Here is a 56,406-nt window from a genome sequence, read left to right on the forward strand (position 1 = left end):
ATAAATCGATGTAAACACACAAGAAAATGAGCTGGACTGCGATAACACAAAACTTGTAGGTCAGGACTCCGGATTTAGGGGGCCTAGCCGCTTTTGCAGTTATTTCAGGAAAAACAGCGATTCCAGCTCAAAATAACTGTATTTTTGCAGGAATCGCACACAAAAAGAGAAAGACCACACATGTCCAATAAGCACCAACCGTGCAAGGTTCTCATACGCTTTAGCACGAATATTTTGTAAGCGCAAAGTCCACACTGAAACTGAAACTGAAACTGTAGCCCCTCTTGGCAAATCATCAAATTATGGTATAATGTTTATAAAGTCAAAGAAAGTCAAAGTCAACAGAACCGGATCATGATTCTCCTTATCGGTGATTCCCGGCATCCGGTACGCTGCACTTAAATTAGGACAGCATCTGTTTGAGCTTGCAATGTGCCTCTTCGCCCATGGCAAGCAACCGATTTTGACGATTGCGATGTGCCACCAAGCGCATCCATTCTTGACGACTTTTAGTGGTGTCAAACCGCAACATGAGATACACGTATGGAATAATGGAGGATGAGTGATGCGTAATATCTCCGATATCATCGAAAAATATCTCAAGAGTATTTTGCATGAAAGTCCTGAGGGGATTATAGAGATTCAACGTAACGAACTTGCCGACCAATTTTCCTGCGTGCCGTCGCAAATTAACTATGTCATCAGCACCCGTTTTACTCTGGAGAAGGGGTATCTGGTCGAGAGCAAGCGCGGCGGTGGCGGTTATGTTCGGATTCGGCGCCTGCAACTGCCGGGACCATCATCGCTGCACACCCACTTGCATGAAACGATTGGGGAAGAGATCGGGCAATCTGCGGCGGAAGGATTGATTTATCGCTTGGAAGAAGCCCGGGTTTTAACCCCTCGGGAGGCCGCAATGATGCGCTCGGCGATATCCCGCGATGTGCTGGCAGTGAAGCTGCCGTATCGCGACCAGATCCGGGCAAGACTGATGCGAGCGATGTTGATCTCATTGTTGAGTTAACTACATGATGTAACACCAATACAGGTTGAAGGATCTGCTGTCTTTAGTCTATCCCGTAAGGAGGGACGTGCGATGCAATGCCAAGAATGCGGCAAACGCCCGGCAACCTTGCATTTTACGAAAATCGTGAATGGCGAGAAAACGGAGTTTCACTTCTGTGAAACCTGCGCCAGGGAAAAAGGGGAGCTGATTCCCGGCACCTCGGGCGGCTTTTCGATTCATAACCTGCTGTCGGGCTTCCTTGATTTAGGTCCGGCGACCAAAGGTCAGATTTCCGGGCACAGCACACCAGAACATCTGCGCTGCGAAGAATGCGGTATGACGTATTCCCAGTTCAGCAAAATCGGGCGTTTTGGGTGCAGCTCTTGTTACAAATATTTCAATGATCGTCTAGATCCGTTGTTTAAGAAGGTCCACGGCAATACCGTCCACGTTGGGAAGGTGCCGAAACGGATCGGCGGTCATATTCAAGTCAAACGTAAGCTCGAGGATCTCCGTCGTGAGCTGCAATATCGAATCCTCCAGGAGGAATTCGAGGTGGCAGCGGCGCTGCGGGACCAAATTCGTGAGCTTGAGAAGAACTTATCTGCAGAATAGGAGGGATGTAGGGTGACCAATCTCCGATTTACCGAACAGCCGCTGAGCGAATGGATGAGCCGCAAAGGGAAAGAATCCGATATCGTCATAAGCAGCCGGGTACGGATCGCCCGCAACATCCTGCACCATCCCTTCCCGATGTTGGCCACCAACACGCAATCGGAAGAGGTGCTGAATCTGCTGCAGGGGGTTCTGGGCGATAAAGCACTCCAGGCTCACGGCAAGCTGTACCCGGTGCATCTGGCAGACTTGGATGAATTGGATAAACGAGTATTGGTTGAGAAGCATTTGATCAGTCCGAACCTGGCGAACGACTCGAGAAATGGAGCGGTCTTCATCAGCGAAGATGAGAGCCTGAGCATTATGGTGAACGAAGAGGATCATTTGCGCATCCAGTGTTTATATCCGGGACTTCAGGTTCAAGAGGCATGGGAAAAAGCGACGGCGATCGACGACATTTTCGAATCCCATGTGGATTATGCCTTCGACGACCGGCGCGGGTACTTAACCAGCTGTCCGACAAATGTAGGTACCGGACTTCGTGCTTCGGTCATGATGCACTTACCGGCACTGGTGCTGACGCAGCAGATCGGCCGCATTTTATCTGCGGTATCGCAGGTCGGTTTAACCGTCCGCGGGATCTACGGCGAAGGCAGTGAAGCGATGGGTAACTTGTTTCAAATCTCAAATCAGATTACACTAGGACAAAGCGAATCTGAGATCATTGAAAATTTATACGGCGTGGTTCTTCAGATCATTCAGCATGAGAAAACGGCGCGTGAGAAGCTGATCAGCGAATCGCGGCTGCGCATGATGGACCGGGTGATGCGCTCTTACGGGATTTTGTCCCAGGCGTACATCATCGACTCGAAGGAAGCTGCCCAGCGGCTGTCAGATGTCCGGCTTGGTGTTGACTTAGGGTTGATTGAAGGCGTATCTACTCAAGCGCTAAATGAATTGAACGTCATGACGCAACCCGGTTTTTTGCAGAAAAAATTCAGCAGCAGCATGTCTCCGGGGGAACGGGATATGTACCGCGCCAAACTCATTCGGGAACGAATGGGGAAATAACGGGTAGTACCAACTATGGAGGTGTAGGAGAAGATGATGTTTGGAAGATTTACGGAGCGTGCGCAGAAGGTGTTAGCACTTGCTCAAGAAGAAGCCGTAAGACTCGGCCATAACAATATCGGAACAGAACACGTACTGCTCGGCTTGATCCGTGAAGGCGAAGGCATCGCTGCCAAGGCATTGATCGGATTGGGTCTGGGACTTGAGAAAATACAGGATGAAGTGGAAACGCTCATCGGCCGCGGACAAGAGCAACCAACCAATATCGCTTATACACCGCGTGCCAAGAAAGTGATCGAGCTGTCTATGGATGAAGCGCGTAAACTCGGCCATACGTATGTTGGGACAGAGCATATTTTGCTCGGCCTGATTCGTGAAGGGGAAGGCGTAGCGGCCCGCGTGCTGAACAACCTGGGCATCAGCTTGAACAAAGCGCGCCAGCAAGTGCTGCAGTTGCTGGGCAGCAGTGAGGCCGTATCCAGCCATCACGGCACTCCAACGAACGTGAATACCCCAACGCTGGACAGCTTGGCCCGTGACTTGACGGCTGCGGCGAAAGAGGGCAATTTGGATCCGGTGATTGGCCGCAGTAAGGAAATCGAACGGGTAATCCAAGTGCTTAGCCGCCGGACGAAGAACAACCCGGTGCTGATCGGGGAACCTGGCGTAGGGAAAACGGCCATTGCGGAAGGTCTCGCGCAAAAGATCATCAACAACGAAATTCCGGAGACGCTGCGTGACAAACGTGTCATGACCCTGGATATGGGCTCCGTCGTTGCCGGTACGAAGTATCGCGGCGAATTTGAGGACCGTCTGAAGAAGATCATGGACGAAATCCGTCAAGCCGGGAACATCATCCTCTTTATTGACGAGCTGCATACGCTGATCGGGGCAGGCGGCGCAGAAGGTGCGATCGACGCTTCGAACATCTTGAAGCCGGCGCTGGCTCGCGGTGAGCTGCAATGCATCGGTGCAACCACGTTGGATGAATACCGGAAATATATCGAAAAAGACGCTGCGTTGGAACGTCGTTTCCAACCTATCACAGTAGATCAGCCGTCGGTCGAAGAAGCGATCCAAATCCTGCACGGACTGCGTGATCGCTATGAAGCGCACCATCGGGTGAAAATTACCGACGAAGCGATCGAGCAAGCGGTCAAACTGTCCGACCGCTACATCCAAGACCGCTTCCTGCCGGATAAAGCGATCGACCTGATCGACGAGGCGGGGTCTAAAGTAAGGCTCAACTCTTACACGGTACCACCGAATCTGAAACAACTGGAAAGCCGCCTGGAGGATATCCGCAAGGAGAAAGACGCCGCGGTGCAAAGCCAGGAGTTCGAGAAAGCGGCAGCGCTTCGCGATACAGAACAGAAGATTCGTGAAGAGCTCGACATGACGAAGAATCAATGGAAAGAGAAACAAGGACGGACCGATTCCGAAGTGACGCCGGAGGATATCGCTCAAGTTGTTGCCAGCTGGACAGGAATTCCGGTGAACAAGCTGAAGGAAGAGGAAACCGAACGCTTGCTCAACATGGAGAAAATCCTGCATGAGCGCGTTATCGGTCAAGAGGAAGCCGTAAAGGCGGTCAGCCGGGCGATCCGCCGGGCACGCGCGGGACTTAAAGATCCGAAGCGTCCGATGGGCTCCTTTATCTTCCTGGGTCCAACTGGGGTAGGTAAAACCGAGCTTGCTCGCGCACTGGCCGAAGCGATGTTTGGCGATGAGAACGCGGTAATCCGGATCGATATGTCTGAGTACATGGAGAAACACTCCACCGCTCGTCTTGTCGGTGCGCCTCCAGGATATGTCGGATATGAAGAAGGCGGTCAGCTGACTGAAAAAGTACGCCGCAAACCGTACTCCGTTGTCCTGTTGGACGAAATCGAGAAGGCGCATCCGGAAGTATTCAACATCCTGTTGCAGGTGCTGGAAGACGGCCGGTTGACCGATTCCAAGGGCCGCGTAGTGGATTTCCGCAATACGCTGATCATCTTGACCTCGAACGTGGGCGCTGATGCGATCAAACGCAATACACGTCTCGGATTCACCGCGGTTCAAGATGCGGGCGCGGATTACGAGAACATGAAGGGCAAAGTGATGGAAGAGCTGAAGAAGAGCTTCCGTCCGGAGTTCCTGAACCGGATCGACGAAATTATCGTCTTCCATTCGCTCGAGGAGCAACATATCGGTCAAATCGTCACCCTGATGTCCGAAGAGCTGCGTAGACGCCTGCGCGAATACGATGTCGACTTCACGCTAACCGATCGGGCGAAGGCGTTCCTGGCTAAAGTGGGCTACGATCCTGCGTACGGTGCACGTCCGCTCCGCCGGGCGATTCAGAAGCATATCGAAGATCGCCTGTCCGAAGAACTGTTGACCGGTAACGTGAAGAAAGGCGATTCGTTGACGATTGACGAAGAAAATGGCGAATTGAAGGTCGAACGTACGGGAACGTTCATCAAAAATGCGTAACTTGTGTAAAAAAATGTTGGTAAATCCTTCAATTCCGTAACGTTAAAGCCGATGAAATAATTGAAAGGCAGCTTCCAAAGCGATGCTTTGGGGCTGCCTTTTTTGAATCCTGCCGCCATGGCGGCCGTAACTCCATAGCTTTCGATCCAAGCGAAAGGGTGGTAAAATTTTAGTAACCCTAAAGATACGGTGTCTGCTAAGTCTGTTAAATATTGCAGAGGCGAGAAGGAGAGATAAATGGTTAAAGTAAAACATAAGTTTTTATGCTCCGATTGCGGTTATGAATCGCCCAAATGGTATGGAAAATGCCCGGGTTGCGGCGCTTGGAACTCCATGGTCGAGGAAGTGGAGAAGCCCGTCAAAACGCAGGGGATGACTTCCGGGATTTTTCATGCGAAAGAAAAGCCGGAATCGATCATAAATATAGAGAGCGGCAAAGAACCGCGAATTCAAACAGGCATCGGGGAATTAAACCGGGTGCTTGGCGGCGGTGTCGTACCGGGCTCGCTGGTCCTGGTCGGGGGAGACCCCGGTATCGGGAAATCGACCCTGTTGCTGCAGACTTCGCACGAAATGGCACGCAGCGGCCTGAGAGTCTTGTATATCTCAGGGGAGGAATCTGTCCGCCAGACGAAGTTACGGGCGGAACGGCTGGGAGCCTTGTCTGCGGAACTGTTCGTCTTGTGCGAAAGCAGCATGGACGGGATCGAAGAAGCGATCGAACAAGTTAAACCAGACTTCCTTGTGATCGATTCGATCCAGACGGTTTACTTGCCGGAAGTGACTAGCGCTCCCGGAAGTGTATCCCAGGTGCGGGAATGTACAGCGAGGTTTATGCGAATTGCCAAAGGGCAAGGCATCGCTACGGTTCTGGTCGGTCACGTGACCAAGGAAGGGGCGATCGCCGGACCGCGTCTGCTGGAGCATATGGTCGATTGCGTATTGTATTTCGAAGGCGAACGGCATCATTCCTATCGGCTGCTGCGGGCCGTGAAGAACCGCTTTGGTTCGACGAATGAAATAGGGATTTTTGAAATGAACGAATCCGGCCTGGCGGAGGTAGCGAATCCGTCGGAGCTGTTTCTATCCGAGCGACCGCTCGGCGTGGCGGGCTCCACCGTTGTAGCCAGCATGGAGGGGACGCGCCCGATGCTGGTCGAGCTGCAGGCCTTGATTTCCGCCACCCATTTTCCTTCGCCAAGACGGATGGCCACGGGGGTAGACTATCAGCGGATGAACCTGATCATTGCCGTCCTTGAGAAGCGAATGGGGATGTTCCTGCAAAATCAGGACGCTTACGTCAACCTGGCCGGCGGGGTGAAGCTGGATGAACCGGCGGTTGATCTGGCCATCGCGGTAAGTGTAGCCTCAAGCTTCCGCGACCTCCCAACGAAGCCGTATGACGTTTTCTTTGGAGAAGTGGGGTTGACCGGCGAAGTACGGGCGGTTTCCCGGGCGGAGCAACGCGTGAAGGAAGCGGCCAAGCTGGGCTTTAAACGCGTTATTTTGCCGGAGAAGAGCATGAAAGGGTGGAAAGGTCCGCAAGGGATTCAATTAATAGGTGTAAATACCGTTGCAGATGCGCTAGCTGTTGCGTTAGATTAGGGGGCATTAGATGATGAAGGAAACTACCCATGCAGAGAAAATGAACGAATTGCTGAAACTTGTCGCACCGGGAACGGCTTTTCGTGACGGACTCGAGAACGTGTTACGGGCCAAAACCGGTGGTCTGATTGTGGTTGGTTACAGCCCGGAGGTCATGGAAGTCGTTGAGGGCGGCTTCTCCATCAACTGTGATTTCTCGCCGAACTATCTCTATGAGCTGGCCAAAATGGACGGAGCCATTATCCTTAGTGAAGACTTGAAGCGGATACTGTATGCCAATACTCAACTGATCCCCGACTCCTCGATCGCTTCCTCGGAAACAGGGATTCGGCACCGTACGGCTGAACGGGTGGCCAAACAGACCGGTAAGCTGGTTGTATCCATCTCCCAGCGCCGGAACATTATCACGCTGTACCAAGGGGGATTACGATATGCCCTGAAGGAGATCGGCGTGATCCTAACGAAGGCGAACCAGGCGATTCAGACGTTGGAGAAATACCGCTCCGTTCTGAATCAAGCCTTAACGAACCTGACAGCTTCCGAGTTCGAGGAGCTTGTGTCCTTGCCAGAGGTGATCAACGTCATTCAACGGGTGGAAATGGTCATCCGGATCAAAATGGAGATCAAACGGTTCATCAATGAATTGGGAACCGAGGGACGTCTGATCAGTATGCAGATGGAGGAGCTGGTCAGCAACATGGAGGAAGAGGCCTGGCTGTTGTATAAGGACTATGCCAAGGATGACAGCGATGAAGCGATTCGAGAAATTATTATGGGGCTGAAGCGCTCCACCGACGATGAACTGCTGGATGATAACCATATTACGAAGCTTTTGGGCTATCCTTCTTCCGCCGCAACTTCAGAGGAGTTGATCTCACCGCGCGGGTATCGGGTGTTGAACAAAATTCCGCGTTTGCCGAATGTCATCATTCACAACCTGGTCGAACGGTTTGGCCGTTTACCCAATGTGATGATGGCCAGCATTGAGGAGTTGGATGAAGTTGACGGGATCGGCGAAGTGCGAGCACGCTCCATCAAAGAGGGGCTCAAACGCTTGCAAGAACAGGTATTCATTGACAGACAAATCTAAATCACCTATCATCAATGAATGGTTCAGGAATATCTACTCGAGGTGAAGAGATGATTACAAAATCCCTTCCGAACCTGTTTACCTTAGGTAACATGGTTCTCGGAACGCTGGCGATTCTGCTGGCAATGGAAGGCCGATTTAGCTTGGCCGCCATTATGGTAATTGTCGCGATGCTGCTCGATGGGTTAGACGGACGGGTTGCCCGTGCTCTGAACGCCCAAAGCGAGTTCGGCAAAGAGCTCGATTCCTTATCGGATCTCATTTCATTTGGTTTGGCTCCAGCACTGATTATGTACATGATTTCCTTTCACAGCATTCCTTCCGGCGTCGCTTGGGCAGTGACGATCATCTTCCCGATGTGCGGGGCGTTGCGGCTGGCCCGGTTTAACGTTCAGAAGGGAGCTCCAGGATACTTCATCGGATTGCCGATTCCGGCTGCAGGTGGAGTTCTGGCAACACTATCGTTGTTTTACCGGGATATTTCGGCGCCCTACTTCGTGGTATCTATGCTTCTGTTATCGTATTTGATGATTAGCACAGTCAGATATCCGAATTTCAAGAAGATCGGCCTACCGAAGCGAACCATTGTGTATACGCCGCTGGTTGTGATTTTTGCAGTGGTGATCGCCGTCGTATTTCCGGATCAGACCGCCAAGTTGATTTTTATCCCGTTGGTGATTTACGCGGCATACGGTCTTCGGCAGAACATCAACCGACTGCTTCGCCGCAAACATCAGGACGATGAAGATAATGACGCTCAAGAAGTGTATCGTCCCAAACGATAAGGGCAACCCACAACTCCACTAATAAGAAAAAGGCATGGATCTCCGCGGGCGGAAAGGATCGATGCCTTTTTGATTTCCTCTTTTACAATTGCATGTTCCCCATAACCTAAGTACAAGAACCCCTTACGATAAGTTAAAAAAACCCAGCGTGGCACATTTCTGCGATTCACGCTCCACGATCTCTTCCATGTTAATATCCAGCAAATTGCAAAGGGCGGACATATAGAAAAGGTTGCGTCCAAGCTCATTGGTGATGACATCCCGGCAATTCTCGCACAGTTCCCCATGGACGTGCTTGGCGATCGTTTCCTTGGCTTGTTGCAAATTCATGCCTGGCTCGAAGTCTTGCTTGGTGGCGTGCAGCTCGATGCAACCGCATTCGGTTACGGATTTGGTTACAGAACGGACGGCAGCGGCGTTGGTTTGTCCCATTTTCGACAAGACATCCAACAGGCTGCGGTGACGTAGCAACAATTCAGAAACTTGTTCTTGAAAAGACTGTAGGCTTGGTGCGCTCATTTTCCATCCACCTCAATATTATGAATTGAATTCATTATATTCCACCTTTTCCTTCAAGATCAACCTGAAATCCCATCGTTATGGGGCGCATTCGGATTTTCGTTGGTACTTTTTTGGAAAAAAATAGAGGTCCACGATTAGGTGCTTTGAAATTGGTTCATACTGGCTAAAGAAGATACTTATTCAGGAGGTGAAGAGAGACGTGCTGAAAAAATACTCGATGATTTTAGCTGGTTTATGCGGGGCCTGGTTCGGTTATACAACCGGCGGCTTGTCCGGTGTGTTGCCGGGGGCTGCGAGCGACTGGTTTCGCGAAATGAACCCGATCGCAGCGAATTTAATCTGGGCTGCGGCCGGTGCGCTACTGTTCTTGTTCCTGTTCTCTATGGCTGCAGACGTCGTTTCTTCCAAAGTAAAAACGTGGATCGCTGCTTTAACGCGAATCCCGATGAATGAAATGGCTGCCGGTGCGGCCGGATTGACTGCGGGACTTCTTCTTTCCTTAATGGTCTACCCCCTGCTGTCCTGGCTCGGCACGCTGGAGAGCATGGCGCAATTCGCGGTATCGGCGCTGTTTGGTTACATTGGGCTTTACGTTGGGCTGGCGAAGAAGGAAGAACTGTCCTCGCTTTGGAAATCCGGGAAGTGGGGGACACCTGCTCCGGAAGAGGAGCGTTGGGCTGAGGAACACAAAATTTTGGATACGAGCGTGATTATTGATGGACGGATTGCCGACATCTGTAAAACCGGCTTCATCGAAGGAACGATTGTCATTCCGGAGTTCGTGCTGGAGGAGCTTCAGCATATCGCCGATTCCTCGGATTTGCTCAAGCGAAACCGCGGGCGGCGGGGGCTGGATATCCTGAACAAAATCCAGAAAGAACTGGATGTGAAGGTGATGATTTATGAAGGGGATTTCGAGGAAATCTCCGAGGTGGACAGCAAGCTCGTCAAACTAGCCAAGGTTCTGCAAGGGAAGGTCGTAACCAACGATTTTAACCTCAACAAGGTGTGTGAGCTGCAGGGCGTATCTGTGCTGAACATTAACGATTTGGCCAATGCGGTCAAACCGGTCGTGCTGCCTGGTGAAGAAATTATGGTTCAGGTGATCAAGGACGGCAAGGAGCATGGACAAGGGGTCGCTTACTTGGATGACGGGACGATGATCGTCGTCGAAGGCGGACGCGACTACATCGGCACCATTACCGAAGTGCTGGTGACCAGCGTGCTGCAGACCTCGGCGGGACGAATGATTTTTGCCAAACCAAAACTGTTGGAAAAAGCCCAGTAATTCGGTATGATGGAATTAACTGCGCTGCGTTTGGTTGCGGTGCGGTTGAATTCAGTTAAAGGTGAGGCAGATCATGACAGGGTTGCAAGCAAGCGGCGATACGGGAGTCATCGTGGTGGCGGCAGGCCGCGGCACACGAATGGGGACGGTAGAGAGTAAGCAGTATCTTCTGCTGGACGGGAAGCCGATCTTTATTCATACGCTGGAGGTGTTTCGGCGTCATCCATGGATCTCGCAAATCGTGCTTGTTACCGGGAAGCAAGATGTGGACCGGTGCCGGTCATGGATTGCCGAATATGGCATAGGCGAACAAATACAGGTTATTCCGGGCGGGGCTGAGCGTCAAGACTCGGTACGCCAAGGCTTGCTGCATCTCAGCACTCCTTGGGTACTGGTGCATGACGGCGTCCGCCCTTTTGTCACGAGTGAGCAAATCACGGCTTGCTGCGAAGCCGTTAGAACGCATGGCGCGGCCGTCCTCGCCGTACCGGTGAAGGATACGATCAAGCAGGCGGACGCGCAGGGCTTTGTCGCAGCGACCCCGGATCGGCGCAGCCTGTGGGCGATACAGACACCGCAGGCTTTTCGGCGTACCGACCTGCTGGCGGCCCATGAGCGGGCCGTGGCGGAAAGCTTCGTCGGTACGGACGACGCGATGCTGGTCGAACGGCTGGGCATCCCCGTCAAGCTGGTGGAAGGGGCCTATGACAATATTAAAATCACGACGCCTGAGGACCTGGATTATGCGGAGTTTGTCCGGAGGAAGAGACTGCTTCGTGATTAAAAGATAGTCAGGTTTTAAGCACCGAGAAGGTTGGATGAAGGAAGGAGCGAGTAGCGGAGCGTAGGTAGATCCTACGTGAGCAACTCAAATGTTTCCGCAGGAAACATACTTCGAAAGCATACGCTTCGACTGACTGAATTTAAGATTCGATGTCGAGTTCACTTCCTCGAGTTGCTTCGTGATTAAAAGATGACTGGGAGAGGGTAGAAGGATGTTTAGAGTAGGACAAGGCTTTGACGTGCATCAGCTCGTGGAGGGCAGGCCGTGTATAATCGGCGGGGTGCATATCCCGTATGAGAAAGGCTTGCTGGGGCACTCGGACGCCGACGTGTTGTTGCATGCGATCAGCGACGCCATTTTGGGAGCGCTGGGGTTAGGAGATATCGGCCGCCACTTCCCGGATACCGATCCAGCGTTTAAAGACGCAGACAGCGTGGTGTTGTTACAGCACGTATGGGATATGGCAGTTGAGAAAGGCTATCGCATCGGCAATCTGGACGCAACGATCATTGCACAAAAGCCGAAAATGGCTCCGTACATCCCGCAAATGGTGGAGGTTATTGCCCGCACGCTGGGTGCACAGCCGGGGCTCATTAACGTAAAAGCTACGACCACCGAGCAACTCGGATTTACCGGACGCGGTGAAGGCATTGCGGCACAATGCGTTGTCTGTCTGGTTCAGAATGTGTTATCATCATAAGCTTGTGAGGTTATATTTTCGCTAACTATAAGGATAGAGCCTTGACGGCAACGTCATAAAATTAGGGAGGGGATTGGAATGGCTGAAGTACGCGTGCGCTATGCGCCGAGTCCAACGGGTCATTTACATATCGGGAACGCCAGAACGGCGTTGTTTAATTATTTGTTCGCCAGACATCACGGAGGCAAATTCATCGTCCGCATCGAAGATACGGACGTGAAGCGCAATGTGGCCGGCGGTGAGGAGAACCAGCTGACCTACCTCAAGTGGTTGGGCATGGACTGGGACGAAAGCGTGGATGTCGGTGGAAACTACGGACCGTACCGGCAAACAGAACGTCTGGATTTGTATCGCCCGCTGGTGCAAGATCTGCTGGACCGGGGGCTGGCTTATCGTTGCTACTGTACGGAAGAGGAACTGGAAAAAGAACGCGAAGAACAAATGGCGCGCGGAGAGACGCCGAAATACTCCGGGAAATGCCGTCATCTGACGCCGGAGCAACTGGCTGCGTACGACGCGGAAGGCCGCCAATACAGCATTCGTTTCCGTGTACCGGAAGGCCGTACGTTTAAGTTCGACGATTTGGTGAAAGGGCCAATTTCGTTTGAATCCGACGTCAGCGGAGATTTTGTCATTGTGAAAAAAGATGGCATTCCGACCTACAACTTCGCCGTTGTGCTGGACGATCATCTGATGAACATCACGCATGTGCTGCGCGGGGAGGACCACGTATCCAATACGCCTCGTCAGTTGATGATCTACGATGCGTTTGGTTGGGAGCCGCCGGTATTTGGGCACATGACGCTGATCGTTGGGGAGAACCACAAAAAGCTAAGTAAACGCGACGAATCGGTCATCCAATTTATCGAGCAGTACGATCAACTCGGTTATTTGCCAGAAGCGATGTTTAATTTTATCGCCCTGCTGGGCTGGTCGCCGGAAGGGGAAGAAGAGATTTTCAGCAAGGACGAGCTGATTTCGATCTTCGACGCGAACCGCTTGTCGCGCAGCCCGGCGGTGTTTGATACGAACAAGCTGGCGCACCTGAATAATCATTACATCAAGAACGCCGATCCGAAGCGGATCGCTTCGCTGGCCATCCCGCATTTGCAACAGGCAGGACGGCTTCCGGCGGAGCTGTCGCCGGAGCAGCAAGCATGGGCCGAGGCGCTTGTGGCGTTGTATCAAGAGCAAATGACGGCCGCTTCAGACATCGTGGAGCTGTCGGAGTTGTTCTTCCGCAGCGAGCTGTCGGTGGACGAAGAAGCCGCTGCCGTGCTGGCCGAGCCGCAAGTGCCAAACGTACTGTCGACGTTCTTGGCTAAGGTAGAAGGCCTTGCCGACTTCAGCGTGGAGAACATCGGCGCTGCCATCAAAGAGGTACAGAAGGAGACGGGCAGCAAAGGAAAAGGCTTGTTCATGCCGATCCGCGTGGCACTGACCGGGCAAATGCATGGCCGTGACCTGAACCAAACGATTTATCTGCTGGGCCGGGATAAGGTCATTGAGCGGTTGAAGGCACGTATCGCTGCTTTGTAGGGTCGCGTAGGAATGCTCCGTGTTGGCAACACGGCCCAGGTGGGCCGATTAAGGTTGCCAACAGCTGTCCAAGTCGCCCCATATCCGGCCGGCTTGTGCGCACGACGCATAGCACTATTGCGCTAACGCTTGCCACAGCACTTATTTAGGCGAAACGGACCGATTTTCTGTTCTAACGCTTATCAGAGTGCTTATTGTGGCAAATTAGGCCCATTTCCTTGCTGAAATCAAGGAATAAGGTGTCTGGCAAGCGTTAGCGCTGAATGTACCCTCTTTTTGCTCGAATAACGTCTGTGATCAGCGTTAGAAGGGATACATTTTTTCCGGGCTACCATTGTCAGTAGGACGTCCATTAGGTAATATTAATGCAGATAGACCTTGCAACTAGAACCATGGCGGCAGACCGCCGTCTTTAGAGCCAAAATGGCATAGATCGGGAGAAGTACGCGATCAGCCGTATCGACCAGAGAGGATAACCGGGACCCTTCAGAGCGGACCACGCAAAGAAGATACCAGGCTGGAAGTTATCTGGATATGTGCTGGCGGAAATGCACCCGGGAGCCGCGAATGCGAACACGCCTTGAATAAGGCGAGGTAGCTTTCGCCGTTTTGTCCGCGTTAAGGACTTTAAGAGGGAGGAGTCACCTTAAGAGCAAAGCTTGGTTGAGCCTGTAATGGACATCAACCGCCCCTAAAGGCGAACTCATCCAAAGCAGAGTGGAACCACGTCGTCAGGCGTCTCTGCAGCGTAAGCTGCAGGGACGTTTTTTTTAATTCTGTTTGCGATAGGAAAAGAAGGTGGGGAAGACTATGTTCAAGAGAATCCGATCCGATATTCAGGCGGTGTTCGACAATGACCCTGCGGCACGCAGCTGGTTCGAAGTGATCTTTACCTATTCCGGTCTGCATGCGATTTGGAGCCACCGGATTGCGCACTTTTTCTATCGTCACCGCTGGTATACAACGGCACGCATCATATCGCAGGTTAGTCGGTTTTTTACCGGCATTGAGATCCATCCCGGGGCGCGAATCGGCAATCGGCTGTTTATCGACCATGGCATGGGCGTCGTCATTGGAGAAACTTGCGAAATCGGGGACGATGTGGTTATCTATCAGGGAGTCACGCTGGGCGGCAGCGGAAAGGAAAAAGGCAAACGGCATCCAACCGTCGGCAACAATGTCGTGATCGGTTCGGGGGCGAAGGTCCTGGGGTCGTTTAAGATCGGAGATCAGGCGAACATCGGAGCAAACTCGGTGGTTCTGAAGGAAGTGCCTGCCGGCAGCACCGTGGTTGGCATCCCGGGCCGAGTGGTTCGCCAGGACGGAAAGCGTCTGGACCGGCTCAGCCATCAACTGCCGGACCCGGTGGTCGACGCGATGCGCGAGATGCAGCGTGAGATTGAGCAGTTGCGCGGCGAAGTCCGGGAGCTCAAGCAACAGCTGCGTGAGAAGCAGCCGACGGAAACGTAAACGGGTTGTGCTGATCGTGGTGATTGTGCGACCTGCGTCTAACGGACTCTAGAGACGTTAATGTATTGGAAAACGGGCTGTCTCAAATCTAACGGACACAGATGACGTTATTTGCCCCAAATTGCTTGTCTCTTGCGGGATTTATGCGGATTAAGGCCGCTGGAGTCCGTTAGACGGGGGAAACCCTGGGAAATGAGACAATAAGGTCTCTGAGGTCCGTTAGCAATGGGGGCGGCTTGACGCCACACCAACTCCGATGACCCCATCGTGATGGGAAGCCAATTGGAAAACAACCGCATAGAATCAAAGTTTTCAAATTGGGTTTTCAGCACCGAGAAGGTTGGATGAAGGAGGGAGTGAGTAGCGGAGCGTAGGTGGATCTACGTGAGCAACGGAGCGACTGACTGAATTCAAGATTCGATGTCGCATTCACTCCGATGACCCCCATCGTGATGGGAAGCCAATTGGAAAACAACCGCATAGAATCAAAGTTTTCAAATTGGGTTTTCAGCACCGAGAAGGTTGGATGAAGGAGGGAGTGAGTAGCGGAGCGTAGGTGGATCTACGTGAGCAACGGAGCGACTGACTGAATTCAAGATTCGATGTCGCATTCACTCCGATGACCCCCATCGTGATGGGAAGCCAATTGGAAAACAACCAATATCAACCGCAGGAAATTAACCTTACAGGGAAGGAAAGTGTAGTATGGCATTGCAAATCTATAACACCTTAACCCGGGCGAAGGAAGAGTTCGTCAGCCTGACGCCGGGAAAAGTGAAGATGTATGTTTGCGGACCTACCGTATACGGTTATATTCATATTGGGAATGCGCGGCCGATGATCTTTTTTGATGTGGTACGCAGCTACCTGGTGAATCAGAAATACGATGTGAATTACGTTGTGAACTTTACAGATGTAGATGACAAGCTGATTCGCAAAGCAGAAGAGATGAACCTCACCGTGCCTGAAGTGGCTGAGATGTTCATTAAAGCCTATTACGAGGATTTGGACGGCCTTGGAATTCCGCGCGCCACAGCAAATCCGCGGGTTACGGAGAACATGGATGTGATCATCGACTTTATCCGCGACCTGGAGCAAAAAGGGTTTGCTTATGAAAGCGGCGGGGACGTATTTTTCCGTACGCATAAATTCCCGGAATACGGCAAGCTGTCCGGTCAAAATATCGACGAGCTGCAATTTGGCATCCGCATCGACGTGGACGAACGTAAAGAAAATCCGGAGGATTTCGTGCTCTGGAAAGCGGCTAAGCCCGGCGAAATTCATTGGAGCAGCCCATGGGGCGAAGGTCGTCCCGGCTGGCATATCGAATGCTCGGCGATGTCTCGGCAACTGCTGGGCGACACGCTGGACATTCACGGCGGTGGCCAGGACCTGCAGTTCCCGCACCATGAATGCGAAGTTGCACAATCGGAAGCTGCCACGGGCAAACCGCTCGCCAGATACTGGATGCATAACGGATATATCAATATCGACGGGGAAAAAATGTCCAAGTCCCTAGGCAACGGCGTACTTGTCAAGGATTTGCGTGCACAATATAAACGGGAAGCGATCCGTTACTTTATGCTATCGACTCACTATCGCAATCCGCTGAACTTCTCGGAAGAGACGATGCTGCAAGCGGAGCGCAGTGTAGAACGGATCAGCAACGCCGCGAACAACCTTCGCCATCGTCTGAGCGCAGCACCCCAGGGCGGGGAAACGAAGGTTACCCCGGAGTGGGCAGAGAAGCTGGAGACCATCCGCAATTTGTTCCATGCCAAAATGCAGGACGACTTCAACACCCCGGACGCGATTACGGCGGTGTTTGAATGGGTGAGCGAAGTGAATACGCTGCTGCAGCAGGCGGTGGCAGCACGCGGTGATCTGGAAGCGGCGCTGCAGCTGTTCGAGGAGATGAACGGCGTGCTGCGTATCGCTTTGCCGCCGGAGACGGAGCTGCCTGGGGAAGAGATCGAGGCGCTGATTGCAGAGCGGGCTGAAGCGCGGAAGGCCAAAAACTGGGCGCGCGCGGACGAAATCCGCGACCTGTTGGATGCCCGTGGCATCGTGCTCGAAGATACGCCGCAGGGCATGAGATGGCGGCGCAAATGAGCGGGCCGCAAGAGCCACGGGCAGGCGCCGGCGAGCGGCAGGGCCTAGACGCAGGCGAACGGCTGCGCCAAGAAGCCGGCGCAGGCGACCTGACCGGCGCAGCAGTGCGTCCCGGCCAGGACGTGGGCGCCGCCGCACGGCCGGGCCAGGCAGCTGGCGCAACGGCCCAGCCTGGCCAGGACGCCGCCGCAGCGGAGCGACCGGGCCTAGCGGCGGAGCCGCCAAGCCCGGCCGCGCCCAGCGCCGCCGCGCAATCCGCGGCTCCCGCGTCGCCGCTCGCCCCAGAGGGCGGTCCTGCGGCCCCCGAGCACGGCGCACCCGCCGCGCTCTGGTTCCCGGACCTGCCCGCCAAGCCGGCTCGGCTGCTGCCGCCGCTCGCCCTCGCCTACATCGGCGACGCCGTCTACGAGGTCGCCGTCCGCCAACACGTGATGGCCCGCCCGAACCTGCGGCCCCATCACCTGCACGGCCAGTCGACGAAGTACGTCTCGGCCAAGGCGCAGGCTCGGCTGCTGGAGCAGATCGATCCGCTGCTCACCGAAGAAGAGAAGGACGTTGTCCGCCAAGGGCGCAATGCCAAGTCCGGCACGGTGCCGAAGAACGCCAACGTGCAAGATTACCGACTCGCCACCGCTTTGGAGAGCCTGGTCGGTTACTTATATTACACCGGAGCGCATGATCGCCTCCGCGAGTTGATTGCCCACGGATTTGCCGATTTAGAGGACAATCGGGACCGTGACTAACAAAGTGTCATCATTGCATAGGAGGATTCCGATGGAGGAACAAGAATGGATTGGCGGCAAGCATTCGCTGCTTGAAGCGCTGCATGCCGGCCGCACAATCAATAAAATATGGGTGGCCGAAGGCGCCCAGAAGCATCTTACCCAGCCAATCGTGGCTGAAGCGAAAAAACACGGCATTGTCGTGCAATTTGTGGACAAGCGTAAGCTGGACCAAATGGCGCCCGGCCTGCAGCATCAGGGCGTGGTCGCTCAAGTTGCCCCTTACGCCTACGCGGAAGTGGACGATTTGCTGGCCCGTGCGCAGGAATGCGGGGAACCGCCTTTCTTGTTGATTCTGGACGAGATTGAAGACCCGCATAATTTGGGCTCGATTCTCCGGACAGCAGAGTGCACCGGGGTGCATGGAGTAATTATTCCAAAACGCCGTTCGGCATCGGTGACAGCCACCGTGTCGAAAACCTCGGCCGGAGCGGTGGAGTACGTCCCTGTTGCACGGGTAACAAATTTGGTTCAGACCATGGAGCAATTGAAGGAAGCAGGCGTATGGATCGTTGGTACAGACGTAGGTGCAAAAGAAGAGATGTATCGCAGCGGCAACGTGCTGACCGGGCCGGTGGCGATCGTCATCGGCAATGAGAACAAAGGTATGGGGCGCCTCGTTCGGGAAACGTGCGATGTCCTGGTCAAGCTCCCGATGAACGGACGGCTCAATTCCCTGAACGCCTCGGTAGCGGCCGGGGTCATTATGTACGAAGTGCTGCGCAGACGACGCGCTGAAGGATAAAGGCCATGCGCGATGTGCGCGATGTGCTATTGGTAGACGGATACAATATGATCGGCGGCTGGCCTGAGTTGGCGGAACTGTCCAAGCGGGATCTGCAGGCTGCAAGGGACAGGCTGCTTGAGCGGCTTGCCGATTATCAAGCTTTTTCCGGGAGAAAGGTAATCGTCGTCTTTGATGCTTATCGGGTTCCGGGGCTGGGCAAGTCCTATACCCAGAACAAGGTGGAGTTGGTTTTCACGAAAGAGAAGGAAACGGCTGACGAATGCATTGAACGGCTGGTCGGTGAGCTGAGCCACCGTCGCCGGCAAATCTATGTTGCCACAAGCGATATGGTGGAGCAGCACGTGATTTTTGGACAGGGCGCGCTGCGGATATCGGCCAGGGAACTCTTGATCCAGGTAGAGCAAAGCGAGAAGGAAATCCAGGCCAAAATCGCCGAGCGCAGCGCCAATTCCAGCCGCAATACGCTGGATGCCAAGCTAAGCCCAGAGCTAAGACAGTTGTTTGAACGATGGCGCAGGGAATGAAAGGGAATTCTCGAGTTCTACTACCATATACCCTTGACAAAGTTCGACTTTACATCTTTTGGTACTTTTGCGGTTGACGCTAGTATGCACCTTCATATATACTGTTCGTATTACTTGAATGAGTGACGGGGAACCGTGCGTTGCGGCCGGAGGGATTTGTGGTGAGTGTCAAACTCGATACATGGGTAAGGTTTGACTATGAGATCCAAAGTGACGAAGACATTGTCGAGGCGGTTCGAGAAGGCGACAGTGAAGCGTTGGAATACTTGATTAACAAGTATCGGAGCTTCGTGCGCGCTAAGGCGAGGTCTTATTTTCTGATCGGCGCCGACCGCGAAGATATCATCCAGGAAGGCATGATCGGACTCTACAAATCGATCCGGGACTTTCGGGGGGATAAGCTGGCTTCGTTCAAAGCATTCGCGGAGCTGTGCATCACGCGCCAGATCATTACCGCGATCAAGACGGCTACGAGGCAGAAGCATATTCCGTTGAATTCGTACGTTTCCTTGGACAAGCCGATCTACGATGAGGAATCGGATCGAACGTTGCTCGACGTCATTTGCGGCTCTCAGGTGAGTGATCCGGAAGAATTGATCATCAACCAGGAGGAGTTTACCGGCCTGGAGGACAAGATGTCCGAGATCCTCAGTGATTTGGAACGCAAAGTGCTGATGCTCTATTTGGACGGAAGGTCCTATCAGGAGATCGCCGTGGATTTGAATCGCCATGTCAAATCGATCGACAACGCTCTGCAGCGCGTCAAGCGCAAGCTGGAGCGTTATCTGGAAGTTCGCGACGGCAGTATTTGAACTTATATATCTATCCCTATGCTACATACATTCAATAAGCAGACCCAAGGGGGACCTGGTTGCAGGGAACCCTTTTTTTACCGCAAAGAAACGTTTCTTGATCTCCGCCTTCACAGGCGAACAACGCGGATTCGCTTGGTGCATCTGCTTTTTCTTCTTCCCTTTACTGAAGGGATATCCCCATCGTTTCCTCTCCTCAGGGTTTATCTTCCAAAATCGTGAGCTATACTGTAAATAATCGTAGAGCATTAGCAGGATGCCTCGTTGACACGGGTTGTGCCATATGATAAAGTGTTTTAGGTAGGCCTAATTTTGTGTTTCCCTTTTTTAGGTGGCGAACATTCGATTTTAGGTCAATATAGAGACAGCTCATTAAAGAATGTCTTCGGGAGGTGCACATCATGCGGGTAATAATTACGTTGGCTTGTACGAATTGCAAACAAAGAAACTACACGACAACGAAAAACAAGCGTAACCACCCCGACCGCATGGAGATGAAGAAGTATTGCAAGTTCTGCAACGAGCAAGTTCCTCATCGCGAAACCAGATAGTCCTTGGAGGTGTAGTCGCGCATGAAACGTAGTTTCAAGTCGTTGTTTTCTTTTTTCTCTGAGAGCTGGGCTGAGCTTAAAAAGGTTCGCTGGCCTAATCGTAAAGAGCTGACTAATTATACGCTGATTGTGCTCGGTACAATTACCGTTGTCGCGATTTATTTTTGGGTTCTGGACATCGGCATTTCTGCTGTGATCGAAGCGATAATTTAAGAAGGGTCCCTAGGTGGCTTGATATGGAAAAAAGATGGTACGTCGTTCATACCTACTCTGGGTATGAGAACAAAGTCAAAGCCAATTTGGAAAAACGCGTCGAGTCCATGGGCATGGAAGACAAGATATTCCGCGTTCTTGTTCCGATGGAAGAAGAAGTGGTGAACAAAGACGGTAAGAAGAAGACTGTCATGCGTAAAGTTTACCCCGGTTACGTCTTGGTGGAAATGATCCAAACCGACGATTCTTGGTATGTTGTGCGCAACACGCCGGGAGTCACCGGGTTCGTCGGCTCTACGGGTTCCGGTTCCAAGCCAACGCCGCTGCTCCCTGAAGAAGTGGATCAGATTTTGGCGCATATGGGTATGGAGGAACCGAAGCCGGTCATCGAATTTGAGCTCAAGGAAAATGTGCGTATCAAAGTTGGTCCTTTTGCCAATTTTGTAGGCTCAATTGAGGAAATTCTGACCGACAAGAGCAAGGTTAAGGTTCACGTCAACATGTTTGGACGAGAAACCCCACTTGAGCTGGATTACTCTCAGGTGGAGAAGATATAATTTTGCAACTTCTAAAGGTTTCTTAGGGTTTCAAAGTGGGAGGGGCTGTAAGGCTTCCGTCTACCACTATTAGGGCAAGGAGGTGTTTTACATGGCGAAAAAAGTTATCAAAGTGGTAAAACTGCAAATTCCTGCGGGGAAAGCGAACCCTGCACCTCCGGTAGGTCCGGCGCTGGGTCAAGCAGGTGTCAACATCATGGCATTCTGTAAAGAATTCAACGCGCGTACTGCCGATCAAGCAGGTTTGATCATTCCGGTTGAAATTTCGGTGTTTGAAGACCGTTCGTTTACATTCATCACCAAAACTCCACCGGCTGCCGTTCTGCTTCGTGTTGCAGCGAAGATCGAGAAAGGTTCCGGCGAACCGAACAAGAAGAAAGTGGCTACCGTGAAACGCGACACCGTTCGTCAAATCGCGGAGCAAAAAATGCCTGACCTGAACGCAGCATCCGTTGAAGCGGCTATGCGTATGGTTGAAGGTACAGCCCGCAGCATGGGCATCACGATCCAAGACTAATCTTGGTCGAATGGATGAAATTTCTTAATCTACATTTACGATATTAAATTTCATCCTCGGATGAGGTTCTATAGATGAGCGAAGCTTGTTTATATGGCCCATCAACAGTGGGAGGAATTTCCGCTAATACCACAGAGGAGGACGAATTCATGGCTAAACACGGTAAGAAATACCTGGAAGCCGCTAAGCTGATCGACAGCGAAGCGACGTATGAGCCTTTGGAAGCCGTTGAACTGGTGAAGAAGGCAGCGACTGCAAAATTCGACGAAACCGTAGAAGCTGCAGTTCGTTTGGGCGTAGACCCTCGTAAACAAGACCAAGCCGTTCGTGGTGTTGTTGTTCTGCCGCATGGCACAGGCAAAACCCAACGCGTATTGGTATTCGCCAAAGGCGATAAAGCGAAGGAAGCAGAAGCAGCCGGAGCAGATTTCGTCGGCGATCAAGATATGATCAACAAAATCCAACAAGGCTGGTTCGAGTTCGATGTCTGCGTAGCTACACCGGACATGATGAGCGAAGTTGGTAAACTCGGCCGTCTGCTCGGTGGTAAAGGTCTCATGCCTAACCCGAAAGCAGGTACAGTTACGTTTGACGTAGCTAAAGCCGTTCAAGAAATCAAAGCCGGTAAAATCGAGTACCGTCTGGACAAAGCGGGTCAAATTCATGCGCCAATCGGTAAAGTATCCTTTACTGCTGAACAATTGAATGAGAACCTTAAGGCTCTCATCGACGCATTGAACCGGGCTAAACCGGCCGCTGCAAAGGGCGTATACTTGAAGAATATCGCGATTTCTTCGACCATGGGCCCAAGTGCTCGCGTAAGTACAGCTGCTTACAGATAATACCTCTCGTTCTAAACGGAACGGGGATTGACACCACGGTGTCGCCTTGGTATACTGAAACAGTTGTTTTGAAGTGAGACTTAAATATGAATATGCTTACCGTAGACAGTAGGTGCCGTGAGGCTTAATTTCCTACCGAGGTGTTGTGATAGAACGTCGCTGTACACAGCTCTTGTTGTGTGCGGATGATCCATCAAAGCCTTCGTGATTCTGCGGAGGCTTTTTTCAATGCCTTGCGGAAGTAGCAAGAGGCTCATGAATCTAATAGGAGGTGTGCAGTTTGGCAAACGCAAAAGTCATTCAAGCAAAACAAGAAGCCGTTGAAGCTGTAACGTCCAAATTGCGCGAAAGCGCAACGACCGTCGTTGCGGATTATCGCGGATTGAATGTTGCTCAAGTTACCGAACTCCGCAAACAGCTTCGTGAAGCTGGCGTGGAATTCCAAGTGCTGAAGAACACGCTCATTCGCCGCGCTACGGCTGCTGCGGAATTGACCGAGCTGGACGAAGTGTTGACCGGTCCTACGGCCATCGCGTTCAGTAAGGAAGATGCAGTAGCTCCAGCGAAAATCTTGAGCGAATTCGCCAAGAAGAACGATGCTCTGAAAGTGAAAGGTGGCGTGGTTGAAGGCCGTGTTGTTGGCGTCGACCAAATCAAAGCGCTCGCGGATCTTCCTTCCCGCGAAGGTTTGCTTTCGATGCTCCTCAGCGTACTTCAAGCACCTGTTCGCAACTTCGCACTGGCTGTCAAAGCCGTTGCCGAGAAAGAAGAAGCAAGCGCGTAAGTTAGCCTTGCGGATGCAAGTTATCTGATTCGCAACAAACAAACTATTATATAATGGAGGTTCTACCATGAGTAAAGAAGCAATCTTGGAAGCAATCAAAGGTATGACCGTTCTTGAACTGAACGATCTTGTTAAAGCAATCGAAGAAGAATTCGGCGTAACTGCAGCAGCTCCGGTTGTTGTAGCTGGCGGCGGTGCAGCTGGCGGTGGCGCAGCTGAAGAACAATCCGAATTCGACGTAGTACTGACTAACGCTGGTGCTTCCAAAATCAACGTTATCAAAGTGGTTCGCGAAATCACGGGCCTCGGCTTGAAAGAAGCCAAAGACCTGGTTGACAACGCTCCAAAACCGCTGAAAGAAAAAGTAAGCAAAGAAGAAGCAGAAGGCATCAAAGCAAAACTGGAAGAAGCAGGCGCAACTGTAGAACTGAAATAGTAGCTTGTTTCTCGATCACAAACCCCTTGAACTTGATTCAAGGGGTTTGTTGCCTTTCTCCCCTTACATGAAGTTGTGGTAATGGATATAATAGGGGACAGGTACAGATAGATGACTAGATGCTAATGGAGGGAAACAAGAAATCATGGCGGATCACTACTACGCAAGCCAGCCTACTGCGGCGCATGATCGGAAAACCTGGGATACGGTGCTGCGGGGGCAAAGCTATCGCTTCGTCAGCGATGCCGGCGTTTTTGCCAAGGGAGGCGTTGACTTCGGCAGTCGCACTTTAATTGAAGCTATGGACATTCCGCAAGACGCAGAGGTATTGGACGTAGGCTGCGGATATGGACCGATCGGACTGGCAGCGGCGAGGCTGGCGACCAAGGGTCATGTGACGATGATCGATGTGAACTCTCGTGCGGTGGAATTAGCGAAAGAGAATGCGGCGGCGAACGGCGTGAACAACATCACCGTACTGGAGAGCGATTTGTTCTCTGCGTTAGACAATCGGAAGTTCGATGTGGTATTGACCAATCCGCCGATTCGGGCTGGTAAAGCTACGGTGCACGCCATTTTTGAAGGTGCTTATGAACGGTTGCGTTCTGGCGGATCGCTATGGGTGGTAATCCAGAAGAAACAAGGGGCGCCGTCAGCGAAAGAGAAGTTGGAGTCGCTGTTTTCGCGGGTGGAGGAAGTGACGAAGGACAAGGGGTACCGTATTTATCGGGCGGTAAAAGAATAAGGTTGACTTGACAAATCCGATATGTTATTATTATAAAATGTCAGCATTAGGATGCCCTCTGTGGCTTTAGTTTGCTGAAATGTCAATAGTTCTACGGGAACAATGCATAAAAATGTGTCGTTCTACGTATAATATGCACATTTTGGATAAACTAATGATTATGAGGACATCAGAGCAGAAACAGACACGGATAAATGATGCTCTTTTTTCGAAAGCATTCGATAAGGGCTTTTCTTTATTTGTGGATGAATCCGTATGGGTCTATTATAAGGGCACAAACACGGGTTCGCAATGTATTTTTAAGTGAGTAGACATGAGGGGTGAGTTTAAGTTGGCAGGACATCTTGTTCAATATGGTCGACGCACTCGGCGTAGTTATGCGCGAATTAACGAGATACTCGAAGTACCGAACCTGATCGAAATCCAACAGAAATCCTATGAGTGGTTCTTGGAAGAAGGCCTTCGGGAAATGTTCCAAGATATCTCGCCGATTCAGGATTTCACCGGAAATCTGGTGTTGGAGTTTATCGATTACAGCCTGGGCGAACCGAAGTATACGGTGGATGACGCGAAAGAGCGCGACGTTACCTATGCGGCGCCGCTTCGGGTCAAAGTCCGGCTCATTAATAAGGAAACCGGCGAAGTCAAAGAGCAGGAAGTGTTCATGGGAGATTTCCCGCTGATGACCGAAACCGGTACGTTTATTATTAACGGTGCGGAACGGGTTATTGTCAGCCAGTTGGTTCGCTCTCCTAGCGTCTATTTCAGTACGAAAGTGGATAAGAACGGTAAGAAAATGTATACCGCAACCGTTATCCCTAACCGCGGCGCTTGGCTCGAGTTGGAGACGGATGCGAAAGATATTATCTACGTGCGGATCGACCGCACCCGCAAAATTCCGGTAACCGTGTTGCTGCGTGCGCTTGGCTTCGGAACCGATGCGGAAATTCTGGATTTGCTCGGCAACGACGAGTACATCCGCAATACGCTGGATAAAGACAATACGGATTCGACAGAGAAAGCCTTGATCGAGATCTATGAACGTTTGCGTCCGGGTGAACCGCCGACTCTGGAAAATGCGAAGAGCTTGCTGGTAGCGCGCTTCTTCGATCCAAAACGTTACGATCTGGCGAATGTCGGTCGTTATAAAATCAATAAAAAGCTGCACATCAAGAACCGTTTGTTCAACCAACGTCTTGCTGAGACGCTGATTGATACAACGACGGGTGAAATTATCGCCGAAGCGGGTCAAATGGTTGACCGCCGCTTGTTGGATGAAATTTTACCTTACCTTGAGAACGGCGTGGGCTTCAAGAACTACCATGTAGCCGGCGGCGTCCTTGACGTAGATGATGTGCCGTTGCAAACCATCGACGTATTCTCCCCGATTGAAGACGGTAAAGTGGTTAAGGTAATCGCGAACCGCAATATCGATAAATCGGTGAAGCATATTACACCTGCTGATATTATTTCTTCGATCAGCTATTTTATCAATCTGCTGCACGGCATCGGCAGCACGGACGATATCGATCATCTGGGTAACCGTCGTCTGCGCTCCGTTGGTGAGCTTCTGCAGAACCAATTCCGCATCGGCTTGTCCCGGATGGAACGTGTCGTGCGCGAAAGAATGTCGATTCAGGATGCGAACGTGATTACGCCGCAGGCGCTCATAAATATCCGTCCTGTCATCGCATCGATCAAAGAGTTCTTCGGCAGCTCGCAGCTGTCTCAGTTTATGGACCAAACGAACCCGCTCGCTGAACTGACGCACAAACGCCGTTTGTCTGCGCTCGGTCCAGGCGGTTTGACTCGGGAACGTGCCGGCATGGAAGTGCGTGACGTTCACCCGTCCCACTATGGCCGGATGTGTCCGATCGAAACGCCGGAAGGTCCGAACATCGGTTTGATCAACTCCCTGTCTACTTATGCGCGAATCAATGAGTATGGCTTCATCGAAGCGCCGTATCGATGGGTTGATCCGAAGACGGGAACCGTTACGGATCAAGTGGCCTACCTGACGGCCGACGAAGAAGACAACTATGTCATTGCGCAAGCGAACGCGAAGCTGACGCCAGACAACAAGTTCGAAGATGAGTTCGTCATCGTTCGTTACAATAAGCAATCGGATAACATCTTGACGATGCCAAGCAGTCGCGTAGACTACATGGATATTTCGCCGAAACAGGTTGTATCCGTCGCTACGGCGCTGATTCCGTTCTTGGAGAACGACGACTCCAACCGTGCGCTCATGGGTTCGAACATGCAGCGTCAAGCGGTGCCGTTGCTTGTTCCTAAAGCTCCGCTTGTCGGTACGGGGATGGAACATAAGGCTGCAAAAGACTCCGGTGTCTGCATCGTGTCGAAATATGACGGGATCATCGAACGGTCGGAAGCGAACCAAATTTGGCTCCGCCGTATCGAAGTCGTAGACGGAAAAGAAGTCAAAGGCGACCTTGTGAAATATAAGTTGCACAAATTTATGCGTTCTAACCAAGGAACCTGCATTAACCAACGTCCGATCGTCAAACGGGGCGACATCGTTAAGAAAGGTGACATCCTTGCGGACGGTCCTTCGACGGAAATGGGCGAATTGGCATTGGGCCGCAACGTGGTCGTTGCCTTTATGACTTGGGAAGGTTACAACTACGAGGATGCGATCCTGCTGAGCGAGAAGCTGGTGAAGGAAGATGTATATACTTCGATCCATATCGAGGAATACGAATCCGAAGCCCGCGACACGAAGCTCGGACCGGAAGAGATTACTCGCGACATCCCGAACGTCGGCGAAGAAGCGCTGCGTAACCTGGATGAACGCGGTATTATCCGCGTTGGTGCAGAAATTGCTGCCGGCGACATCCTGGTTGGTAAAGTAACACCTAAGGGTGTAACGGAGCTGACCGCAGAAGAACGCTTGCTGCACGCCATCTTTGGTGAGAAAGCTCGCGAAGTTCGTGATACTTCCCTGCGTGTGCCTCACGGTACCGATGGGATTGTTGTTGACGTGAAGGTGTTTACCCGTGAGAACGGCGATGAATTGCCGCCAGGTGTTAACCAACTCGTTCGGGTGTACATTGCACAGAAACGGAAAATCTCCGAAGGCGACAAGATGGCTGGACGCCATGGTAACAAAGGGGTCGTGGCCCGGATTTTGCCGGAAGAAGATATGCCGTTTATGCCAGACGGAACGCCAGTACAGGTTGTCCTGAATCCGCTGGGCGTACCTTCGCGGATGAACATCGGGCAGGTGCTGGAGATCCACCTGGGTATGGCTGCCCTTAAGATGGGGATTCACGTGGCAACGCCGGTATTCGACGGAGCCAATGAAGAAGACGTATTCGATACGATGGAAGAAGCGGGCATGCAGCGGAACGGTAAAACGATCCTGTACGATGGCCGCACAGGTGAACCGTTCGAACGTGAAGTTACCGTCGGTGTCATGCACATGATCAAGCTGGCGCACATGGTTGACGATAAGATCCATGCTCGCTCGACGGGTCCTTACTCGCTCGTTACGCAGCAACCGCTGGGTGGTAAAGCTCAGTTCGGTGGTCAGCGTTTCGGGGAGATGGAAGTATGGGCGCTCGAAGCTTACGGTGCTGCTTATACGCTGCAAGAGATTCTTACCGTCAAATCGGATGACGTGGTGGGTCGGGTGAAAACCTACGAATCCATCGTTAAAGGGGAAAACGTGCCTGAACCGGGCGTGCCTGAATCGTTTAAGGTCTTGATCAAAGAGCTGCAAAGCTTGGGTATGGACGTCAAGATCCTGACCGAAAACGAAGAAGAGATCGAGATGAAAGAGATCGACGACGAGGACGATGCGTCGAGCGACAAGCTCAGTCTCAATCTGGAAGGCGCGGAAGTCGGCGTAGAATAGAGCGTTATACAGTCAAATCAGGACTTGGTTAAGGAGGGATGCTCCTTGTTGGACGTCAACAACTTCGAGTTTATGAAAATTGGGCTTGCTTCCCCAGATAAAATTCGTTCTTGGTCCCGCGGAGAAGTAAAGAAACCGGAAACGATCAACTACCGCACGTTGAAGCCAGAGAAGGAAGGGCTGTTCTGCGAAAAGATTTTTGGCCCGACCAAAGACTGGGAATGTCATTGCGGTAAATATAAACGCGTTCGCTACAAAGGCGTTGTCTGCGATCGCTGCGGCGTTGAGGTCACTCGCGCGAAAGTGCGCCGCGAACGGATGGGGCATATCGAGTTGGCAGCTCCGGTATCTCACATTTGGTACTTCAAAGGGATCCCGAGCCGGATGGGCCTTGCGCTCGACATGTCTCCGCGTTCCCTGGAAGAGATCATTTATTTTGCATCTTATGTCGTAACCGATCCAGGCGAAACGCCGCTGGAGAAAAAGCAGCTTTTGTCCGAGAAAGAATACCGCAGCTACCGTGAGAAATACGGATACGGATTCCAAGCCGGCATGGGTGCGGAAGCCGTGAAGAAGCTGCTTCAGGATCTCGATATCGACAAAGAGCTGGAGTTCCTGAAAGAAGAATTGCGCACGGCTCAAGGTCAACGCCGCAACCGTGCAATCAAACGTTTGGAAGTCATCGAAGCGTTCAAAAGCTCCGGCAACCAGCCGGAGTGGATGATCCTCGACGTGCTTCCGGTTATTCCGCCGGAATTGCGTCCGATGGTTCAACTCGATGGCGGCCGTTTCGCGACGTCCGACTTGAACGATCTGTACCGCCGCGTCATCAACCGGAACAACCGGTTGAAACGTCTGCTTGACCTTGGCGCGCCGGACATCATCGTACAGAACGAGAAACGGATGCTGCAGGAAGCCGTTGACGCCTTGATCGACAACGGTCGCCGCGGTCGTCCCGTAACAGGTCCGGGTAACCGTCCGCTGAAATCTTTGAGCCACATGCTCAAAGGGAAACAAGGTCGTTTCCGGCAGAACCTGCTCGGTAAACGGGTTGACTACTCCGGTCGTTCCGTTATCGTCGTAGGTCCATATTTGAAAATGTACCAATGCGGTTTGCCAAAAGAAATGGCGCTGGAGCTGTTCAAGCCTTTCGTCATGAAAGAGTTGGTGAACAAAGGTCTGGCACATAACATTAAGAGTGCAAAACGCAAAGTAGAACGCGTGAGTCCGGAAGTTTGGGACGTGCTCGAGGAAGTTATTAAAGAGCATCCGGTTCTGTTGAACCGTGCTCCTACGCTTCACCGTCTCGGGATCCAGGCGTTCGAACCGATCCTGGTGGAAGGCCGCGCTATCCGTCTGCATCCGCTCGTATGTACGGCGTACAACGCTGACTTCGACGGTGACCAGATGGCCGTGCACGTACCGTTGTCCGCGGAAGCTCAGGCGGAAGCCCGCATCCTGATGCTGGCGTCCGGTAACATCCTGAACCCGAAAGATGGTAAACCGGTCGTTACGCCTTCGCAGGATATGGTCCTCGGCTCCTACTATCTGACCATGGATAACAAGGAAGCCAAAGGCTCCGGTATGATCCTGGGTTCGGTTAACGAAGCTGTATCGGCTTATCAACGCGGCACCGCTTCGTTGCATGCACGAGTAGCTATTCCGGCAAGAGCGCTGGGTAAAACCAGCTTTACGGAAGCACAGCAAAACGCTCTGCTGATTACGACCGTAGGTAAAATCATTTTCAACGAGATTTTCCCTGCCAGCTTCCCATATATTAATGAACCAACACGTGCGAACTTGTTCCAAGGCACTCCGGATCATTACTTTATTTATGACAAGGGCGCCAATGTGGTGGAACGGATCATGGCTGCACCGCAAGCTGGCGGTGTGGGCAAGGAATACCTCGGCGAAATCATCGGCCGCTGCTTCGAAATCTACCAAACGACGGAAACCTCCGTTATTCTGGACAGAATCAAGCAAACCGGCTTTACTTACTCCACGCGTGCCGGCGTAAGTATCGCGGTGGCGGACGTTATCGTTCCGAAGGAAAAGCAAGAAATTCTTCGCGAATCCGAGGAGAAGGTACGGGTTGTTACCAACCAATACCGCCGCGGTCTGATCACCAACGAAGAACGTTACGACCGCGTTATCGATATTTGGTCCAAGTGTAAGGATCAAATTACCGACATCCTGATGAAGTCGATGGATCGTTACAATTCCATCATGATGATGGTTGACTCTAAAGCACGGGGTAACAAATCGCAGATCACCCAGCTGGGCGGTATGCGGGGCCTGATGGCGAACCCGGCGGGTCGGATCATCGAATTGCCGATCAAATCGAACTTCCGCGAAGGCCTTACGGTCTTGGAATACTTCATTTCGACGCACGGTGCCCGGAAAGGTCTGGCGGATACCGCGTTGCGGACTGCAGACTCCGGTTACTTGACCCGTCGTCTCGTCGACGTGGCGCAAGACGTCATCGTACGCGAAGAGGATTGTGGTACAGATAAAGGCTTTACGGTTGGTGTTATCCAAGACGGTAAAGAAGTCATCGAAAATCTGTACGACCGGATTGAAGGCCGTTACTCGTTCGAAACGGTTCGCCATCCGGAAACTGGCGAGGTCATCATTCACCGGAACGAGCTGATCGATTCCGACAAAGCGCATGAAATCGTCAACGCAGGTATTACGAAGCTGCAAATTCGCTCCGTTCTCAGCTGCCGCGCTCGTCATGGCGTGTGCAAGAAGTGCTACGGACGCAACCTGGCTACGGGTAAACACGTGGAGATCGGGGAAGCTGTTGGTATCATCGCAGCTCAATCGATCGGTGAACCAGGGACCCAGCTCACCATGCGTACGTTCCATACCGGGGGCGTTGCGGGCGACGATATTACCCAAGGTCTTCCGCGGATTCAGGAGCTCTTCGAAGCCCGGAATCCGAAAGGTCAAGCAACGATCAGTGAGATTGACGGCGTAATCAAAGAAATCCGCGAAGCGAAGGACCGTCGCGAAATCGAGGTTCAAGGCGAAGCGGAAACGAAAGTATACTCCGTCACTTACGGTTCTCGTCTACGCGTTAGCGAAGGCGACGAGATCGAGGCCGGCGACGAACTGACGGATGGTTCCATCGACCCGAAAGAAATTTTGCGCATCAAAGGGATTCGCGGTGTACAGAACTACATTCTGCAGGAAGTACAACGCGTATACCGGAACCAAGGCGTAGAAATCAACGACAAGCACGTTGAGGTCATGATTCGCCAGATGCTGCGCAAGATTCGGATCGTGGATGCCGGCGATACTCCACTTCTGCCAGGATCATTCGTTGACCTGCATGAGTATGAAACGGCCAACAAAGAAGCAATTCTGTCTGGCAAAGAGCCGGCAGTGGCTAAACCAGTCCTGCTCGGGATTACGAAAGCGTCGCTGGAAACCGACTCCTTCTTGTCCGCGGCTTCCTTCCAGGAAACTACGCGGGTGCTTACCGACGCTGCCATCAAAGGCAAAGTCGACAAGCTGCTCGGCTTGAAAGAGAATGTCATTATCGGTAAGTTGATTCCGGCCGGTACCGGCATGAGTCGCTACCGTAACATTCAATTCGAAGAGCCGGAACAAGATGAAGTTACGGAAGAAAGCTTGGAACCTGTTTCGGTCGAATAACGACGAAGGTTAAGATAAGCCGGCGCGCCCCTGAAGCGAGTTTGATCCGGGGTGCGCCGGACTTATTTTTCTATGAAAATTCCGCTGAATATTTCGCTTGACACCAACTATAGCGGAGTGATACTATATCATAGTGCGTGAGTACGGATAACCCTGTGCTTTGGAGGACGTTATGATGTCTAATGATAAAGGACTACGGGACGCACCAATTAAAGTCGGCACCAAGCAGACTATGCGAATGGTTGAACTTGGACGGGCCGAGGAAGTTTATGTTGCTGAGAATGCAGATCCACGCCTTACGTCAAGGATCGTCGCCTTATGCAACCAACATGCCGTGAAAGTCACCTTTGTAGATACAATGGCGAATCTCGGCAAGGCTTGTGGGATTGAAGTAGGAGCGGCGATGGCTGTGATCGTAAAGTCATAGTTGATCGAAAATGTTTTTGCTAATGAGGGGAACTCTTTGGCAAAAACATTTCCTTTGTTCTTTTATGAGCCGCCTGGGTCTGTGGGCTTAAACAAGTGGTTTGTAAATGGGATTTTGAACTCTGAGGAAGGGGGTGGCAACAACATGCCAACAATTAACCAATTAGTACGTAAAGGACGCCAAGATAAGGTGTACAAATCCAAATCGCCAGCGTTGCAAAGAGGGTTTAACGCTCTGAAACGTGAAGCTACGGATTTGAGCTCTCCGCAAAAACGCGGCGTCTGCACTCGTGTAGGTACGATGACTCCGAAGAAACCGAACTCCGCGCTTCGTAAATATGCTCGTGTTCGCTTGACGAACCGTGTAGAGGTGACGGCTTACATCCCGGGTATCGGACACAACCTGCAAGAGCACAGCGTTGTACTGATTCGCGGCGGCCGGGTAAAAGACCTTCCGGGTGTCCGTTATCATATCGTGCGCGGTGCCTTGGATACGGCTGGCGTTAACAACCGTATGCAAGCTCGTTCCAAATACGGCGCGAAACGTCCGAAAGCGAAGAAATAAGATCGCTTAAGTTTGGAGACAACAGCTAAGGATTGAATTTTTACTGAAAGGGGGATAACAAACTATGCCACGCAAAGGTCCAGTTGCTAAGAGAGATGTGTTGCCAGATCCAGTGTATAACAGCAAATTGGTTACTCGCTTGATCAACCGCATCATGCTCGACGGTAAACGCGGCGTTGCTCAAAGCATCCTTTACAATGCGTTCGACATCATCCGTGAACGTACGGGGAATGACCCAATGGAAGTATTTGAAGCAGCGATCAAAAATATTATGCCTGTACTGGAAGTTAAAGCTCGTCGTGTCGGCGGTGCAAACTACCAAGTTCCGATCGAGGTTAAACCAGAGAGACGTACATCCTTGGGATTACGTTGGCTCGTAAACTACTCCCGCACTCGCGGTGAGAAGACAATGGAAGAACGTTTGGCTGCCGAGATCATCGACGCATCCAACAACACAGGCGCTTCCGTTAAGAAACGTGAAGATACGCATAAAATGGCGGAAGCGAACAAAGCGTTCGCGCACTACCGTTGGTAGGATAACGCCCGTATTTCAAAATTTATATTTTGAAGGGAGACAGATTCATGGCAAGAGAGTTCTCCTTGAAAAATACACGTAATATCGGGATCATGGCGCATATTGACGCCGGTAAGACAACCACGACGGAACGGATCTTGTTCTACACAGGTCGTACGCACAAAATCGGGGAAGTTCACGAGGGTGCGGCAACGATGGACTGGATGGAACAAGAGCAGGAGCGCGGAATCACGATTACATCCGCTGCGACGACCGCTCAATGGAAAGGTCACCGCGTAAATATCATCGATACCCCGGGACACGTCGACTTCACTGTTGAAGTCGAACGTTCCCTGCGTGTATTGGACGGGGCTGTAGGCGTGTTTAGTGCGAAGGAAGGCGTTGAGCCGCAGTCTGAAACCGTATGGAGACAGGCTGACCGCTATGGTGTTCCTCGGATCGCCTACGTCAACAAAATGGATATCATCGGTGCGGACTTCCTGAACGTCGTTAAGGATATGCGCGATCGTCTGCAAGCGAATGCAGTTGCTATCCAACTGCCAATCGGTGCAGAAAATGATTTTGTCGGGATCATCGACATTGTCGCTCAAAAAGCGTATATGTACAGAGACGATCTGGGACAACAAATCGATGAAGTAGAAATCCCTGCTGAATACGCTGCACAAGTTGAAGAGCTTCGTGCGGAACTGGTAGAGAAAGTTGCTGAACTGGACGAAGAATTGACGATGAAATACCTCGAAGGCGAGGAAATCACCGTTGAAGAACTGAAAGCAGCGCTTCGTAAGGGCGTATGTGAAGTTAAAATCTTCCCAGTTATCTGCGGTTCTTCCTACCGTAATAAAGGGGTTCAGCTGATGCTGGATGCCGTTATCGACTACTTGCCAGCTCCAGTTGATGTACCAAGCATCAAAGGTCATCTGGAAGATGGTACAGAAGTTGAACGTCACTCTTCTGACGAAGAGCCGTTCGCGGCATTGGCATTTAAAATCATGACCGACCCTTACGTGGGTAAACTGACGTTCTTCCGCGTATACTCCGGTATTCTGCAATCCGGTTCTTACGTGTTGAATGCAACGAAAGGTAAACGCGAACGGATCGGCCGGATCCTGCAAATGCATGCGAACCACCGTCAAGAGATCAACGAAGTCTATGCTGGTGACATCGCAGCTGCTGTAGGTTTGAAAGACACCGGGACAGGTGATACACTGTGTGATGAGAAGGCACCGGTTATTCTTGAATCGATGAACTTCCCAGAACCAGTTATCGAAATCGCGGTTGAACCGAAGACGAAAGCCGACCAAGACAAAATGGGCGTTGCACTTGCGAAGCTGACTGAAGAAGACCCAACGCTTCGTGCACATACAGATGAAGAAACGGGACAAACGATCCTTGCAGGTATGGGTGAGCTTCACCTGGATATCATCATCGATCGGATGCGCCGTGAATTCAAAGTAGACACGAACGTAGGTAAACCTCAGGTTGCTTATCGTGAAACGTTCCGTGTTCCGGCTCGCGTTGAAGGTAAGTTCGTACGTCAGTCCGGTGGTCGTGGTCAATACGGTCACGTCTGGGTTGAATTCGAACCGCTCGAACCAGGTACAGGTAACCAATTCGACAGCAAAATCGTCGGTGGTGCTGTTCCTAAAGAATACATCGGACCTGCTCAACAAGGTATCGAAGAAGCAATGCAGAACGGTGTTCTTGCGGGCTTCCCGGTTGTTGACGTAAAAGCGACGATCGTCGATGGTTCCTACCATGACGTCGACTCCAGTGAAATGGCGTTTAAGATCGCTGGTTCGATGGCTCTGAAAGCAGCTAAAGACAAATGTCAACCTGTTCTGCTTGAGCCAATCATGAAAGTTGAAGTAACGGTGCCTGAGGAGTACATGGGTGACGTTATGGGTATGCTGAACTCTCGCCGTGGCCGTATCGAAGGTATGGATTCCCGTGGTGGTGCGCAAATTATCCGTGCGAAAGTGCCTCTCTCCGAAATGTTCGGTTACTCGACGACCCTTCGCTCCGGTACACAAGGACGCGGCGTGTTCTCGATGGAACTCTCCCACTATGAAGAAGTTCCGAAGAACATCGCTGAAGAAATCGTGTCCAAGCATAAAGGGGCCGAATAATTTAATGTAATTGCCGATCGAAGGGCTTGTTCCTTTGATCGGTCACACATAACAATCCATATTTTAAGGAGGAACTGTTTAAAATGGCAAAGGCTAAATACGAACGTACAAAACCGCACGTTAATATCGGTACGATTGGTCACGTCGACCATGGTAAAACAACTCTGACTGCAGCCATCACGACTGTATTGTCCAAAAAATACGGCGGTGCTGCTGTAGCTTTCGATCAAATCGACAAAGCTCCAGAAGAACGCGAACGCGGTATCACAATCTCGACGGCACACGTTGAGTACGAAACAAACAACCGCCACTACGCACACGTTGACTGCCCAGGGCACGCCGACTATGTTAAAAACATGATCACTGGTGCTGCTCAAATGGACGGCGCAATCCTGGTTGTATCCGCAGCTGACGGCCCAATGCCGCAAACTCGCGAACACATCCTGCTGTCCCGTAACGTAGGCGTTCCTTACATCGTTGTATTCTTGAACAAATGCGACATGGTTGAAGACGAAGAGTTGCTTGAACTGGTTGAAATGGAAGTTCGCGACCTGCTGAACGAATACGAGTTCCCAGGCGATGACACTCCAATCATCCGCGGTTCCGCTCGTGAAGCTCTGCAAAACCCAGACGGCGAATGGGCTCAAAAAATCGTTGAAATGTTCGAAATCATCGACGAGTACATTCCGCTGCCTGAACGCCCAATCGACAAACCGTTCCTGATGCCAGTCGAGGACGTATTCTCGATCACTGGTCGTGGTACAGTTGCTACTGGCCGTGTAGAACGCGGTACGGTTAAAGTCGGCGATGAAGTTGAAATCGTGGGTATCGTTGAAGAAACGAAAAAATCCGTCGTTACCGGCGTTGAAATGTTCCGTAAATTGCTCGACTCCGCTCAAGCGGGCGACAACATCGGTGCACTGCTTCGCGGTATTGACCGTAAAGAAATCGAACGCGGTCAAGTATTGGCTAAACCAGCTTCCGTTAACCCGCATACTGAGTTCACCGCTCAAGTATACGTATTGACGAAAGAAGAAGGCGGACGCCATAAGCCGTTCTTCTCCGGCTACCGTCCTCAGTTCTACTTCCGTACAACGGACGTAACTGGCATCATCAACCTGCCAGAAGGAACTGAAATGGTTATGCCTGGCGACAACATCGAAGTTACCGTTCAACTGATCTCCCCGATCGCGATTGAAGAAGGTACTCGCTTCTCCATCCGTGAAGGCGGCCGTACAGTTGGATCCGGTGCCGTTGTTTCCATCAACAAATAATTAGGCTTAACCGCCTGATAGAAGGAGCTGCTCTCCGATTTCGGAGCGCAGCTCTTTTACTTTATTTAGGGAATGAAAAATTACGAATTATACTTGCATTCCGCCTACCTTTTCTATATAATAGTGAATGTTGTTCTGTGACGTTGCGATGATGTGGGAGGTTACTGACACACCCGGCCCCTTTGCCATGGGAGGGTGGCCAGAAAATTTCCACGGAGTATGTCCGATACTAAATTGGGCGATAGAAGGAGGGACTAAAATGGCAAAGCAAAAAATTCGTATTCGTTTGAAAGCTTACGACCACAGAATTCTTGATCAATCCGCAGAGAAAATCGTTGAAACGGCAAAACGTTCGGGTGCAGGCGTATCCGGGCCAATCCCGTTGCCAACTGAGAAACAAGTGATTACTATTCTCCGTGCGGTGCACAAGTACAAGGATTCCCGGGAACAATTCGAACAACGTACGCATAAGCGTCTGATCGACATTGTGAACCCGACTCCACAAACTGTGGATGCCTTGATGCGCTTGGACCTGCCGTCCGGTGTAGATATCGAAATTAAATTGTAATACCTACTATTGTAAGGTAACCAGGAAAGGAAAAGAGGTGTCAACATGAAAGGTATCTTAGGGAAGAAACTTGGTATGACTCAAGTGTTTACTCCGGAAGGGAATGTCATTCCTGTAACGGTGATTGAGGCTAGCTCTAACGTAGTTCTGCAGAAGAAAGACCTGGAGAACGACGGTTACGAAGCGATTCAGCTTGGCTACTCCGATAAGAAGGAAGCTAGAGCGAATAAGCCTGAAGTTGGGCATGCAAAGAAAGCAGGCACAACGCCTAAGCGCTACGTTCGCGAAATTCGCGGTGTTGATTTGGCGGGATACGAGGTTGGCCAAGAGGTCAAAGTCGATATTTTTGCTGAAGGCGAATTTGTTGACGTAACAGGGATTTCGAAAGGTAAAGGGTTCCAAGGCGTAATCAAACGCTGGGGACAAAGCCGCGGCCCAATGGCTCACGGTTCCCGTTACCATCGTAGACCTGGTTCCATGGGTTCCATCGCAGCTAACCGTGTATTCAAAGGGAAAAACCTGCCTGGACATATGGGACATGAAACTGTAACGATTCAAAATCTTGAAGTTGTTAAAGTCGATGCAGAACGCAACGTCTTGCTCGTGAAAGGTTCGATTCCTGGGCCGAAAAACAGCTTCGTTAAAGTAAAACAAACTATTAAGAAATAATTAACCCTCAGGAAAGGAGGAACAACAAATGCCAAAAGTAGCACTTTTCAATATTAGCGGTAGCCAAGTGGGCGAAGTAGAATTGAACGATGCCGTATTCGGAATTGAGCCGAACACTCATGTTCTTCATGAAGCTGTTGTAATGCAGCGTGCTTCCCTGCGTTTCGGTACGCACAAAGTTAAAGGACGCTCCGAAGTTCGTGGCGGCGGCCGTAAGCCTTGGAAACAAAAAGGTACAGGTCGTGCGCGCCAAGGTTCGATCCGCGCTCCTCAATGGAAAGGCGGCGGTACGGTATTCGGACCAACTCCGCGTAGCTATTCCTACAAACTGCCTAAGAAAGTTCGTCGTTTGGCGATCAAATCGGCGCTTTCGTCGAAAGTAATCGATCAGGACATCATCGTATTGGATGCACTTGCGATGAACGCTCCGAAAACGAAAGAATTTGCAGCGATCTTGAACAACCTGAAAGTGGAACGTAAAGCTCTGGTTGTAGCTCCTAGCTATGACGACAACATTGCGCTTTCCGCTCGTAACATTCCAGGCGTGAAGTTCGTGGCAGCAGACGGCATTAATGTTCTTGACGTGCTGACGCATGACAAACTGATCATTACGAAAGAAGCAGTTCAGAAGGTAGAGGAGGTGCTCGCGTAATGAAGGATCCTCGCGATATTATCAAACGCCCGGTGATTACGGAACGTTCCACGGAATATATGAACGACCTGAAATATGTCTTTGAAGTAGACATTCGCGCGAACAAAACGGAAATCAAACAAGCTGTTGAGTCCATTTTCGGCGTGAAGGTGAAGAACGTAAACACCCTGCGTGTTCCCGGGAAGCTGAAACGTTACGGACGCTACTCCGGATACACTCCAGAATGGAAAAAAGCGTTTGTTACATTAACACCTGAAAGCAAGCCGCTCCAATTTTTTGAATCGGTATAAAATCGCTTAAAGTAAGGAGGGAAATCTCGTGCCAATCAAAAAGTACAAACCGACTTCCCCGGCTAGACGTGCGATGAGCGTGTCGACCTTCGAAGAAATTACGACGGATCAGCCGGAGAAATCTTTGCTTGCGCCGCTGAGCAAAACTGCCGGCCGCAACAACCAAGGTAAAATCACTGTTCGTCACCATGGCGGCGGACATAAACGTAAATATCGGATCATCGACTTCAAACGGAACAAAGATGGAATTCCAGGCCGCGTTGCTACGATCGAATATGATCCAAACCGGACTTCGAACATCGCTTTGATCCACTATGCCGATGGTGAGAAACGCTATATCATCGCTCCTAAAGGCTTGAAAGTGGGCGACGTGATCGAATCTGGCGCAGGTTCCGACATCAAAATCGGTAACGCATTGCCGCTGGAGAACATCCCGGTAGGTACCGTGATCCACAACATCGAGCTGAAACCAGGTAAAGGCGGACAACTTGTTCGTGCTGCTGGTACAGAAGCTCAATTGCTCGGTAAAGAGGACAAATACGTAACGATCCGCCTGTCTTCCGGCGAAGTTCGTAAAGTTCTGAAAGTTTGCCGCGCAACGATCGGTTCCGTAGGTAACGGTGACCACGAGCTCGTGAAAATCGGTAAAGCCGGACGCAGCCGTTGGCTGGGCAAACGTCCAGAAGTCCGCGGTGTCGTCATGAACCCGAACGATCACCCGCACGGTGGTGGTGAAGGTCGCGCTCCGATCGGCCGTAAATCTCCGTTGTCTCCTTGGGGCAAACCAACCCTTGGTTACAAAACGCGTAAAAAAGGCAAAGCTTCTGATAAATATATCGTTCGCCGTCGCACGAAGTAATCCGCATCCTGCGGATCACTTCGCGGCATGAACGAAGCGTAACTTGCAGCGCATTGTGAAGGGAGGATAAATGAATGAGTCGCAGTCTGAAAAAGGGACCTTTTGTCGATGGGTACCTGCTTAAGAAAGTGGAAGAAGCGAGCGCTTCGAACAAGAAGGTCGTGATCAAAACTTGGTCCCGTCGCTCCACGATCTATCCGCAATTCATTGGTCATACGTTTGGTGTCTATGACGGCCGCAAGCACGTACCGGTGTACGTAACCGAGGATATGGTCGGACATAAACTGGGCGAATTTGCTCCAACCCGGACCTACAAAGGTCATACGGATGACGATAAGAAAACGAGACGTTAATAACGATAAGTTCTTCGTTTGAGAGGAGGTAATACTACATGGAAGCTAAAGCACATGCAAGATCGATTCGTATTGCTCCCCGCAAAGCTCAACTCGTGGTTGATCTGATCCGCGGTAAGCAAGTTGGCGACGCGATTGCAATTCTGCGCCATACGCCAAAAGCAGCATCCCCGATCGTGGAGAAGCTGTTGAACTCGGCGATTGCCAATGCTGAACATAACTATTCTATGGATGTAAATAAATTGGTGATTACGCAAGCCTACGTTAACCAAGGCCCGACGATGAAACGTTTCCGTCCGCGGGCAATGGGACGTGCTAGCCGGATCAACAAACGCACCAGCCACATTACTTTGGTGGTATCCGAAAAATAAGGAGGGAAAACGTGTGGGCCAAAAGGTAAATCCGGTCGGATTACGAGTAGGGATTATCCGTGATTGGGAATCCAAATGGTACGCAGGCAAAGATTTCGGTGATCTTTTGCTGGAAGACGTAAAAATTCGTGAACACCTGAAAAATAAACTGAAAGACTCCGCGGTATCTCGGATTGAGATCGAGAGAGCGGCAAATCGTGTGAACGTGACGATCCACACTGCTAAACCGGGCATGGTTATCGGTAAAGGCGGTTCGGAAGTTGAAAACCTGCGCGGTGAAATTACGAAAATCGCAGGCGGCAAAAAGGTTCACATCAACATTTCTGAAATCAAACACCCTGATCTTGACGCAATCTTGGTTGCTGAAAGCATTGCACAACAATTGGAACGTCGTGTTTCTTTCCGTCGTGCGTTGAAACAAGCAATTCAAAGAACGATGCGTTCGGGAGCGAAAGGGATTAAAACGGCAGTCAGCGGTCGTCTCGGCGGTGCTGAAATTGCTCGTACGGAAGGCTACAGTGAAGGAACTGTTCCACTTCATACGCTCCGCGCCGACATCGATTACGGTACGGCAGAAGCGCATACGACTTATGGCCGCATCGGCGTAAAAGTATGGATTTATCGTGGAGAGGTTCTTCCTACGGCTAAGAAACAACAAGCTGCTCAGGAAGGAGGCAACTAATCATGTTGGTACCAAAACGCGTAAAACACCGCAAGCAACAACGCGGTAATATGAGAGGCCAAGCAAAAGGCGGCACCGAACTGAACTTCGGTGAATACGGCCTGCAGGCTCTGGAGCCGACTTGGATCACGAACCGTCAAATCGAAGCAGCGCGTATCGCGATGACTCGTTACATCAAACGTGGCGGTAAAGTATGGATTAAGATTTTCCCTGACAAGCCGATTACTCAGAAGCCTCTTGAAGTCCGGATGGGTAGCGGTAAAGGTAACGTAGAAAAATGGGTCGCAGTTGTGAAGCCGGGCAAAATCATGTTTGAGCTTGCCGGGGTATCGGAGGAAGTTGCACGCGAAGCTATGCGTCTTGCTGCCCACAAACTGCCGATCAAAACGAAGTTTGTGAAACGTGAAGAATTGGGTGGTGAAGCAAATGAAAGCTAATGAACTTCGCAACTTAACCACTGCAGAAATCGAACAAAAAATCGCAGGTTTTAAAGAAGAACTCTTTAACCTCCGTTTTCAGTTGGCTACCGGCCAACTCGATAATCCGACTCGGATCCGCGATGTGCGTAAGGAAATAGCTCGTGCTAAAACCGTTATCCGTGAAAGAGAACTTGGGATTACTAGTTAAGAAGCGCTGAGCGAATCTAGCAAAGCGCCTAAGTCCAGGAAGGAGGCAAACCATGAGCGAACGTAACAGCCGTAAAGTGCAAATTGGTAAAGTTGTCAGCGACAAGATGGACAAAACGATCGTTGTAGCTGTTGAAACTTACAAGAAGCATGACTTGTACCATAAGCGCATTAAATACACGAAGAAATTTAAAGCGCATGATGAGAACAACACCGCGAAAATCGGTGACATCGTTAAAATCGCCGAAACTCGCCCGCTGTCCAAAGACAAACGCTGGAGACTCGTTGAAGTCGTTGAAGAAGCGGTTATCATTTAATAGCACGGTAGCTTAGACCGAAAGGAGGAAATATCCATGATTCAACCATTTACACGTTTGCAGGTTGCTGACAACTCCGGCGCGAAGGAACTGATGTGTATCCGCGTTTTGGGTGGTACGGGTCGTCGTACGGCACAAATCGGAGATCTGATCGTTTGCTCCGTCAAACAAGCAACACCAGGCGGCGTTGTCAAAAAAGGGGATGTAGTTAGAGCAGTAGTCGTTCGTACGAAACGTTCCGTTCGTCGCAAAGACGGTTCCTACATCGCATTCGACGAAAACGCAGCAGTTGTTGTTAAAGAAGATAAGAGCCCGCGCGGAACGCGTATCTTCGGACCTGTTGCCCGTGAACTTCGCGACAAGGACTTTATGAAGATCGTTTCCTTGGCTCCGGAAGTTATCTAAGAACACCCCATAACCCAACGGGGAGCCCGATTTAACAGGAGGTGTAAACCAAGTGCCTAGACTGAAGAAGATTCTTGAATCTCATAACAATAAGCTGCACGTCAAAAAGGACGACACGGTTATCGTGATTTCCGGTAAAGACAAAGGCAAAAAAGGCCGCGTCATCGCCGCATATCCTCGTGAAAACCGCGTGCTTGTGGAAGGCGTGAACATGGTTAAGAAACATCAAAAACCTAATCAACTGAACCCACAAGGCGGCATCATTGAGAAGGAAGCTCCGATTCACGTTTCGAACGTTATGCACGTTGATCCGAAGAGCGGAAAAGTAACCCGTATCGGTTACAAAGTATTGGACAACGGCAAAAAAGTTCGCGTAGCGAAGAGATCCGGAGAAGTAATCGACTAATCGAGAAACGTTAAGAAAGGAGGTCCATGATTCATGGCAGCAAGATTGAAAGAACGCTTTTTGAACGAAGTAACACCTGCTTTGATTCAAAAATTCAACTATACAACGGTAATGCAAGTGCCAAAGATCGAGAAAGTGGTTATCAACATGGGTGTTGGTGACGCTGTAGCGAACTCCAAAGTACTTGATTCCGCAGTGAACGATATGCAACTGATCGCTGGTCAAAAGCCAGTTATCACTCGCGCGAAGAAATCCATCGCTGGTTTCAAACTGCGTGAGAACATGCCGATCGGTGTGAAGGTAACTCTTCGCGGTGACCGCATGTATCATTTCCTTGATAAACTGTTTAACGTAACGCTTCCGCGTGTCCGTGACTTCCACGGGGTATCGACGAAAGCATTTGATGGTCGCGGTAACTATACGCTGGGCCTGAAAGAGCAACTGATCTTCCCTGAGATCGAATACGATCAAGTGGATAAAGTACGCGGTATGGATATCGTCATCGTAACGACGGCGAAAACCGACGAAGAATCCCGCGAGCTCTTGACGCAACTCGGCATGCCGTTTGCTAAGTAATTCGTCTATTTTCTCCGAAACTATTTAGGAGGTGTCAGGCTAAGTGGCTAAAACTTCGATGAAAGTTAAACAACAACGTACACCTAAATTCAAAGTTCGGGCTTATACCCGGTGTGAACGTTGTGGTCGCCCACATTCGGTATTGCAAAAGTACAAAATTTGCAGAATTTGCTTCCGTGAATTAGCTTATAAAGGCCAGATTCCTGGCGTGAAAAAAGCAAGCTGGTAATTAATCAACAACGGGAAGGAGGTTTACACGTATGACTATGTCAGATCCAATTGCAGATATGCTTACTCGTATTCGTAACGCCAACACGGTGCGTCACGAGACGGTTGAACTGCCTGCGTCCACGATCAAGAAACAAATCGCTGAGATCCTGAAGCGTGAAGGTTTCATTCGTGACGCTGAATATATCGATGATAACAAACAAGGGATCATCCGTATTTTCCTGAAATACGGCCCGAACAACGAACGCGTTATCTCTGGACTTAAGAGAATCAGTAAACCAGGCCTTCGCGTGTACACGAAAAGCAACGAAATTCCTCGTGTCCTCGGCGGCTTGGGTATCGCGATTATCTCCACTTCCAAAGGTGTCATGACTGACAAGGAAGCTCGTCAGTCCAAAGCCGGCGGCGAAGTCCTCTGCTACGTTTGGTAATTTACGTCTTATAACAAGGAGGTGCAATAAATGTCTCGTATTGGTCGCAAACCAATCACAGTACCAAGTGGTGTGGATGTCACACTTGATAATAGCGTCATTACAGTTAAAGGTCCGAAAGGGACTTTGACTCGTGAGCTTCACAAGGACATCAAGGTAACGGTTGAAGGTAACGTCATTACCGTTGAGCGTCCTTCTGATAATAAATTACATCGTTCCCTGCATGGCACGACCCGCTCCGTTGTCAGCAACATGGTCAGCGGGGTAACGGAAGGTTTCTCCAAATCGCTCGAGCTGGTTGGTGTCGGTTACCGCGCAAGCTTGTCCGGCAAGAAACTGGTTCTGAACGTGGGTTACTCCCATCCGGTAGAAATCACACCGGAAGAGGGCATCGAATTCGAAGTACCTTCGAATACGAAGATCATCGTTAAAGGGATCAATAAAGAACGCGTAGGCGAATATGCCGCTAAAATTCGTTCTGTCCGTGAGCCTGAGCCATACAAAGGCAAAGGGATCAAGTATGAAGGCGAACGCATTATTCGTAAGGAAGGTAAAGCCGGTAAGAAGAAATAAGTTTCTTCTTGTGCCTAGCCTTCTGGCGTCTTGAAACGAAATGTCCGATAGCGGTAAACCGAAGGGAGTGAAATGGAAGTCATGATTACAAAAGCTGATAAGAACAAAGCACGTCTGAAAAGACATCTGCGTGTACGTAAGAAAGTCCAAGGAACGGCAGCTCGTCCAAGACTGAACGTATACCGTTCTTCCAAACATATCTACGCTCAACTGATCGACGACGTAGCAGGCGTAACGGTAGCTAGCGCTTCGACAGTCGATAAAGAACTGAGCGGTTCGATCGGTAACGGCGGCAACGTGGAATCCGCTCGTAAAGTGGGCGAATTGATCGCAAAACGCGCACAAGCGAAAGGATATAAGAGCGTTGTTTTTGACCGTGGAGGATATCTGTACCATGGACGGATTCAGGCGCTGGCTGACGCAGCCCGCGAAGCAGGCCTGGAATTCTAAAAAATCATCACTAAAAGGAGGTTAACGACTTGCGTGTAGATCCGAACACTTTAGAACTGACAGAAAGAGTTGTAAACATTAACCGCGTAGCTAAAGTAGTTAAAGGCGGACGCCGTTTCAGCTTCAGTGCACTCGTGGTTGTCGGCGACGGCAAAGGCTGGGTTGGCGCTGGGATCGGTAAAGCAGGCGAAGTACCTGACGCGATCCGTAAAGGCATTGAAGATGCGAAGAAAAATCTTGTGCATGTTCCGCTCGTAGGTACTACGATCCCTCACCAAGTAATCGGGCATTTCGGTGCTGGCCGCGTTCTGCTGAAACCGGCATCCGAAGGTACCGGGGTTATCGCCGGCGGTCCAGTTCGTGCGGTTCTTGAACTGGCTGGCGTAGGCGACATTTTGACTAAATCTTTGGGTTCTTCGAATTCCATCAACATGGTCAACGCGACTTTGGAGGGCTTGTCCCGTCTGAAACGCGCTGAGGATGTTGCGAAATTGCGCGGTAAAACCGTCGAAGAACTTCTCGGTTAAGGAGGGAATCTCATGGCTAAACTGCAAATTACCCTCGTGCGTAGTTTGATCGGTCGTCCGGAGAACCAACGTACTACCGTGAAAACCTTGGGTCTTCGCAAAATTAACCAATCCGTTGTTCACAACGATAACCCAGCCATTCGCGGCATGGTGAATCAAGTGAGCCACCTGGTTTCGGTTAAAGAAATTGAAGGCTAAGGATAGCGTAAGCTTGTTAATTGCCAACAATAAATAAGGAGGTGCAACGAACGATGAAGTTACATGAGCTTTCTCCTGCTCCTGGTTCCCGTCACGAACGCAAACGCGTTGGTCGCGGTACAGGTAGCGGCATGGGTAAAACATCTACTCGCGGTCACAAAGGTCAAAACGCTCGTTCCGGCGGTGGTGTGCGTCCGGGCTTCGAAGGCGGTCAGAACCCGCTGTATCGTCGCTTGCCAAAACGCGGTTTCATCAATCCGACGCGGAAAGAGTATGCGATTGTCAACATCGAAGATTTGAACAACTTTGCGGCGGATACGGAAGTAACTCCTGAGCTGTTGTTTGAGCAAGGAATCGTGAAAGACGCGAAGAGCGGCATCAAGATTCTTGGCAACGGTGAAGTTACTGTCAAACTGACAGTTAAAGCGAATAAGTTCTCCCAATCTGCGGTAGAGAAAATCGAGGCTGCCGGCGGTAAAACCGAGGTGATCTAATGTTTAAAACCATTAAGAACATATGGCATGTTCAAGACCTTCGCAACCGCATCCTGTTCACGTTGTTTATCTTCCTCATTTACCGGATCGGATCTTTCGTTCCGGTTCCGGGCGTTAATAAAGACGTTTTTGAAGCAACAAACAATGCAGCAGGAAATAACTTGCTTGGGCTCTTGAACACCTTCTCGGGCGGCGCCCTGAAGAACTTCTCGATCTTTGCCCTCGGGATTATGCCTTATATCACGGCTTCCATCATCGTACAGCTCTTGTCGATGGACGTCATTCCGAAGTTTGCGGAATGGGCTAAGCAAGGGGAACACGGTAAGAAGAAAATGGCTCAAGTGACCCGTTACGGAACGGTCATTTTGGCCCTCATTCAGGCGTTTGCAACGTCGATTGGCTTTAACCGTTTGTACGGAACGGAAATGGTGCCGGACGCAACCTTCGGTGATTATCTGGTCATCGCGATTGTGTTGACAGCGGGTACCTCTTTCCTGATGTGGTTAGGTGAGCAGATTACCGAAAGAGGGATTGGTAACGGGATCTCGCTGATTATCTTCGCCGGGATCGTTGCTTCCATCCCTACGCACATTACGACGATTGCGCAATCGGATTTTATCATTGAAGGCCAGCCTTTCATTAATGTGGTGAAATCCATCGCGATTCTCTTGGTGTGCATCTTGATCGTCATCGGTGTTATCTACGTACAACAAGCGATCCGGAAAATTCCGGTGCAATACGCAAAACGTGTGGTAGGTAACAAAATGTATGGCGGACAGAATACGCATATTCCGCTCAAGATCAACGCTGCCGGCGTCATTCCGGTCATTTTCGCAGTATCCTTGCTGCAATTCCCGGTTGTTATCGCCAGCTTCTGGTCGACGCATGCATGGGCGCAATGGATTACGACCCATTTGTCTACCAACCGTCCGCTCGGGATGGTGCTTTATGTGATCATGATCATCGGCTTTACGTTCTTCTATACGTTCGTACAGATGAACCCGCAGCAGATGGCTGAGAACATGAAGAAAAACGGTGGCTACATTCCAGGGATCCGTCCTGGTAAAGCGACGGAAACCTACTTAACTCGGGTATTAACTCGTTTGACGATGACCGGTGCGCTCTTCCTTGCAGCCATCTCCATTCTCCCTATGGGATTGGGGGCTATCGCAGGGTTGCCGAGCACCGTCTTGATCGGTGGTACATCGATCCTCATCGTAATCGGTGTTGCGCTGGATACGATGAAGACGATCGAAGGCCAATTGATCAAACGTCACTATAAAGGTTTTATCAATAAATAGTCGGTAGGTACCAGGAACAGAGGACGTGCAAACGTCCTTGCCTGGCACCTAACTGAGCTATTTCTTGTTGTAGAGAAGTGTTGGAGGGAGTGAGAAACATGAACCTACTATTCATGGGGCCTCCCGGAGCAGGAAAAGGAACACAAGCCGAGACAATCGTTAACGAATTCGGTATTCCTCATATCTCTACCGGCGACGCATTTCGCCTGGCAATCAAACAGGGAACACCTGTGGGGATGAAAGCGAAGGAATATATGGATCAGGGACTGCTCGTGCCTGATGATGTGACAGTGGGGATCGTTCGCGAACGCTTGCAGCAGCCCGATTGCGAAAAAGGTTTCTTATTGGACGGATTTCCAAGAACCCTTTCGCAAGCGGAATCGCTGGATGAGCTGCTTGATAGTATGGGTCGCAAGCTGGACCACGTCATCAACCTGAAAGTGGACCGGAACAAGCTGTTAGCGCGGCTGACCGGACGCCGGATTTGCAAATCCTGCGGCGCCACTTATCATGTGATCTTTAATCCTCCGGGGCAGGAAGGTGTTTGTGATAAATGCGGCGGCGAGTTATACCAACGCTCGGATGATAATGAAGAGAGCGTAGGAACTCGTTTGGACGAATATATCAACAAAACCGCACCGCTTCTGAAGTTCTATGAAGACAAAGGCCTGTTGCGTCAGGTAGATGGTGAACAGGAAATCGATGCGGTTTCGAAGGAAATCGTGTCACTACTGCGAGGTTAGGTGTAATGATCATTTGTAAATCCGAAACGGAACTGGGCTTTATGCGAGAAGCTGGGCGGATCGTCGCGGAAACGCACAGGCTCATGGCCCAAGCGATTCAGCCTGGAATTACGACGGGAGAACTCGATCAACTCGCCGATAAATACATTCGCAGTCAGGGCGCCGTGCCGTCCTTTAAAGGTTACAACGGTTTTCCTTACAGCATTTGCGCTTCGGTCAACGAAGAATTGGTACACGGATTTCCCGGCAAACGCAAATTGAACGAAGGCGATATCATTACACTGGATATCGGCGCGGAGTATCGTGGTTTCCATGGGGACTCGGCGTGGACGTATCCGGTAGGTCAAATTTCGGAGGAAGCCAAGCGACTCTTGGAAGTCACCGAAGGTTCCTTGTATGCGGGCCTTGCGCTCGTTAAACCGGATGTTCGATTGTACACGATCTCGCATGCAATTCAGCAATTCATCGAAGCTGCCGGTTTTTCCGTCGTTCGGGAATATGTGGGTCATGGCATTGGCGCGAGCTTGCATGAAGAACCGCAAATTCCGAATTATGGTTTGCCCGACCGGGGCCCGCGGCTTAAGCCGGGGATGGTCCTGGCGATCGAACCGATGGTTAACATGGGGAAGCGATATGTTAAAACGCTGGAAGACAATTGGACAGTGGTTACGGTGGATGGCTCCTTGTGCGCTCACTTTGAGCATACGGTAGCTGTTACGCCGGACGGGATGGAAATTTTCACGAAGCTGGATGCGTAGGTGATGAACGTGAAAGAGCGCTCAGCGCCGCAAATCGGTCAGTTGGTGAAAGTTCTCAAAGGCAGGGATGCCGGAGCGATTTATGTGATTGTCGGGATTCTGGACGACAAATTCGTCTGGATCGCGGACGGAAACAAACGGAAGTTTGATGGACCCAAACGTAAAAATGCCCAGCATCTTGAGCTACTGCCCATCGTTAGCAGCGAGGTTGTTCATAGTTTGCAGGAAAGCGGACGGGTGACGAACGGGAAACTGCGCCATGCAGTTCTTGCTTATCAGAAGTCCGCCAATTCTATGGCTGAAGAGAAAGGAGACTGACTGTGGCTAAAGAAGATGTCATTGAAGTCGAAGGTACGGTCATTGAACCGTTGCCGAATGCAACCTTTAGAGTAGAGTTGGAGAATGGTCATCAAATTCTCGCTCACGTTTCCGGGAAGTTGCGGATGCACTTTATCCGCATTCTGACAGGAGACAAAGTGGTCGTACAGCTTTCGCCATACGATTTGACGAAAGGCCGGATCACTTACCGCAAATAGACTATACCCATTATGGTAAAGTTGTGGTACAATATTCAGGTTGAGTTGTTTCTGACAGTAGTTTATGATTAGAATGCGTGCGATTGGATTTTTGCTTTCGCAAAAGAAGAACGTATGCTTTCGATCCCAGTTTTACTTCTGTAAAACTTTTAGGAGGTAATTAGCATGAAGGTAAGACCTTCTGTAAAGCCGATTTGCGAAAAATGCAAAGTCATTCGTCGCAAAGGCAATGTCATGGTGATTTGCGAAAATCCGAAACACAAACAAAAACAAGGTTAATTGAAGGGGGTGTAGCGTAAAATGGCACGTATTGCTGGTGTGGATTTGCCACGTGATAAACGCGTTGAGATCGCCTTAACTTACATTTTCGGAATCGGTAAAACGACTTCCCAGAAAATCCTGAAAGAAACAGGCATCAATCCGGACACTCGTGTTCGTGATTTGACGGAAGATGAGGTTAGCAAACTACGCGAAACGATCGACAAAACGGTCAAGGTTGAAGGTGACCTGCGTCGTGAAATTTCTTTAAATATTAAACGTTTGATCGAAATTGGCTGCTACCGCGGAGTGCGTCATCGTCGCGGCTTGCCGGTTCGCGGACAACGTACGAAAACGAATGCCCGTACTCGTAAGGGTCCTCGTCGTACTGTAGCGAACAAGAAGAAATAAGAAGGGGGGATAACAGACAATGGCTAAACCAAAGAAAGTCGTACGTACGAAACGTCGTGACCGGAAAAATATTGAATCTGGCGTGGCTCATATCCGCTCCACATTCAATAACACGATTGTCACTATTACGGATCCACACGGTAACGCGATTTCCTGGGCGAGCTCCGGCGGTCTTGGATTCAAAGGTTCCCGTAAGTCGACTCCGTTTGCTGCACAAATGGCTGCTGAATCTGCTGCCAAAGCTGCGATGGAACATGGCATGAAAACCGTTGAGGTTATGGTTAAAGGCCCTGGCGCCGGCCGTGAGGCCGCTATCCGCTCCTTGCAAGCGGCAGGCCTTGAAGTCAACATGATTAAAGACGTTACTCCAATTCCTCATAACGGCTGCCGTCCTCCAAAACGCCGCCGCGTTTAATGAAGCCGCGCTGAAGCCGTGGTATAACACCAGCGTCAATTGGGAACAATGGATGTTTAGGCATACTACGTTACGAACTTCAGCACCTTAGGCAGATTGAAAGGAACGACGTTTTGAAGGAGGGGTACTTTCGTGATAGAAATCGAAAAGCCAAAAATCGAGACCGTAGAAGTTAACGATGAAGGCACCTATGGGAAATTTGTAGTAGAACCACTTGAACGTGGGTATGGCACCACACTGGGCAACTCGCTTCGCCGGATTTTGCTCTCTTCTCTGCCGGGTGCTGCGGTAACCTCGGTCCAAATCGATGGAGTTCTGCATGAATTCGCGACCGTACCGGGCGTTATGGAGGACGTTACGGAGATCATCCTGAACCTGAAAGCACTCTCGCTGAAAATTCATTCGGATGAGGAGAAGATCCTCGAAATCGATGCGGAAGGCGAAGGCGTTGTTACGGCAGGGGATATCCGTGCGGACAGCGATGTGGAAATTTTGAATACGGATCTGCATATTGCAACGCTTGAACCGGGTTCAAGACTCCACATGCGCATCTACGCAGGCCGCGGACGTGGTTACGTTCAGGCAGATCGAAATAAACGAGATGATCAACCGATCGGTGTCATTCCCGTCGATTCGATCTATACCCCGATTACACGGGTCAATTACGTGGTTGAGAATACCCGGGTTGGCCAAGTGACCAACTACGACAAGCTTACGCTTGAAGTGTGGACCGATGGCAGTATCAGACCTGAAGAAGCGGTAAGCCTCGGCGCGAAAATTTTGACCGAGCATCTCTTCTTGTTCGTAGGCCTTACGGACGAAGCGAAAGACGCGGAAATCATGGTCGAGAAGGAAGAAGACAAGAAAGAAAAAGTGCTTGAAATGACGATTGAAGAGCTTGATCTCTCCGTTCGTTCCTATAACTGCCTCAAACGTGCCGGTATCAATACGGTACAAGAGCTTACGACGAAAACCGAAGAAGACATGATGAAGGTACGTAACCTGGGTCGCAAGTCTTTGGAAGAAGTTCAAGAGAAGCTCCAAGAGTTAGGTTTGGGATTGCGCACTGAAGAATAAGTTGACTTGAATCGTTTTAGCGAAGGAGGGAAAACTCATGGCATACCAAAAGTTGGGCCGCGATTCCAGCGCACGTAAAGCATTGTTCCGTGACCTGGTAACCGACCTGTTCTTATACGAACGCATCCAAACGACGGAAGCGAAAGCGAAAGAAGTTCGTTCGATCGCTGAGAAGCTGATCACCAAGGCAAAACGTGGTGACCTGCATGCCCGTCGTCAAGTGGCAGCTTACGTTCGTCGCGAATCGATCGACGGCGAGCAGGATGCAATCCAAAAGCTGTTCACCGAACTGGCAACTCGTTATTCCAGCCGTCCAGGCGGATACACTCGTATCCTGAAGCTGGGACCTCGCCGCGGCGACGCTGCTCCTATGGTTTATCTGGAACTGGTAGATCGCGCGTAATTCGGGGGTTCCCCATTTCTTGCGTGTAAAACTCTCTGTCGGCTCGCCTTACGGCTAAGCTTTCGGAGAGTTTTTTTATTGAACTGAAGGTGTGGCCTTGAGAAAGGAAGGAACCGATGCGCAACTTGCTGATGACCGTCAGCTATGACGGAACCAACTATTTCGGCTTTCAGACCCAACCGGGCGGAAATACGGTTCAGGATCATATCGAGGGAGCCATCCGCCATTTAACGGGAGAAACGGTGAAAATTCATGGCTCGGGACGAACCGATGCCGGGGTGCATGCGAGACAGCAGCCTTTTCATTTTCACACCGATTCGCGAATTCCTGTGGAACGTTGGTGTTTGGCGCTTAACGCGCGGCTCCCTTCTGATATCCGCGTGTTGACGGCTCGGGAGGTCCCTCTGACCTTCCATTCACGGCATTCGGCCAAACGGAAAACCTACCGCTACTCCATTAATACCAACCGATTCCCGGATGTGTTCCAACGGAACTATCAGTTTCATCATCCAGGACAGCTTAATGTGGAGGCCATGCAGGCATGCCTGCCTTATCTGATGGGAACCCACGACTTTACTTCGTTCGCCTCGCGTCAGTCCACGAAGCTAAGTCACGTTCGTACCATATATGATGCCCGCATCGAGGTGGATTCATCAGCGAAAATTCCTGGAGCAACGGGGCAGGGGATTGTCCATTTTTATGTCACGGGGAGCGGATTTCTGCAACATATGGTCCGGATCATCGTGGGCACCTTGATCGAGGTCGGTGAAGGTAAACGGACGCCTGAATCGATCCAAGCGATTCTGGAGGCGAAGGATCGGACAGCCGCAGGCCCAACGGCGGAGAGTAAAGGGCTGATGCTCTGGAGCGTAGAATACGAAGAAGAAGATTTGAACGACTGAAATGGTGGGGTTTGGAAGCTTGATTTTTTCGAAGATAACCTTTGAAAAAGGCTTGCGTATTAACTGGGCTTCCTGTAAAATAAAAGTTGTGTTTTCTTGATGGCTATCCCACAGCCCCCAGTCAAGAAAGCCGCTTAAACAAGAATTATATGCTTGCTAAACATGAAGGAAACGATCGAAGATAAATCTGCTGACGTAGGTCAAGCGACCCGAAGAGCATGATCGTGTTCAGCAGGATGAACCATTTCGGACGAATTTGAAGGAGGATCTTTACATGCGTACCACTTATATGGCGAAGCCAGGCGAAGTAGAGCGCAAATGGCACATCATCGATGCCGAAGGCAAAACGCTGGGCCGCTTGGCTAGCGAAGCTGCTGCTCTTATCCGCGGTAAACACAAACCACAATTTACTCCACATGTTGACTGCGGTGACTTTGTGATCGTCATCAACGCGGAGAAAATCGCCCTGACCGGCAAAAAGCTCGATAACAAAAAATATTATCGTCATTCCCTGCATCCGGGCGGTTTGAAAGTGACCGTTGCTAAGGATTTGCTGAGAACGAAACCTGAACGTGTAATTGAATCCGCCGTTCACGGCATGCTGCCTAAAACTCGCCTTGGCGAGAAAATGAAGCTGAGACTGAAAGCTTATGCGGGCACTGAGCATCCACATGCGGCACAAAAACCTGAAGTTTACGAACTTCGCGGATAATTAAAAGGGAGGACAGTTTCATGGCACAAGTACAATACTATGGGACAGGTCGTCGTAAACATTCGGTAGCTCGTGTTCGCCTTGTACCGGGTGAAGGACGCATTGTCATCAATAAACGCGACATCAACGATTATTTTGGTCTGGAAACGCTGAAGCTGATCGTAAAACAACCGCTGACTTTGACGGAAACGCTGGGTAACTACGACGTGATCGTCATTGCTCATGGCGGCGGTATCTCCGGTCAAGCTGGCGCAATCCGCCACGGGATTTCCCGTGCTCTGCTCAAAGCAGATCCGGAACTGCGTCCTGCATTGAAGAAAGCAGGCTTCTTGACGCGTGACCCACGGATGAAGGAACGGAAGAAATACGGCCTCAAAGCAGCTCGCCGTGCTCCTCAGTTCTCGAAACGTTAATCTTTATATTGCTTACGAAAGTCCCTTTCCGTTTTGGAAAGGGACTTTTTTGCGTGTAAATTAACGGATACCTTCGGACTTTTTTTCATTTTGGAATTTTTAGTATTGACTTCTAGGGGGAATACCCTATACTTTTAAATATAATTCAAATCAGATTAGTTGGAATAATTGCGAGTCTTGATTAACCAGATGCGGGAGGTCTGAAGAACAGTGAATTTATTGGAGAAAGAGCAACTGATTGCGGCCAAGGCCGAGGAATTTGAGTCATTATCCCCCCAAGAAATCCTCGCCTGGGCGGTAGAGACATTTCCGAATATCACCTTTGCTTGCAGCTTTGGGGCTGAGGATGTCGTATTGGTTGATATGCTGCAGCAAATCAGCCCGTCTACCGACATTTTTTACTTAGACACGGATTTTCATTTTAAAGAGACTTATGAGACCCGGGACGCGATTGCGGCCAAATATGGACTGGAATTTGTACGGATCTCCCCTCTGTTGACACCGGAGGAACAAACTCAGAAGTATGGGGAGGAGCTGTGGAAGGCGGATCCTAACGCTTGCTGCAACCTGCGTAAGGTTGAGCCGCTGACACGGGTGTTGGGCCGTTACGATGCATGGATTACCGGGATTCGCCGCGACCAGGCACCAACCCGAGCCAATGCGAAGAAAATTGAATACGACACCAAGTTTGGTCTGGTGAAATTTAATCCGATCGCTAACTGGACTTCGGATGATGTATGGAACTACATTCGCGAGCATCAGCTCATTTATAATCCTTTGCATGACCGCAATTATCCTAGCATTGGCTGCGAACATTGTACCCGTCCGGTAATGCCAGGCGAAGATCCACGGGCAGGGCGTTGGTCCGGTACGGAAAAAACAGAATGCGGTTTGCACCAATAATCACGGCATTGAAATAACGGAATTGGGGGAGATACGGGTGACGTCAATATTACCGCATGGTGGAAGTCTGATTAACCGGGTGGTAACTGGATCTGAACGGGATAGTCTCTTGGAAAAGGCAAAGGGCCTTCCAGCCATTCAAATCAATAACTGGACGATTTCGGACTTGGACCTCATTGGGGTGGGGGCCTTTTCACCCTTAACCGGATTTATGAACGAAGACGATTATCGGTCAGTCGTCGATCGTATGCGGCTGGCTGACGGGACGGTCTGGAGTATTCCGATTACTCTCTCTGTCGCACGAGAACAAGCGGAAAGTTTGGAAGTAGGAGAACAGGTCGCGCTGATTGGTGAGCAGGACGGCGTTGTTTACGGTCTGCTTGAGATTGGCAGCGTCTATTCTGTAGATCAGGCTGAGGAAGCGCGTAAAGTGTTTAAAACCGATGATCCTGCGCATCCTGGAGTGAAGAAGCTGCTGGAACGTTCGCCATACTACGTTGGGGGTTCGATTCAAGTGTTGAACCGACCGGAACCGGCGCGGTTTAAGGAGTTTTATTTTGACCCAGCTGAGACGCGGCGGATCTTTGCCGAGAAGGGGTGGAGAACCGTTGTAGGGTTCCAGACCCGCAATCCGGTTCACCGGGCGCATGAATATATTCAGAAGAGTGCGATGGAAATCGTGGATGCGCTATTCCTTAATCCGCTGGTCGGCGAGACCAAATCCGACGATGTACCAGCCGATGTTCGGATGAAGAGCTATTTAACGCTGCTGAAACACTATTATCCGGCAAATCGTACTTTTCTAGGGGTGTTCCCGGCAGCAATGCGTTATGCTGGACCACGTGAAGCGATTTTTCATG

Annotated in this window: 69 protein-coding genes and 1 other annotated feature (1 of these 70 only partly in view); of the genes, 68 read left to right on the forward strand and 1 reads right to left on the reverse strand. The window is 50.8% G+C overall.

The genetic code is table 11. The features are described 5' to 3' along the window. Positions 1-565: 565 nt before the first annotated feature. The 7 genes from C812_RS00005 (at position 566) to pssA (ending at position 8,650) form a co-directional block, all read left to right on the forward strand. Positions 566-1,024, forward strand: a complete 459-nt coding sequence (locus C812_RS00005; protein ID WP_016310685.1) for a CtsR family transcriptional regulator — start codon at positions 566-568, stop codon at positions 1,022-1,024. Between the two features lie 72 nt (positions 1,025-1,096). Beyond that, positions 1,097-1,621, forward strand: coding sequence for a protein-arginine kinase activator protein McsA (mcsA, locus tag C812_RS00010; RefSeq protein WP_016310686.1), 525 nt, complete (start codon positions 1,097-1,099; stop codon positions 1,619-1,621). A gap of 12 nt (positions 1,622-1,633) precedes the next feature. Continuing rightward, positions 1,634-2,692 (forward strand): protein-arginine kinase McsB, encoded by a 1,059-nt coding sequence (gene mcsB, locus C812_RS00015; protein ID WP_016310687.1) that lies wholly within the window; start codon positions 1,634-1,636, stop codon positions 2,690-2,692. Positions 2,693-2,725: 33 nt separating this feature from the next. Further along, complete coding sequence (clpC, locus tag C812_RS00020) at positions 2,726-5,170, forward strand: ATP-dependent protease ATP-binding subunit ClpC (protein WP_036624195.1); 2,445 nt, start codon at positions 2,726-2,728, stop codon at positions 5,168-5,170. Between the two features lie 237 nt (positions 5,171-5,407). After that, on the forward strand, positions 5,408-6,775 hold the full coding sequence (radA, locus tag C812_RS00025; protein WP_016310689.1) for a DNA repair protein RadA: 1,368 nt from the start codon (positions 5,408-5,410) through the stop codon (positions 6,773-6,775). A 13-nt stretch (positions 6,776-6,788) separates the two neighbouring features. Then, positions 6,789-7,865 (forward strand): DNA integrity scanning diadenylate cyclase DisA, encoded by a 1,077-nt coding sequence (gene disA, locus C812_RS00030; RefSeq protein WP_028540159.1) that lies wholly within the window; start codon positions 6,789-6,791, stop codon positions 7,863-7,865. A 50-nt stretch (positions 7,866-7,915) separates the two neighbouring features. Beyond that, the gene (pssA, locus tag C812_RS00035) at positions 7,916-8,650 is read left to right on the forward strand and encodes a CDP-diacylglycerol--serine O-phosphatidyltransferase (protein ID WP_016310691.1); all 735 of its coding nucleotides are present in this window, start codon (positions 7,916-7,918) and stop codon (positions 8,648-8,650) included. A gap of 123 nt (positions 8,651-8,773) precedes the next feature. On the opposite strand, the gene C812_RS00040 is transcribed toward pssA, so the two are convergent. Beyond that, a complete protein-coding gene (locus C812_RS00040) occupies positions 8,774-9,169 on the reverse strand; it encodes a nucleoside triphosphate pyrophosphohydrolase family protein (protein WP_016310692.1) in 396 nt (131 codons plus the stop codon). A gap of 202 nt (positions 9,170-9,371) precedes the next feature. Here C812_RS00040 and C812_RS00045 point away from each other — a divergent pair, with 202 nt between their 5' ends. The 61 genes from C812_RS00045 to sat form a co-directional block, all read left to right on the forward strand. After that, entirely contained in the window at positions 9,372-10,460 is a 1,089-nt protein-coding gene (locus C812_RS00045; protein ID WP_016310693.1) for a PIN/TRAM domain-containing protein, read from the forward strand. 73 nt (positions 10,461-10,533) lie between these two features. Beyond that, positions 10,534-11,244, forward strand: a complete 711-nt coding sequence (gene ispD / locus C812_RS00050) for a 2-C-methyl-D-erythritol 4-phosphate cytidylyltransferase (protein WP_016310694.1) — start codon at positions 10,534-10,536, stop codon at positions 11,242-11,244. Between the two features lie 211 nt (positions 11,245-11,455). After that, positions 11,456-11,944 (forward strand): 2-C-methyl-D-erythritol 2,4-cyclodiphosphate synthase, encoded by a 489-nt coding sequence (ispF, locus tag C812_RS00055; RefSeq protein WP_016310695.1) that lies wholly within the window; start codon positions 11,456-11,458, stop codon positions 11,942-11,944. Between the two features lie 78 nt (positions 11,945-12,022). Further along, positions 12,023-13,483, forward strand: coding sequence for a glutamate--tRNA ligase (gene gltX / locus C812_RS00060; RefSeq protein ID WP_016310696.1), 1,461 nt, complete (start codon positions 12,023-12,025; stop codon positions 13,481-13,483). Positions 13,484-14,293: 810 nt separating this feature from the next. Further along, a complete protein-coding gene (gene cysE / locus C812_RS00065) occupies positions 14,294-14,953 on the forward strand; it encodes a serine O-acetyltransferase (RefSeq protein WP_016310697.1) in 660 nt (219 codons plus the stop codon). A gap of 705 nt (positions 14,954-15,658) precedes the next feature. Beyond that, positions 15,659-17,065: a cysteine--tRNA ligase gene (cysS, locus tag C812_RS00070; protein ID WP_016310698.1), complete on the forward strand. Its 1,407-nt coding sequence runs from the start codon at positions 15,659-15,661 to the stop codon at positions 17,063-17,065. Positions 17,066-17,430: 365 nt separating this feature from the next. Further along, the gene (locus C812_RS00075) at positions 17,431-17,808 is read left to right on the forward strand and encodes a Mini-ribonuclease 3 (protein ID WP_036624444.1); all 378 of its coding nucleotides are present in this window, start codon (positions 17,431-17,433) and stop codon (positions 17,806-17,808) included. Positions 17,809-17,839: 31 nt separating this feature from the next. Then, positions 17,840-18,592, forward strand: a complete 753-nt coding sequence (rlmB, locus tag C812_RS00080; RefSeq protein ID WP_016310700.1) for a 23S rRNA (guanosine(2251)-2'-O)-methyltransferase RlmB — start codon at positions 17,840-17,842, stop codon at positions 18,590-18,592. Between the two features lie 5 nt (positions 18,593-18,597). Beyond that, positions 18,598-19,119, forward strand: coding sequence for an NYN domain-containing protein (locus tag C812_RS00085; RefSeq protein ID WP_016310701.1), 522 nt, complete (start codon positions 18,598-18,600; stop codon positions 19,117-19,119). Between the two features lie 158 nt (positions 19,120-19,277). Beyond that, positions 19,278-19,931: an RNA polymerase sporulation sigma factor SigH gene (gene sigH / locus C812_RS00090; protein WP_016310702.1), complete on the forward strand. Its 654-nt coding sequence runs from the start codon at positions 19,278-19,280 to the stop codon at positions 19,929-19,931. A gap of 401 nt (positions 19,932-20,332) precedes the next feature. Further along, on the forward strand, positions 20,333-20,482 hold the full coding sequence (gene rpmG, locus C812_RS21715) for a 50S ribosomal protein L33 (protein WP_009226622.1): 150 nt from the start codon (positions 20,333-20,335) through the stop codon (positions 20,480-20,482). A 21-nt stretch (positions 20,483-20,503) separates the two neighbouring features. Next, a complete protein-coding gene (gene secE / locus C812_RS00100; protein WP_009226623.1) occupies positions 20,504-20,695 on the forward strand; it encodes a preprotein translocase subunit SecE in 192 nt (63 codons plus the stop codon). A 23-nt stretch (positions 20,696-20,718) separates the two neighbouring features. Continuing rightward, a complete protein-coding gene (nusG, locus tag C812_RS00105; protein ID WP_009226624.1) occupies positions 20,719-21,252 on the forward strand; it encodes a transcription termination/antitermination protein NusG in 534 nt (177 codons plus the stop codon). A gap of 91 nt (positions 21,253-21,343) precedes the next feature. Further along, positions 21,344-21,769 (forward strand): 50S ribosomal protein L11, encoded by a 426-nt coding sequence (gene rplK, locus C812_RS00110; RefSeq protein WP_016310704.1) that lies wholly within the window; start codon positions 21,344-21,346, stop codon positions 21,767-21,769. 149 nt (positions 21,770-21,918) lie between these two features. Beyond that, positions 21,919-22,611: a 50S ribosomal protein L1 gene (gene rplA / locus C812_RS00115; RefSeq protein ID WP_016310705.1), complete on the forward strand. Its 693-nt coding sequence runs from the start codon at positions 21,919-21,921 to the stop codon at positions 22,609-22,611. Positions 22,612-22,692: 81 nt separating this feature from the next. Next, positions 22,693-22,847, forward strand: a sequence feature (ribosomal protein L10 leader region). 44 nt (positions 22,848-22,891) lie between these two features. Beyond that, a complete protein-coding gene (rplJ, locus tag C812_RS00120; RefSeq protein WP_016310706.1) occupies positions 22,892-23,395 on the forward strand; it encodes a 50S ribosomal protein L10 in 504 nt (167 codons plus the stop codon). Positions 23,396-23,462: 67 nt separating this feature from the next. Further along, complete coding sequence (gene rplL / locus C812_RS00125) at positions 23,463-23,831, forward strand: 50S ribosomal protein L7/L12 (protein WP_016310707.1); 369 nt, start codon at positions 23,463-23,465, stop codon at positions 23,829-23,831. A gap of 145 nt (positions 23,832-23,976) precedes the next feature. Then, a complete protein-coding gene (locus C812_RS00130; RefSeq protein ID WP_016310708.1) occupies positions 23,977-24,576 on the forward strand; it encodes a class I SAM-dependent methyltransferase in 600 nt (199 codons plus the stop codon). 331 nt (positions 24,577-24,907) lie between these two features. Further along, positions 24,908-28,453, forward strand: a complete 3,546-nt coding sequence (gene rpoB / locus C812_RS00135; RefSeq protein WP_028539486.1) for a DNA-directed RNA polymerase subunit beta — start codon at positions 24,908-24,910, stop codon at positions 28,451-28,453. A 45-nt stretch (positions 28,454-28,498) separates the two neighbouring features. Then, positions 28,499-32,113, forward strand: a complete 3,615-nt coding sequence (gene rpoC / locus C812_RS00140; protein ID WP_016310710.1) for a DNA-directed RNA polymerase subunit beta' — start codon at positions 28,499-28,501, stop codon at positions 32,111-32,113. Between the two features lie 175 nt (positions 32,114-32,288). Continuing rightward, entirely contained in the window at positions 32,289-32,540 is a 252-nt protein-coding gene (locus tag C812_RS00145; protein ID WP_028539488.1) for a ribosomal L7Ae/L30e/S12e/Gadd45 family protein, read from the forward strand. 144 nt (positions 32,541-32,684) lie between these two features. Continuing rightward, positions 32,685-33,104 carry a 30S ribosomal protein S12 gene (gene rpsL, locus C812_RS00150; protein WP_009226633.1) on the forward strand — a complete coding sequence of 140 codons (420 nt, stop codon included), beginning with the start codon at positions 32,685-32,687 and terminating at the stop codon, positions 33,102-33,104. Between the two features lie 64 nt (positions 33,105-33,168). Further along, entirely contained in the window at positions 33,169-33,639 is a 471-nt protein-coding gene (gene rpsG, locus C812_RS00155) for a 30S ribosomal protein S7 (protein WP_009226634.1), read from the forward strand. A 47-nt stretch (positions 33,640-33,686) separates the two neighbouring features. Beyond that, entirely contained in the window at positions 33,687-35,765 is a 2,079-nt protein-coding gene (gene fusA, locus C812_RS00160; protein ID WP_016310712.1) for an elongation factor G, read from the forward strand. Positions 35,766-35,848: 83 nt separating this feature from the next. After that, entirely contained in the window at positions 35,849-37,039 is a 1,191-nt protein-coding gene (gene tuf / locus C812_RS00165) for an elongation factor Tu (RefSeq protein ID WP_016310713.1), read from the forward strand. A 259-nt stretch (positions 37,040-37,298) separates the two neighbouring features. Next, positions 37,299-37,607 (forward strand): 30S ribosomal protein S10, encoded by a 309-nt coding sequence (rpsJ, locus tag C812_RS00170; protein WP_009226637.1) that lies wholly within the window; start codon positions 37,299-37,301, stop codon positions 37,605-37,607. Positions 37,608-37,652: 45 nt separating this feature from the next. Continuing rightward, entirely contained in the window at positions 37,653-38,276 is a 624-nt protein-coding gene (rplC, locus tag C812_RS00175; RefSeq protein WP_016310714.1) for a 50S ribosomal protein L3, read from the forward strand. A 28-nt stretch (positions 38,277-38,304) separates the two neighbouring features. Next, the gene (gene rplD / locus C812_RS00180) at positions 38,305-38,928 is read left to right on the forward strand and encodes a 50S ribosomal protein L4 (protein ID WP_016310715.1); all 624 of its coding nucleotides are present in this window, start codon (positions 38,305-38,307) and stop codon (positions 38,926-38,928) included. Continuing rightward, the gene (gene rplW, locus C812_RS00185; protein ID WP_016310716.1) at positions 38,928-39,218 is read left to right on the forward strand and encodes a 50S ribosomal protein L23; all 291 of its coding nucleotides are present in this window, start codon (positions 38,928-38,930) and stop codon (positions 39,216-39,218) included. The genes rplD and rplW overlap by 1 nt, the downstream gene beginning before the upstream one ends. A 28-nt stretch (positions 39,219-39,246) precedes the next feature. Continuing rightward, the gene (gene rplB, locus C812_RS00190) at positions 39,247-40,077 is read left to right on the forward strand and encodes a 50S ribosomal protein L2 (protein WP_016310717.1); all 831 of its coding nucleotides are present in this window, start codon (positions 39,247-39,249) and stop codon (positions 40,075-40,077) included. Positions 40,078-40,151: 74 nt separating this feature from the next. Beyond that, on the forward strand, positions 40,152-40,430 hold the full coding sequence (gene rpsS, locus C812_RS00195) for a 30S ribosomal protein S19 (RefSeq protein WP_009226642.1): 279 nt from the start codon (positions 40,152-40,154) through the stop codon (positions 40,428-40,430). 38 nt (positions 40,431-40,468) lie between these two features. Then, the gene (gene rplV / locus C812_RS00200; protein ID WP_009226643.1) at positions 40,469-40,801 is read left to right on the forward strand and encodes a 50S ribosomal protein L22; all 333 of its coding nucleotides are present in this window, start codon (positions 40,469-40,471) and stop codon (positions 40,799-40,801) included. 13 nt (positions 40,802-40,814) lie between these two features. Next, positions 40,815-41,483: a 30S ribosomal protein S3 gene (gene rpsC / locus C812_RS00205; protein ID WP_009226644.1), complete on the forward strand. Its 669-nt coding sequence runs from the start codon at positions 40,815-40,817 to the stop codon at positions 41,481-41,483. Between the two features lie 2 nt (positions 41,484-41,485). Next, complete coding sequence (gene rplP, locus C812_RS00210; protein WP_009226645.1) at positions 41,486-41,920, forward strand: 50S ribosomal protein L16; 435 nt, start codon at positions 41,486-41,488, stop codon at positions 41,918-41,920. Further along, positions 41,910-42,110, forward strand: coding sequence for a 50S ribosomal protein L29 (gene rpmC, locus C812_RS00215; protein WP_009226646.1), 201 nt, complete (start codon positions 41,910-41,912; stop codon positions 42,108-42,110). The genes rplP and rpmC overlap by 11 nt, the downstream gene beginning before the upstream one ends. 52 nt (positions 42,111-42,162) lie before the next feature. Beyond that, positions 42,163-42,426: a 30S ribosomal protein S17 gene (gene rpsQ / locus C812_RS00220; RefSeq protein WP_009226647.1), complete on the forward strand. Its 264-nt coding sequence runs from the start codon at positions 42,163-42,165 to the stop codon at positions 42,424-42,426. A gap of 36 nt (positions 42,427-42,462) precedes the next feature. Further along, the gene (gene rplN / locus C812_RS00225) at positions 42,463-42,831 is read left to right on the forward strand and encodes a 50S ribosomal protein L14 (RefSeq protein WP_009226648.1); all 369 of its coding nucleotides are present in this window, start codon (positions 42,463-42,465) and stop codon (positions 42,829-42,831) included. 52 nt (positions 42,832-42,883) lie between these two features. Then, positions 42,884-43,237, forward strand: a complete 354-nt coding sequence (gene rplX / locus C812_RS00230; protein WP_009226649.1) for a 50S ribosomal protein L24 — start codon at positions 42,884-42,886, stop codon at positions 43,235-43,237. Between the two features lie 33 nt (positions 43,238-43,270). Next, positions 43,271-43,813, forward strand: coding sequence for a 50S ribosomal protein L5 (rplE, locus tag C812_RS00235; RefSeq protein ID WP_016310718.1), 543 nt, complete (start codon positions 43,271-43,273; stop codon positions 43,811-43,813). 43 nt (positions 43,814-43,856) lie between these two features. Further along, complete coding sequence (locus tag C812_RS21720; RefSeq protein ID WP_009226651.1) at positions 43,857-44,042, forward strand: type Z 30S ribosomal protein S14; 186 nt, start codon at positions 43,857-43,859, stop codon at positions 44,040-44,042. A gap of 31 nt (positions 44,043-44,073) precedes the next feature. Next, positions 44,074-44,472, forward strand: coding sequence for a 30S ribosomal protein S8 (gene rpsH, locus C812_RS00240; protein ID WP_009226652.1), 399 nt, complete (start codon positions 44,074-44,076; stop codon positions 44,470-44,472). Positions 44,473-44,502: 30 nt separating this feature from the next. After that, positions 44,503-45,045, forward strand: coding sequence for a 50S ribosomal protein L6 (gene rplF / locus C812_RS00245; RefSeq protein WP_009226653.1), 543 nt, complete (start codon positions 44,503-44,505; stop codon positions 45,043-45,045). Positions 45,046-45,126: 81 nt separating this feature from the next. Then, entirely contained in the window at positions 45,127-45,495 is a 369-nt protein-coding gene (rplR, locus tag C812_RS00250) for a 50S ribosomal protein L18 (RefSeq protein ID WP_028539490.1), read from the forward strand. A gap of 29 nt (positions 45,496-45,524) precedes the next feature. Beyond that, complete coding sequence (rpsE, locus tag C812_RS00255; RefSeq protein ID WP_009226655.1) at positions 45,525-46,022, forward strand: 30S ribosomal protein S5; 498 nt, start codon at positions 45,525-45,527, stop codon at positions 46,020-46,022. A gap of 12 nt (positions 46,023-46,034) precedes the next feature. After that, positions 46,035-46,220 carry a 50S ribosomal protein L30 gene (gene rpmD / locus C812_RS00260; protein WP_009226656.1) on the forward strand — a complete coding sequence of 62 codons (186 nt, stop codon included), beginning with the start codon at positions 46,035-46,037 and terminating at the stop codon, positions 46,218-46,220. Positions 46,221-46,273: 53 nt separating this feature from the next. Beyond that, complete coding sequence (rplO, locus tag C812_RS00265) at positions 46,274-46,714, forward strand: 50S ribosomal protein L15 (protein ID WP_016310719.1); 441 nt, start codon at positions 46,274-46,276, stop codon at positions 46,712-46,714. Continuing rightward, positions 46,714-48,015 carry a preprotein translocase subunit SecY gene (gene secY / locus C812_RS00270; RefSeq protein ID WP_016310720.1) on the forward strand — a complete coding sequence of 434 codons (1,302 nt, stop codon included), beginning with the start codon at positions 46,714-46,716 and terminating at the stop codon, positions 48,013-48,015. Before rplO ends, secY begins: the two co-directional genes overlap by 1 nt. Positions 48,016-48,113: 98 nt before the next feature. Then, positions 48,114-48,758 carry an adenylate kinase gene (locus C812_RS00275; RefSeq protein WP_016310721.1) on the forward strand — a complete coding sequence of 215 codons (645 nt, stop codon included), beginning with the start codon at positions 48,114-48,116 and terminating at the stop codon, positions 48,756-48,758. Between the two features lie 5 nt (positions 48,759-48,763). Beyond that, positions 48,764-49,516 (forward strand): type I methionyl aminopeptidase, encoded by a 753-nt coding sequence (gene map / locus C812_RS00280; protein ID WP_016310722.1) that lies wholly within the window; start codon positions 48,764-48,766, stop codon positions 49,514-49,516. Positions 49,517-49,519: 3 nt separating this feature from the next. Then, the gene (locus tag C812_RS00285) at positions 49,520-49,834 is read left to right on the forward strand and encodes a KOW domain-containing RNA-binding protein (protein WP_009226661.1); all 315 of its coding nucleotides are present in this window, start codon (positions 49,520-49,522) and stop codon (positions 49,832-49,834) included. 2 nt (positions 49,835-49,836) lie between these two features. Continuing rightward, complete coding sequence (gene infA / locus C812_RS00290; RefSeq protein WP_007132547.1) at positions 49,837-50,052, forward strand: translation initiation factor IF-1; 216 nt, start codon at positions 49,837-49,839, stop codon at positions 50,050-50,052. 165 nt (positions 50,053-50,217) lie between these two features. Next, on the forward strand, positions 50,218-50,331 hold the full coding sequence (gene rpmJ, locus C812_RS00295) for a 50S ribosomal protein L36 (RefSeq protein ID WP_003333770.1): 114 nt from the start codon (positions 50,218-50,220) through the stop codon (positions 50,329-50,331). Between the two features lie 21 nt (positions 50,332-50,352). Beyond that, on the forward strand, positions 50,353-50,721 hold the full coding sequence (rpsM, locus tag C812_RS00300; protein ID WP_016310723.1) for a 30S ribosomal protein S13: 369 nt from the start codon (positions 50,353-50,355) through the stop codon (positions 50,719-50,721). Positions 50,722-50,740: 19 nt separating this feature from the next. Next, positions 50,741-51,136: a 30S ribosomal protein S11 gene (rpsK, locus tag C812_RS00305; protein WP_009226663.1), complete on the forward strand. Its 396-nt coding sequence runs from the start codon at positions 50,741-50,743 to the stop codon at positions 51,134-51,136. Positions 51,137-51,268: 132 nt separating this feature from the next. Then, positions 51,269-52,213 (forward strand): DNA-directed RNA polymerase subunit alpha, encoded by a 945-nt coding sequence (locus tag C812_RS00310; RefSeq protein WP_009226664.1) that lies wholly within the window; start codon positions 51,269-51,271, stop codon positions 52,211-52,213. Between the two features lie 37 nt (positions 52,214-52,250). Continuing rightward, the gene (gene rplQ / locus C812_RS00315) at positions 52,251-52,616 is read left to right on the forward strand and encodes a 50S ribosomal protein L17 (protein ID WP_009226665.1); all 366 of its coding nucleotides are present in this window, start codon (positions 52,251-52,253) and stop codon (positions 52,614-52,616) included. A gap of 116 nt (positions 52,617-52,732) precedes the next feature. Continuing rightward, complete coding sequence (gene truA, locus C812_RS00320) at positions 52,733-53,518, forward strand: tRNA pseudouridine(38-40) synthase TruA (RefSeq protein WP_016310724.1); 786 nt, start codon at positions 52,733-52,735, stop codon at positions 53,516-53,518. Positions 53,519-53,792: 274 nt separating this feature from the next. After that, complete coding sequence (rplM, locus tag C812_RS00325) at positions 53,793-54,230, forward strand: 50S ribosomal protein L13 (protein ID WP_009226667.1); 438 nt, start codon at positions 53,793-53,795, stop codon at positions 54,228-54,230. 20 nt (positions 54,231-54,250) lie between these two features. After that, positions 54,251-54,643, forward strand: coding sequence for a 30S ribosomal protein S9 (gene rpsI, locus C812_RS00330; protein WP_009226668.1), 393 nt, complete (start codon positions 54,251-54,253; stop codon positions 54,641-54,643). 210 nt (positions 54,644-54,853) lie between these two features. After that, complete coding sequence (locus C812_RS00335; protein WP_016310725.1) at positions 54,854-55,546, forward strand: phosphoadenylyl-sulfate reductase; 693 nt, start codon at positions 54,854-54,856, stop codon at positions 55,544-55,546. A 37-nt stretch (positions 55,547-55,583) separates the two neighbouring features. Then, positions 55,584-56,406: the 5' portion of a sulfate adenylyltransferase gene (sat, locus tag C812_RS00340; protein WP_016310726.1), read on the forward strand. It continues 350 nt past the right edge of the window; the window shows 823 of its 1,173 coding nt (coding positions 1-823); the start codon lies at positions 55,584-55,586; the stop codon falls past the right edge of the window.

Origin of the sequence: Paenibacillus barengoltzii G22 (genome assembly GCF_000403375.2) — a bacterium.
In the GTDB taxonomy this organism is placed as follows: domain Bacteria; phylum Bacillota; class Bacilli; order Paenibacillales; family Paenibacillaceae; genus Fontibacillus; species Fontibacillus barengoltzii.

Bases quoted from the DNA above. Each gene is read 5' to 3' on its own strand.
- rpsS (WP_009226642.1), top strand. From the start codon at position 40,152: ATGAGTCGCAGTCTGAAAAAGGGACCTTTTGTCGATGGGTACCTGCTT.
- rpmC (WP_009226646.1), top strand. From the start codon at position 41,910: ATGAAAGCTAATGAACTTCGCAACTTAACCACTGCAGAAATCGAACAA.
- secE (WP_009226623.1), top strand. From the start codon at position 20,504: ATGAAACGTAGTTTCAAGTCGTTGTTTTCTTTTTTCTCTGAGAGCTGG.
- rpsG (WP_009226634.1), top strand. From the start codon at position 33,169: ATGCCACGCAAAGGTCCAGTTGCTAAGAGAGATGTGTTGCCAGATCCA.
- rplK (WP_016310704.1), top strand. From the start codon at position 21,344: ATGGCGAAAAAAGTTATCAAAGTGGTAAAACTGCAAATTCCTGCGGGG.
- C812_RS00275 (WP_016310721.1), top strand. From the start codon at position 48,114: ATGAACCTACTATTCATGGGGCCTCCCGGAGCAGGAAAAGGAACACAA.
- rpsQ (WP_009226647.1), top strand. From the start codon at position 42,163: ATGAGCGAACGTAACAGCCGTAAAGTGCAAATTGGTAAAGTTGTCAGC.
- nusG (WP_009226624.1), top strand. From the start codon at position 20,719: ATGGAAAAAAGATGGTACGTCGTTCATACCTACTCTGGGTATGAGAAC.
- rpsK (WP_009226663.1), top strand. From the start codon at position 50,741: ATGGCTAAACCAAAGAAAGTCGTACGTACGAAACGTCGTGACCGGAAA.
- rplE (WP_016310718.1), top strand. From the start codon at position 43,271: ATGGCAGCAAGATTGAAAGAACGCTTTTTGAACGAAGTAACACCTGCT.
- rplL (WP_016310707.1), top strand. From the start codon at position 23,463: ATGAGTAAAGAAGCAATCTTGGAAGCAATCAAAGGTATGACCGTTCTT.
- ispF (WP_016310695.1), top strand. From the start codon at position 11,456: ATGTTTAGAGTAGGACAAGGCTTTGACGTGCATCAGCTCGTGGAGGGC.
- mcsA (WP_016310686.1), top strand. From the start codon at position 1,097: ATGCAATGCCAAGAATGCGGCAAACGCCCGGCAACCTTGCATTTTACG.
- tuf (WP_016310713.1), top strand. From the start codon at position 35,849: ATGGCAAAGGCTAAATACGAACGTACAAAACCGCACGTTAATATCGGT.
- rplQ (WP_009226665.1), top strand. From the start codon at position 52,251: ATGGCATACCAAAAGTTGGGCCGCGATTCCAGCGCACGTAAAGCATTG.
- rplV (WP_009226643.1), top strand. From the start codon at position 40,469: ATGGAAGCTAAAGCACATGCAAGATCGATTCGTATTGCTCCCCGCAAA.
- secY (WP_016310720.1), top strand. From the start codon at position 46,714: ATGTTTAAAACCATTAAGAACATATGGCATGTTCAAGACCTTCGCAAC.
- truA (WP_016310724.1), top strand. From the start codon at position 52,733: ATGCGCAACTTGCTGATGACCGTCAGCTATGACGGAACCAACTATTTC.
- rplM (WP_009226667.1), top strand. From the start codon at position 53,793: ATGCGTACCACTTATATGGCGAAGCCAGGCGAAGTAGAGCGCAAATGG.
- rlmB (WP_016310700.1), top strand. From the start codon at position 17,840: ATGGAGGAACAAGAATGGATTGGCGGCAAGCATTCGCTGCTTGAAGCG.
- rplO (WP_016310719.1), top strand. From the start codon at position 46,274: ATGAAGTTACATGAGCTTTCTCCTGCTCCTGGTTCCCGTCACGAACGC.
- rplA (WP_016310705.1), top strand. From the start codon at position 21,919: ATGGCTAAACACGGTAAGAAATACCTGGAAGCCGCTAAGCTGATCGAC.
- ispD (WP_016310694.1), top strand. From the start codon at position 10,534: ATGACAGGGTTGCAAGCAAGCGGCGATACGGGAGTCATCGTGGTGGCG.
- fusA (WP_016310712.1), top strand. From the start codon at position 33,687: ATGGCAAGAGAGTTCTCCTTGAAAAATACACGTAATATCGGGATCATG.
- rplP (WP_009226645.1), top strand. From the start codon at position 41,486: ATGTTGGTACCAAAACGCGTAAAACACCGCAAGCAACAACGCGGTAAT.
- map (WP_016310722.1), top strand. From the start codon at position 48,764: ATGATCATTTGTAAATCCGAAACGGAACTGGGCTTTATGCGAGAAGCT.
- rpsL (WP_009226633.1), top strand. From the start codon at position 32,685: ATGCCAACAATTAACCAATTAGTACGTAAAGGACGCCAAGATAAGGTG.
- rplN (WP_009226648.1), top strand. From the start codon at position 42,463: ATGATTCAACCATTTACACGTTTGCAGGTTGCTGACAACTCCGGCGCG.
- gltX (WP_016310696.1), top strand. From the start codon at position 12,023: ATGGCTGAAGTACGCGTGCGCTATGCGCCGAGTCCAACGGGTCATTTA.
- C812_RS00285 (WP_009226661.1), top strand. From the start codon at position 49,520: ATGAACGTGAAAGAGCGCTCAGCGCCGCAAATCGGTCAGTTGGTGAAA.
- clpC (WP_036624195.1), top strand. From the start codon at position 2,726: ATGATGTTTGGAAGATTTACGGAGCGTGCGCAGAAGGTGTTAGCACTT.
- C812_RS00005 (WP_016310685.1), top strand. From the start codon at position 566: ATGCGTAATATCTCCGATATCATCGAAAAATATCTCAAGAGTATTTTG.
- rplC (WP_016310714.1), top strand. From the start codon at position 37,653: ATGAAAGGTATCTTAGGGAAGAAACTTGGTATGACTCAAGTGTTTACT.
- radA (WP_016310689.1), top strand. From the start codon at position 5,408: ATGGTTAAAGTAAAACATAAGTTTTTATGCTCCGATTGCGGTTATGAA.
- C812_RS00085 (WP_016310701.1), top strand. From the start codon at position 18,598: ATGCGCGATGTGCGCGATGTGCTATTGGTAGACGGATACAATATGATC.
- rplR (WP_028539490.1), top strand. From the start codon at position 45,127: ATGATTACAAAAGCTGATAAGAACAAAGCACGTCTGAAAAGACATCTG.
- cysE (WP_016310697.1), top strand. From the start codon at position 14,294: ATGTTCAAGAGAATCCGATCCGATATTCAGGCGGTGTTCGACAATGAC.
- disA (WP_028540159.1), top strand. From the start codon at position 6,789: ATGAAGGAAACTACCCATGCAGAGAAAATGAACGAATTGCTGAAACTT.
- rpsH (WP_009226652.1), top strand. From the start codon at position 44,074: ATGACTATGTCAGATCCAATTGCAGATATGCTTACTCGTATTCGTAAC.
- C812_RS00040 (WP_016310692.1), bottom strand. From the start codon at position 9,169: ATGAGCGCACCAAGCCTACAGTCTTTTCAAGAACAAGTTTCTGAATTG.
- rpsI (WP_009226668.1), top strand. From the start codon at position 54,251: ATGGCACAAGTACAATACTATGGGACAGGTCGTCGTAAACATTCGGTA.
- C812_RS00130 (WP_016310708.1), top strand. From the start codon at position 23,977: ATGGCGGATCACTACTACGCAAGCCAGCCTACTGCGGCGCATGATCGG.
- C812_RS00145 (WP_028539488.1), top strand. From the start codon at position 32,289: ATGTCTAATGATAAAGGACTACGGGACGCACCAATTAAAGTCGGCACC.
- rpsM (WP_016310723.1), top strand. From the start codon at position 50,353: ATGGCACGTATTGCTGGTGTGGATTTGCCACGTGATAAACGCGTTGAG.
- rplW (WP_016310716.1), top strand. From the start codon at position 38,928: ATGAAGGATCCTCGCGATATTATCAAACGCCCGGTGATTACGGAACGT.
- rpsJ (WP_009226637.1), top strand. From the start codon at position 37,299: ATGGCAAAGCAAAAAATTCGTATTCGTTTGAAAGCTTACGACCACAGA.
- rplD (WP_016310715.1), top strand. From the start codon at position 38,305: ATGCCAAAAGTAGCACTTTTCAATATTAGCGGTAGCCAAGTGGGCGAA.
- rplF (WP_009226653.1), top strand. From the start codon at position 44,503: ATGTCTCGTATTGGTCGCAAACCAATCACAGTACCAAGTGGTGTGGAT.
- rpmD (WP_009226656.1), top strand. From the start codon at position 46,035: ATGGCTAAACTGCAAATTACCCTCGTGCGTAGTTTGATCGGTCGTCCG.
- cysS (WP_016310698.1), top strand. From the start codon at position 15,659: ATGGCATTGCAAATCTATAACACCTTAACCCGGGCGAAGGAAGAGTTC.
- rpmJ (WP_003333770.1), top strand. From the start codon at position 50,218: ATGAAGGTAAGACCTTCTGTAAAGCCGATTTGCGAAAAATGCAAAGTC.
- pssA (WP_016310691.1), top strand. From the start codon at position 7,916: ATGATTACAAAATCCCTTCCGAACCTGTTTACCTTAGGTAACATGGTT.
- rpmG (WP_009226622.1), top strand. From the start codon at position 20,333: ATGCGGGTAATAATTACGTTGGCTTGTACGAATTGCAAACAAAGAAAC.